The 56,382-nt window shown below is 70.5% G+C and carries 52 protein-coding genes (1 of these 52 cut by a window edge); 32 read left to right on the top strand and 20 right to left on the bottom strand.

Annotation, left to right across the window (positions count from 1 at the left end):
• A protein-coding gene (locus Ate02nite_RS14875; RefSeq protein WP_203805693.1) for a hypothetical protein crosses the window boundary here: on the top strand, positions 1-350 show its final stretch. Its footprint begins 1,051 nt before the window's first position; 350 of the gene's 1,401 nt are visible here — the last part of the coding sequence; its start codon lies off the left edge, out of view; the stop codon is at positions 348-350.
• Here the strand turns inward: Ate02nite_RS14875 and Ate02nite_RS14870 are convergent.
• Positions 308-1,087: a hypothetical protein gene (locus tag Ate02nite_RS14870; protein WP_203805691.1), complete on the bottom strand. Its 780-nt coding sequence runs from the start codon at positions 1,085-1,087 to the stop codon at positions 308-310. The two genes, Ate02nite_RS14875 and Ate02nite_RS14870, sit on opposite strands and share 43 nt — an antisense overlap.
• On the bottom strand, positions 1,084-2,031 hold the full coding sequence (locus Ate02nite_RS14865) for an NAD-dependent epimerase/dehydratase family protein (RefSeq protein WP_203805689.1): 948 nt from the start codon (positions 2,029-2,031) through the stop codon (positions 1,084-1,086). Before Ate02nite_RS14865 ends, Ate02nite_RS14870 begins: the two co-directional genes overlap by 4 nt.
• Before the next feature lie 101 nt (positions 2,032-2,132).
• On the opposite strand from Ate02nite_RS14865, the gene Ate02nite_RS14860 reads away from it, so the two are divergent.
• Positions 2,133-2,909 carry a TIR domain-containing protein gene (locus tag Ate02nite_RS14860; protein ID WP_203805687.1) on the top strand — a complete coding sequence of 259 codons (777 nt, stop codon included), beginning with the start codon at positions 2,133-2,135 and terminating at the stop codon, positions 2,907-2,909.
• Between the two features lie 7 nt (positions 2,910-2,916).
• Here Ate02nite_RS14860 and Ate02nite_RS14855 read toward each other — a convergent pair whose 3' ends face one another.
• Positions 2,917-3,816 (bottom strand): LysR family transcriptional regulator, encoded by a 900-nt coding sequence (locus tag Ate02nite_RS14855; protein WP_203805685.1) that lies wholly within the window; start codon positions 3,814-3,816, stop codon positions 2,917-2,919.
• A gap of 97 nt (positions 3,817-3,913) precedes the next feature.
• On the opposite strand from Ate02nite_RS14855, the gene Ate02nite_RS14850 reads away from it, so the two are divergent.
• From Ate02nite_RS14850 to Ate02nite_RS14840, 3 genes are read left to right on the top strand one after another with little or no spacing between them, the layout of a single operon-like run.
• A complete protein-coding gene (locus Ate02nite_RS14850; protein ID WP_203805684.1) occupies positions 3,914-7,303 on the top strand; it encodes a proline dehydrogenase family protein in 3,390 nt (1,129 codons plus the stop codon).
• Between the two features lie 46 nt (positions 7,304-7,349).
• On the top strand, positions 7,350-9,299 hold the full coding sequence (locus Ate02nite_RS14845) for a P-loop NTPase family protein (protein ID WP_203805682.1): 1,950 nt from the start codon (positions 7,350-7,352) through the stop codon (positions 9,297-9,299).
• 42 nt (positions 9,300-9,341) lie between these two features.
• Entirely contained in the window at positions 9,342-10,640 is a 1,299-nt protein-coding gene (locus Ate02nite_RS14840) for an FAD-dependent oxidoreductase (RefSeq protein WP_203805680.1), read from the top strand.
• 703 nt (positions 10,641-11,343) lie between these two features.
• Here Ate02nite_RS14840 and Ate02nite_RS14835 read toward each other — a convergent pair.
• Together Ate02nite_RS14835 and Ate02nite_RS14830 are read right to left on the bottom strand one after the other, a co-directional pair.
• Positions 11,344-12,279 (bottom strand): phosphoglycerate dehydrogenase, encoded by a 936-nt coding sequence (locus tag Ate02nite_RS14835; protein ID WP_203805678.1) that lies wholly within the window; start codon positions 12,277-12,279, stop codon positions 11,344-11,346.
• A gap of 6 nt (positions 12,280-12,285) precedes the next feature.
• A complete protein-coding gene (locus tag Ate02nite_RS14830; protein WP_203805676.1) occupies positions 12,286-12,876 on the bottom strand; it encodes a TetR/AcrR family transcriptional regulator in 591 nt (196 codons plus the stop codon).
• Between the two features lie 160 nt (positions 12,877-13,036).
• Between Ate02nite_RS14830 and Ate02nite_RS14825 the strand changes: the two genes are divergently transcribed.
• Positions 13,037-13,795 carry a hypothetical protein gene (locus tag Ate02nite_RS14825; RefSeq protein ID WP_203805674.1) on the top strand — a complete coding sequence of 253 codons (759 nt, stop codon included), beginning with the start codon at positions 13,037-13,039 and terminating at the stop codon, positions 13,793-13,795.
• On the opposite strand, the gene Ate02nite_RS14820 is transcribed toward Ate02nite_RS14825, so the two are convergent.
• Both Ate02nite_RS14820 and Ate02nite_RS14815 read right to left on the bottom strand, forming a co-directional pair.
• Complete coding sequence (locus Ate02nite_RS14820) at positions 13,731-14,225, bottom strand: LURP-one-related/scramblase family protein (RefSeq protein ID WP_203805672.1); 495 nt, start codon at positions 14,223-14,225, stop codon at positions 13,731-13,733. The two genes, Ate02nite_RS14825 and Ate02nite_RS14820, sit on opposite strands and share 65 nt — an antisense overlap.
• Before the next feature lie 5 nt (positions 14,226-14,230).
• The gene (locus Ate02nite_RS14815; RefSeq protein ID WP_203805670.1) at positions 14,231-14,821 is read right to left on the bottom strand and encodes an RraA family protein; all 591 of its coding nucleotides are present in this window, start codon (positions 14,819-14,821) and stop codon (positions 14,231-14,233) included.
• A gap of 27 nt (positions 14,822-14,848) precedes the next feature.
• Here Ate02nite_RS14815 and Ate02nite_RS14810 point away from each other — a divergent pair, with 27 nt between their 5' ends.
• On the top strand, positions 14,849-15,952 hold the full coding sequence (locus Ate02nite_RS14810; protein WP_203805668.1) for an aminotransferase-like domain-containing protein: 1,104 nt from the start codon (positions 14,849-14,851) through the stop codon (positions 15,950-15,952).
• Here Ate02nite_RS14810 and Ate02nite_RS14805 read toward each other — a convergent pair.
• A complete protein-coding gene (locus tag Ate02nite_RS14805) occupies positions 15,949-16,719 on the bottom strand; it encodes an SAM-dependent methyltransferase (protein WP_203805666.1) in 771 nt (256 codons plus the stop codon). The genes Ate02nite_RS14810 and Ate02nite_RS14805 overlap by 4 nt on opposite strands.
• Positions 16,720-16,857: 138 nt before the next feature.
• On the opposite strand from Ate02nite_RS14805, the gene Ate02nite_RS14800 reads away from it, so the two are divergent.
• The 5 genes from Ate02nite_RS14800 to Ate02nite_RS14780 all read left to right on the top strand — a co-directional run bounded on the left by Ate02nite_RS14800 (position 16,858) and on the right by Ate02nite_RS14780 (position 20,886).
• Positions 16,858-17,697 carry a Sco1979 family transcriptional regulator gene (locus Ate02nite_RS14800; protein WP_498370486.1) on the top strand — a complete coding sequence of 280 codons (840 nt, stop codon included), beginning with the start codon at positions 16,858-16,860 and terminating at the stop codon, positions 17,695-17,697.
• A 53-nt stretch (positions 17,698-17,750) separates the two neighbouring features.
• Positions 17,751-18,977 carry a diacylglycerol/lipid kinase family protein gene (locus Ate02nite_RS14795; RefSeq protein ID WP_239147417.1) on the top strand — a complete coding sequence of 409 codons (1,227 nt, stop codon included), beginning with the start codon at positions 17,751-17,753 and terminating at the stop codon, positions 18,975-18,977.
• Positions 18,974-19,702, top strand: a complete 729-nt coding sequence (locus tag Ate02nite_RS14790; protein WP_203805664.1) for a metallophosphoesterase family protein — start codon at positions 18,974-18,976, stop codon at positions 19,700-19,702. The genes Ate02nite_RS14795 and Ate02nite_RS14790 overlap by 4 nt, the downstream gene beginning before the upstream one ends.
• 63 nt (positions 19,703-19,765) lie before the next feature.
• On the top strand, positions 19,766-20,209 hold the full coding sequence (locus Ate02nite_RS14785; RefSeq protein ID WP_203805662.1) for a nuclear transport factor 2 family protein: 444 nt from the start codon (positions 19,766-19,768) through the stop codon (positions 20,207-20,209).
• Between the two features lie 47 nt (positions 20,210-20,256).
• Entirely contained in the window at positions 20,257-20,886 is a 630-nt protein-coding gene (locus Ate02nite_RS14780) for a TetR/AcrR family transcriptional regulator (protein ID WP_203805660.1), read from the top strand.
• Here the strand turns inward: Ate02nite_RS14780 and Ate02nite_RS14775 are convergent.
• From Ate02nite_RS14775 to Ate02nite_RS14760, 4 genes are all read right to left on the bottom strand, one after another.
• Entirely contained in the window at positions 20,839-21,966 is a 1,128-nt protein-coding gene (locus Ate02nite_RS14775) for a 5-methyltetrahydropteroyltriglutamate--homocysteine S-methyltransferase (RefSeq protein WP_203805658.1), read from the bottom strand. The two genes, Ate02nite_RS14780 and Ate02nite_RS14775, sit on opposite strands and share 48 nt — an antisense overlap.
• 42 nt (positions 21,967-22,008) lie before the next feature.
• Positions 22,009-22,956, bottom strand: a complete 948-nt coding sequence (locus tag Ate02nite_RS14770; protein ID WP_203805655.1) for a hypothetical protein — start codon at positions 22,954-22,956, stop codon at positions 22,009-22,011.
• Position 22,957: 1 nt separating this feature from the next.
• The gene (locus Ate02nite_RS14765; protein WP_203805653.1) at positions 22,958-23,371 is read right to left on the bottom strand and encodes a hypothetical protein; all 414 of its coding nucleotides are present in this window, start codon (positions 23,369-23,371) and stop codon (positions 22,958-22,960) included.
• A gap of 248 nt (positions 23,372-23,619) precedes the next feature.
• Complete coding sequence (locus Ate02nite_RS14760) at positions 23,620-24,231, bottom strand: GNAT family N-acetyltransferase (RefSeq protein ID WP_203805651.1); 612 nt, start codon at positions 24,229-24,231, stop codon at positions 23,620-23,622.
• Between the two features lie 118 nt (positions 24,232-24,349).
• Between Ate02nite_RS14760 and Ate02nite_RS14755 the strand changes: the two genes are divergently transcribed.
• Genes Ate02nite_RS14755 through Ate02nite_RS14730 form a run of 6 tightly spaced genes read left to right on the top strand, consistent with a single transcriptional unit; the run spans position 24,350 to position 27,575 of the window.
• The gene (locus Ate02nite_RS14755) at positions 24,350-24,718 is read left to right on the top strand and encodes a DUF2089 domain-containing protein (RefSeq protein WP_203805649.1); all 369 of its coding nucleotides are present in this window, start codon (positions 24,350-24,352) and stop codon (positions 24,716-24,718) included.
• Positions 24,715-24,960, top strand: a complete 246-nt coding sequence (locus Ate02nite_RS14750; RefSeq protein WP_203805647.1) for a hypothetical protein — start codon at positions 24,715-24,717, stop codon at positions 24,958-24,960. Before Ate02nite_RS14755 ends, Ate02nite_RS14750 begins: the two co-directional genes overlap by 4 nt.
• A 13-nt stretch (positions 24,961-24,973) precedes the next feature.
• Positions 24,974-25,381 carry an SHOCT-like domain-containing protein gene (locus Ate02nite_RS14745; protein ID WP_203805645.1) on the top strand — a complete coding sequence of 136 codons (408 nt, stop codon included), beginning with the start codon at positions 24,974-24,976 and terminating at the stop codon, positions 25,379-25,381.
• On the top strand, positions 25,378-26,142 hold the full coding sequence (locus tag Ate02nite_RS14740) for an ABC transporter ATP-binding protein (RefSeq protein WP_203805643.1): 765 nt from the start codon (positions 25,378-25,380) through the stop codon (positions 26,140-26,142). The genes Ate02nite_RS14745 and Ate02nite_RS14740 overlap by 4 nt, the downstream gene beginning before the upstream one ends.
• Positions 26,139-26,900: an ABC transporter permease gene (locus Ate02nite_RS14735; RefSeq protein ID WP_203805641.1), complete on the top strand. Its 762-nt coding sequence runs from the start codon at positions 26,139-26,141 to the stop codon at positions 26,898-26,900. The genes Ate02nite_RS14740 and Ate02nite_RS14735 overlap by 4 nt, the downstream gene beginning before the upstream one ends.
• Positions 26,901-26,954: 54 nt before the next feature.
• The gene (locus tag Ate02nite_RS14730; RefSeq protein WP_203805639.1) at positions 26,955-27,575 is read left to right on the top strand and encodes an MBL fold metallo-hydrolase; all 621 of its coding nucleotides are present in this window, start codon (positions 26,955-26,957) and stop codon (positions 27,573-27,575) included.
• 533 nt (positions 27,576-28,108) lie between these two features.
• Here Ate02nite_RS14730 and Ate02nite_RS14725 read toward each other — a convergent pair.
• Positions 28,109-29,062, bottom strand: coding sequence for a LacI family DNA-binding transcriptional regulator (locus tag Ate02nite_RS14725; RefSeq protein ID WP_203805636.1), 954 nt, complete (start codon positions 29,060-29,062; stop codon positions 28,109-28,111).
• A 197-nt stretch (positions 29,063-29,259) separates the two neighbouring features.
• Between Ate02nite_RS14725 and Ate02nite_RS14720 the strand changes: the two genes are divergently transcribed.
• The 3 genes from Ate02nite_RS14720 to Ate02nite_RS14710 all read left to right on the top strand — a co-directional run bounded on the left by Ate02nite_RS14720 (position 29,260) and on the right by Ate02nite_RS14710 (position 32,414).
• Positions 29,260-31,131 (top strand): pectate lyase-like domain-containing protein, encoded by a 1,872-nt coding sequence (locus Ate02nite_RS14720; protein ID WP_203805634.1) that lies wholly within the window; start codon positions 29,260-29,262, stop codon positions 31,129-31,131.
• Positions 31,132-31,198: 67 nt separating this feature from the next.
• Complete coding sequence (locus Ate02nite_RS14715; RefSeq protein ID WP_239147416.1) at positions 31,199-31,693, top strand: MarR family winged helix-turn-helix transcriptional regulator; 495 nt, start codon at positions 31,199-31,201, stop codon at positions 31,691-31,693.
• Between the two features lie 91 nt (positions 31,694-31,784).
• Complete coding sequence (locus tag Ate02nite_RS14710) at positions 31,785-32,414, top strand: putative glycolipid-binding domain-containing protein (RefSeq protein ID WP_203805633.1); 630 nt, start codon at positions 31,785-31,787, stop codon at positions 32,412-32,414.
• A gap of 4 nt (positions 32,415-32,418) precedes the next feature.
• On the opposite strand, the gene rho is transcribed toward Ate02nite_RS14710, so the two are convergent.
• Positions 32,419-33,576, bottom strand: coding sequence for a transcription termination factor Rho (gene rho, locus Ate02nite_RS14705; RefSeq protein ID WP_203805631.1), 1,158 nt, complete (start codon positions 33,574-33,576; stop codon positions 32,419-32,421).
• A gap of 281 nt (positions 33,577-33,857) precedes the next feature.
• Between rho and Ate02nite_RS14700 the strand changes: the two genes are divergently transcribed.
• Together Ate02nite_RS14700 and Ate02nite_RS14695 are read left to right on the top strand one after the other, a co-directional pair.
• Positions 33,858-34,718: a hypothetical protein gene (locus Ate02nite_RS14700; RefSeq protein WP_203805629.1), complete on the top strand. Its 861-nt coding sequence runs from the start codon at positions 33,858-33,860 to the stop codon at positions 34,716-34,718.
• On the top strand, positions 34,715-36,397 hold the full coding sequence (locus Ate02nite_RS14695; RefSeq protein ID WP_203805627.1) for a hypothetical protein: 1,683 nt from the start codon (positions 34,715-34,717) through the stop codon (positions 36,395-36,397). The genes Ate02nite_RS14700 and Ate02nite_RS14695 overlap by 4 nt, the downstream gene beginning before the upstream one ends.
• A 51-nt stretch (positions 36,398-36,448) precedes the next feature.
• On the opposite strand, the gene surE is transcribed toward Ate02nite_RS14695, so the two are convergent.
• From surE to Ate02nite_RS14665, 6 genes are read right to left on the bottom strand one after another with little or no spacing between them, the layout of a single operon-like run.
• Positions 36,449-37,234 (bottom strand): 5'/3'-nucleotidase SurE, encoded by a 786-nt coding sequence (gene surE / locus Ate02nite_RS14690; RefSeq protein ID WP_203805625.1) that lies wholly within the window; start codon positions 37,232-37,234, stop codon positions 36,449-36,451.
• Positions 37,231-38,112 carry a pyridoxal-phosphate dependent enzyme gene (locus Ate02nite_RS14685; protein ID WP_203805623.1) on the bottom strand — a complete coding sequence of 294 codons (882 nt, stop codon included), beginning with the start codon at positions 38,110-38,112 and terminating at the stop codon, positions 37,231-37,233. Before Ate02nite_RS14685 ends, surE begins: the two co-directional genes overlap by 4 nt.
• A 23-nt stretch (positions 38,113-38,135) precedes the next feature.
• Positions 38,136-40,541, bottom strand: coding sequence for an FxSxx-COOH system tetratricopeptide repeat protein (gene fxsT, locus Ate02nite_RS14680; RefSeq protein WP_203805621.1), 2,406 nt, complete (start codon positions 40,539-40,541; stop codon positions 38,136-38,138).
• Between the two features lie 36 nt (positions 40,542-40,577).
• The gene (locus tag Ate02nite_RS14675) at positions 40,578-41,750 is read right to left on the bottom strand and encodes a glycoside hydrolase family 27 protein (protein WP_239147415.1); all 1,173 of its coding nucleotides are present in this window, start codon (positions 41,748-41,750) and stop codon (positions 40,578-40,580) included.
• 11 nt (positions 41,751-41,761) lie between these two features.
• Positions 41,762-42,877, bottom strand: a complete 1,116-nt coding sequence (locus tag Ate02nite_RS14670) for a glycosyltransferase (RefSeq protein ID WP_203805619.1) — start codon at positions 42,875-42,877, stop codon at positions 41,762-41,764.
• Positions 42,867-43,817, bottom strand: coding sequence for a glycosyltransferase family 2 protein (locus Ate02nite_RS14665; RefSeq protein ID WP_203805617.1), 951 nt, complete (start codon positions 43,815-43,817; stop codon positions 42,867-42,869). Before Ate02nite_RS14665 ends, Ate02nite_RS14670 begins: the two co-directional genes overlap by 11 nt.
• 204 nt (positions 43,818-44,021) lie before the next feature.
• Between Ate02nite_RS14665 and Ate02nite_RS14660 the strand changes: the two genes are divergently transcribed.
• From Ate02nite_RS14660 to Ate02nite_RS14620, 9 genes are all read left to right on the top strand, one after another.
• A complete protein-coding gene (locus tag Ate02nite_RS14660) occupies positions 44,022-45,185 on the top strand; it encodes an LCP family protein (protein ID WP_203805615.1) in 1,164 nt (387 codons plus the stop codon).
• 87 nt (positions 45,186-45,272) lie between these two features.
• Positions 45,273-46,127: an MEDS domain-containing protein gene (locus tag Ate02nite_RS14655; protein ID WP_203805613.1), complete on the top strand. Its 855-nt coding sequence runs from the start codon at positions 45,273-45,275 to the stop codon at positions 46,125-46,127.
• Entirely contained in the window at positions 46,127-47,035 is a 909-nt protein-coding gene (locus tag Ate02nite_RS14650; RefSeq protein ID WP_203805829.1) for an anti-sigma factor RsbA family regulatory protein, read from the top strand. The genes Ate02nite_RS14655 and Ate02nite_RS14650 overlap by 1 nt, the downstream gene beginning before the upstream one ends.
• 47 nt (positions 47,036-47,082) lie before the next feature.
• Entirely contained in the window at positions 47,083-48,645 is a 1,563-nt protein-coding gene (locus Ate02nite_RS14645) for a GGDEF domain-containing protein (protein WP_239147413.1), read from the top strand.
• Positions 48,646-48,758: 113 nt separating this feature from the next.
• Positions 48,759-49,778, top strand: coding sequence for a transcriptional regulator TrmB (locus Ate02nite_RS14640; RefSeq protein WP_203805611.1), 1,020 nt, complete (start codon positions 48,759-48,761; stop codon positions 49,776-49,778).
• A gap of 168 nt (positions 49,779-49,946) precedes the next feature.
• The gene (chvE, locus tag Ate02nite_RS14635) at positions 49,947-51,077 is read left to right on the top strand and encodes a multiple monosaccharide ABC transporter substrate-binding protein (RefSeq protein WP_203805609.1); all 1,131 of its coding nucleotides are present in this window, start codon (positions 49,947-49,949) and stop codon (positions 51,075-51,077) included.
• A gap of 4 nt (positions 51,078-51,081) precedes the next feature.
• Positions 51,082-52,614: a multiple monosaccharide ABC transporter ATP-binding protein gene (gene mmsA, locus Ate02nite_RS14630; protein WP_203805607.1), complete on the top strand. Its 1,533-nt coding sequence runs from the start codon at positions 51,082-51,084 to the stop codon at positions 52,612-52,614.
• Positions 52,611-53,864, top strand: a complete 1,254-nt coding sequence (gene mmsB, locus Ate02nite_RS14625; RefSeq protein ID WP_203805605.1) for a multiple monosaccharide ABC transporter permease — start codon at positions 52,611-52,613, stop codon at positions 53,862-53,864. Before mmsA ends, mmsB begins: the two co-directional genes overlap by 4 nt.
• Positions 53,865-54,245: 381 nt before the next feature.
• A complete protein-coding gene (locus tag Ate02nite_RS14620) occupies positions 54,246-56,303 on the top strand; it encodes a PAS domain-containing sensor histidine kinase (protein WP_203805603.1) in 2,058 nt (685 codons plus the stop codon).
• Positions 56,304-56,382: the final 79 nt, after the last annotated feature.

Raw genomic sequence — 56,382 nt, 5'->3', positions numbered from 1 at the left:
AGAGGGCCACGCGGGACGCGATCCGCAACGACCTCACCGCGCAGCGTATGGCGCAGTACCTCGGCGCCGGCCGGGTGGATCTGGGCGTGTCGACGAGCGGCTCGGTCGAACTGCACGTGAAAGGCTGGATCGGCGACCGCGAGGTCGATCTCATTGCGGCGGCTACCAACCCGTGCACCGAGCGGGGCTTACGCACTGTCCTTTTCGATCTGAATTTGCTGCACCACATCCTCGGTCCAGAGGGAGTCGCTCTGCTGAACCTCGATACCGACGACGACCAGTTCGAATGGGAGATGAAGCGGCCGGACTATCGCCTGCTCGAGTCGCTCGCATCCCCCTCGATCGGCTGAGGGCCGGTAGGGGGCGGCTCCACCGCGTCGCGGACATCCTCAAAGGTGAGCGAGGTGAACTGGCCGTTCACGAAGAGCTGCTGCAGATGTGGGAGGTCGGCGGCGACGACCCGGCTCACCTCGATCACCATTGCCTGGTTCACGGCGTAGTGTGCGGCCTCGGCATGCGTCGACAACGAGCGTTCGGCAAGGCTCAGCAGATTGAGGTTGCGCTCGGCCATGGCGGCATCGAGCTCTCGCCGTCCGGCCTCCCGGTCGAGGTCCGCCTGGTCCGCCCGGCGGTTGTATTCCAGCTCCCGCTCGGCGACATCGACGGCCTCCCGTCGCAGCGCCAGCTTCTCCCGGGCGAGTTGAATGCGATCCCGCTCGGCCGCCGTCTGCAGTTCCTGCCTCCGGTGCCGGAATTCGAGCGCCCGATCAGCCACGTCGCCGACCAGCCCAACGAGGCCGCGAAGTGCGGCCGGCCCGTTGGTCCGGGTCGACGCGTTCCGCTCCCTGGACCCGGTGACCTGCGCGATGCCGGTCGCCAGCTCGGCAATCAGGCTGCCTTCCCGAATGGACCGGAGTCGGAGGCGAGCGGTCTCCCGGTGTTCCAGTTCGGGGACGAAGCCGTAGAGGAATGTGTCGTAGAGGCGGTCCAGCAGGGTGAAGAGTTCACCCACGTCGCGCAGGTTGACGTAGCTGTCGAACTCCAGATGCATGCGGACGGCGGCGCGGGGAGCCCGGGGCAGGGTCACGCGGGCTCTTCCTGAGCGAGGGTGGCGTCGGCGAGAATCTCGGCGATGCCGCGCGCCGGGCGCCAGCCGAGCAGTTTCGTCGCGGTGGAGATCTCCGCGACGAACCCGCTGCTGTCCTGGTCCGCGTCGTCGGGTCGGATTACCGGGATGTCCCGGCCGAGCGCCTTGCCGAGGCCACCGACCACGTCGGCGATCGGCGTACCCACGCCCGATCCGATGTTGATCGAATGATGCTTGCCGGGCTGCGGCTCGGACTCGAGCGCCAGCCGGAACGCGTCGGCCACGTCGGCCACGTGGGAGAAGTCGATGGCGTAGTTCGGTGCCAGGATCGGCGGTGGGGGCATCTCGCCCCGGGCAGCGGCGAGGAGCCGGGGGATCAACCGGCTGGTGTCGGGGTCGACGATGCCGGGGAGCCCGCCCGAGATGTTGAAGCACCGCAGGGACCACGCGGACAGACCCGACGCCGCGCAGTGCAGCGAAAGGGCGCGCTCGGCGAGCAGTTTGGAAAGGCCGTACGGGTTGGACCGGGTGGTCGCCGCGTCCTCCCGCACCGGTGAGTCGGGCAGGTCAGCGTCGTACACCGCGCGGGTCGAGGCAAGCACGACAGTCGCCGGTCGCTGCTCCGCGGGGAGCCGCTGGATCGCGGTGAGCAGGCTGATGGTGCCGCCCAGGTTCACGTCGAAATAGCCGGCCGCCTGGTTTTCCGAATCCCGCACGCCGGTTAGCGCGGCCAGGTGACAGACGGCGTCGTGCCTCTCGGTGGCCAGAACATCGGCGAGGAGATCGGCGTCCTGGATGTCCCCGCGGAAGGCGTCGTGTGTGGAGAACGACGGCGGCATGGCGCGCTGATGTGTCGCCAGGGTCAGAACGTGGCCGGCCTCGCCGAGCTGCCGTGCCACCGCACGGCCCAGAAACCCGGCCGCCCCCGTGATGAGGATGCGCAATTGACCCCTTTTCACGTGCCGATGAAGCTTGCGAATTATCGCAGACCACCCCGGCCGCGACCAGCGCCCGCCGGGGGCGGGCTCCACTATCGTCGGTCGCTATGAAACTCGATCGGGCCGTACAGGAGTTGAAGTCTCTGAAGGATGCGGCGGCCGGCCCGGAGGTGCAGCGCGACGGTGCGGTGCACGACGCCTGGAAGGCCAAGGCGGCCGCGGTCATGCGGCAGGCGCTCGGTGACGAGTCACCGACACTGCAACAATTCAACAAGATCGGCTACCACATCGGTATCTACAGCGGCGCGCTCGGCGAGGCCGAGCGCGACCGGCAGTACTTCGCCCAGCAGGTGCAGCGGGCGGCGGCGCTGATCGAGGCGGCGATCTTCGAGGCGGAGCTGGCCTCGGACGACGGCCCGCCGACACCGGAGGCGGAACGGCCCAAGACTATCTTCCTCGTCCACGGTCACGACGCCGCGCGGTACGACGTGGCGCGGTTCGTGGAACGGATCACCGGCATGTCGCCGGTCATCCTGGCCGAGCAGGCGAGCCGGGGAAAGACTCTGGTCGAAAAGTTCGAGGAGCACGCGGCCGACGCCACCTACGCCATCGTGCTGCTGACGCCGGACGACGTCGGTCGGGTGAAGGGTGCCGGCTCGGCCGCCGACCAGCCTCGCGCCCGCCAGAACGTGGTCTTCGAGCTCGGCTTCTTTTTCGGGAAACTGGGCCGCGACCGGGTCGCGGTGATCAACAGCGGCGTCGAGAAGCCATCGGACGTGCATGGCCTCAACTACATCGACTACCCCGGCGGCAAATGGCAGTTGGAACTGGCTAAGGAACTGCACGCGGCCGGTATCTCGGTGGACATGGCCCGCCTGTTCTGAGCTCGTCTTACTGCCGGTCGGCGGCGGCCGCCTCCAGGGTCTCCCGGAAAGCTCGGGCGGCGGGCGAGGCCGCCCCGGCCAGGCGCTGGGCGGTGAAGATGGTGCGGCGGGGGAGGTCGGGCAGGTCGAGCAGGCGGCAGGAGGTCTCGCGGCCGGCCCAGACCAGGTCGGGGATCAGCGCCACCGCGTTGCCCGACTCGACCAGGCGGATGTGGGCCTGTAGGTCGGCGGTCTCGTAGCGGACGTCCGGCTCGAAGCCGGTGCTTCGGCACAGCTGTTCGGCGAAGTGCCGGGACGCGGCCCCGCGCGGTTCCATCACCCACGGCATCGCCCGGGAATCGGCCAGCGAGTCGACGGGATGTAGCGAGGCGGAGGAAGACGGCAGGGCCAGCCGGATGGCGTCGGTGGTCAGCGGGCGACGGTCGAGGCCGGGGTGGTGCGGGGCGGCGTGTGCCGGGTACTGCTCGGCGATCACCATGTCGAAGTCTCGGGCCCAGGTCTCGCGGAGCGCCTCCTCCGGCTCCCGTTGCACCATCTCTACCCGTACATCCGGATATTGCGCAGCCAGCGAGCGCAGCGTGGCCGGCATCAGCGCCAAGGCCGCCGACTGGAAGACGGCGACTCGCACCCGGCCGCTGACCCGGGTCAGGGACGCCTGCAGGGCGGCCTCGGCGCGTTCCAGGGTGTCGAGCACGGCTCCGGCCGACTGCACCAGGACCTCGGCCTGCGGGGTCAGCTGCACCCGGCGGCCGGCCTTGCGCAGCAGCGGCATGCCGGTTTCCTTCTCCAGCAGGCTGAGCTGCTGCGACACTGCGGAAGGGGAGAAGTTGAGCGCCTCGGCCACGGCCGCGAGGGTGCCGCGGATGGCCAACTCGCGCAGCAGCACCAGGCGCCGGATCTCGAGCATGTTTTCCCATCCAGTGGGTAATAGGTAAGAGCAGCTGAAGAGTATCCGTCAAGAACCGTCGCTTTTCCTGAACTGAGGGTCGGAAGACACTGGCGCTATGACTGACCTTGCGATGCCCGCCGACACCGATCTCGCCCACGAGGCGGTCGATCTCGTACGCCGGTGGTTGCGCGAAGCCTCCGCCGTGAAGGTGAGCGGGTCGGCCGCGCAGCTCGCCGGGCTGCTGCGGGACCCCAAGGGGCTCGGGTTCGCGGTCGGGTTCGTCGACGGCGTGGTGCGCCCGGAGGATCTGCGGGTCAGCGCCCGCGCCCTGGCCACCCTCGCGCCGGACGTGCCGAAGTTCCTGCCGGTGCCGCTGCGCGCGGCCGTTCGTCTCGGCGGGCACCTCGCCCCGGTCATGCCCGGGGTGGTCGTGCCGATCGCCCGGCGGGTGCTCCGGCGGATGGTCGGCCACCTGGTGGTGGACGCCACCGACGCCAAGCTCGACCGGGCCATCGCCCGGATCCGCCGCCGGGACGTGCGGCTCAACGTCAACCTGCTCGGTGAGGCCGTGCTCGGCCGCGGTGAGGCCGCGCGCCGACTGCGCGAGACCGAGCGGCTGCTCTCCCGGCCGGACGTCGACTATGTGTCGATCAAGGTGTCGGCCGCGGTCGAGCCGCACAACCCGTGGGCGTTCGACGAGGCCGTCGACGACATCGTGGAGCGGCTGCGGCCGCTGTTCCGGCTGGCCGCGTCATTTGAAACCAAGAAGTTCGTCAACCTCGACATGGAGGAATACAAGGACCTCGACCTCACCATCGCGGTCTTCACCCGGATCCTCGACGAGATCGACGACCTCGAAGCGGGAATCGTGCTCCAGGCGTACCTTCCGGATGCCCTCGCCGCGACGATCCGGCTGCAGGAGTGGGCCGCCGCGCGCCGCGCCCGCGGCGGTGCCGGCATCAAGGTTCGCCTGGTCAAGGGGGCCAACCTGCCGATGGAGAAGGTCGAGGCGGCGGTGCACGGCTGGCCGTTGGCCACCTGGGAGTCCAAGCAGGCCACCGACGCCAACTACAAGCGGGTGCTCGACTACGCGCTGCACCCTTCACACGTCCGGAACGTCCGGCTCGGCGTTGCCGGCCACAATCTCTTCGACATCGCGTACGCCTGGCTGCTGGCCGGCCGCCGCGAGGTGCGCGCCGGCATCGAGTTCGAAATGCTGCTCGGCATGGCCGAAGGCCAAGCCGAGGTGGTCCGGCGCGAGGTGGGCGGTTTGTTGCTCTACACGCCGGTGGTACGCCCGGAGCAGTTCGACGTCGCCATCGCGTACCTGATCCGCCGTCTCGAGGAGGGCGCGAGCCAGGACAACTTCATGTCGGCGGTGTTCGAGCTCTCCGAAGATGCAGAACTGTTCGGCCGGGAACGCGACCGCTTCCTGGCCTCACTTGCAGAACTCTCCGAGTCGGAGGACGTGCCGGCCGCCCGACGAGTTGCAGAACGCTTCGCCGGGACTTCTAGACCGCGGCCGGGACAGTTCGAGAACACTCCGGACACCGATCCCTCCGTCGAGGCCAACCGGGCCTGGGTGCGCGACGTGCTGGCCCGGGTGCCGCGCTCGGCGGCCGGCACCGCGACCATCGACGCGGCCCGGGTAACCGAGGCGAAGAAGCTCGACGACGTGCTCGGCCGGGCCACCGCGGCCGCCGACGCCTGGCACGCCCGCAGCGGCGCCGAGCGGGGCGCGATCCTGCACCGGATCGGCGACGCCATCGAGGCCCGCCGGGCCGAACTGATCGAAGTGATGGCGGCCGAGACCGGCAAGACCGCCGACCAGGCCGACCCGGAGGTGTCCGAGGCCGCCGACTTCGCCCACTTCTACGGCGAACTCGCCGCCGACCTGGACCGGGTCGACGGCGCCCGCCCGGTCCCGGTGCGGCTCACCCTGGTCACCCCGCCGTGGAACTTCCCGGTCGCCATCCCGGCCGGCTCCCTGCTGGCCGCGCTGGCCGCCGGTTCCGCTGTCGCGATCAAGCCGGCCGGCCAGGCCGAGCGGTGCGGCGCGGTACTGGCCGACATCGTCCGGTCGGTGCTGCCCGACCCCGACCTGCTGACCCTGGTGCAGGTCGAGGAGCAGGCACTGGGCCGGGAGTTGATCGCCCACCCGCTTGTCGACCGGGTCGTGCTGACCGGCGCCTACGAGACCGCCCTGCTGTTCCGCGACTTCCGGCCCGACCTGCCGCTGCTCGCCGAGACCAGCGGCAAGAACGCCATCATCGTCACCCCGTCAGCCGATCTCGACCTCGCCGTCAAGGACGTGGTGGCGTCGGCCTTCGGGCACGCCGGCCAGAAGTGCTCGGCCGCGTCGCTGGTCGTGCTGGTCGGCTCGGTGGCCCGCTCGCAGCGGTTCCGCGCCCAGCTGCTGGACGCCGCCTCGTCGCTGACCGTCGGCTACCCGGCCGACCCCCGCACCCAGGTCGGCCCGGTCATCGAGCCGGCCCAGGGCAAGCTCCTGGCCGGACTCACCCAGCTCGGCGCGGGGGAGAAGTGGCTGCTCGAACCGAAGAAGCTGGACGACACCGGCCGGCTCTGGTCGCCGGGCATCCGGGACGGCGTGCGCCGCGGCTCCGACTTCCACCGCACCGAGTACTTCGGCCCGATCCTCGGCGTCATGACCGCGGCCACCCTGGACGAGGCGATCGACCTGGTCAACGAGGTCGACTACGGCCTGACCTCGGGCATCCACTCGCTCGATGCGGCCGAGGTGCGGACCTGGCTGGACCGGATCGAGGCCGGCAACCTGTACGTCAACCGCGGTATCACCGGCGCGATCGTTCGCCGCCAGCCGTTCGGCGGCTGGAAGCGCTCGGCGGTCGGCCCCGGCACCAAGGCGGGCGGCCCCAACTACCTGGCCGGGCTGACCGGCTGGGAACCCACTCCGGCCGGTGCCGGCGCGAAGGTCACCGACGTCGCGGTACGGGCCCTGCTCGCCGCTGCCCAGCCGGTGCTGGCCGGCGCCGAGCTCGCCTCGGTGGAGCGGGCCGCCGCCAGCGACGCGGCCGCCTGGGCCGGGCACTTCGGCCAGTCCGACGTCTCCGGCCTGTGGGCCGAGCGCAACGTGCTGCGCTACCGGCCGACCCCGGTCGAGGTGCGGCTCGCGGCCGGCGAACCGGTCGCCGCGCTGGTCCGGATCGTCGCCGCCGGCCTGCTGGCCGGGGCACCCCTGCGGATCTCGGTGGCCGGCCCGCTGCCGGAGTCCCTCACGGCGGCCATCCCGGCCGACGTCCGGGTCGAGGACGACGCGACCTGGGTGGCCGGGCTAAACGAGGGGCGGGTACGCCTGATCGGCTCGACCAGGACGGTGCCGTCCACTCCGGACCTGGCCGTCTGGTCCGGCCCGGTCACCGAGGCCGGCCGGGTCGAGCTGCTGCCGTTCCTGCACGAGCAGGCGATCAGCATCACCGCCCACCGCTTCGGCAACCCCGACCGGCTCGCAACGGAAGTTCTCTGACAGTTTTCCGCGCCCCCGCCCGCTACGCTCCGGGCGGGGGTAGTCCATGCCGACTCGAGTCGCTGACCTGCTGGATCATGCCCGCGCGGAATCCTTCGCCGGGCGTGATGCCGAGCTGCGCGCCTTCGGCGACGCGCTGAGCGGCCGGTCCGGGCGGCGGGTCCTTTTTCTGTACGGGCCGGGCGGCATCGGAAAATCCAGCACCCTCCAGCAGTTCCGGCTGAGGGCGAGCGCTTGTGGCCGTACGGTCAAATCCATCGACGGCGGTGAGATAGACGCCGCGCCGGAGGCTTTCCTGGCCGCCCTTGGTCCGGCAGCGGCCGGCCTGGTCCTTCTCATCGACGGCTATGAACATCTCGGCTCACTGGACGGCTGGCTGCGGCGCACCTTCCTGCCCGGGCTCGGCGACACCGACCTGGTCGTGCTGGCCGGGCGGGAACCGCCGGCCCCGGCCTGGCGCAGCGACCCCGGCTGGCGGCGGCTCGCCGGGATTCTGCACCTCGAGGCGCTGGAACCGGACGACAGCGCCGACCTGCTCGCCCGGGCCGGGGTGCCGGCCGGCCTGCGCGACGGCCTGGTCGAGCTGGGCCGCGGCCATCCGCTGGCGATGGCGCTGCTCGCCGACGCGGCCATCACCGGCACCGTGCCGCGCACCCTCGCCGACATGCCCGACCTGATCACCGCGCTGCTTGAATGCCTGGTCCGCGAGCCGCCCACCGAGGCGCACGCGCTCGGCCTGGCCACCTGCGCGAAAGCCTGGCTGACCACCGAGGACCTGCTGCGCGACACGGTCGGCGCGGCCGCGCCCGAGGTGTGGACGTGGCTGTGCCGGCGGCCGTTCGTGGTGGCCGGCGACCGCGGGCTGCGCCCGCACGAACTGGCCCGCGACGTCCTCGACGCGTCCTTCGAACGCCGCACCCCGGACCGCTACCGCGACCTGCACCGCGTCGTGCACGACCACGTGGTGGCCGGCATCCGGGCGGCGGCCGGCCCGGACCGGCCGATGCACGCGCAACACCTGCTCTACCTGCACCGGCGCAGCCCGCTGTCGGCGATGTTCTTCACCCTGCGCTCGCGCGGCCCGGTCGCGCTGGTGCCCGGCACGCCGGCCGACCACCCGGTGGTGCTGGCCGCCGTCGAACGGGTGCAGGGCCCGGCCCAGGCCGGGCTGGCCCGCGACTGGCTGGCCGAACGGCCGGGCGGCCTCAGCGTGATCCGCGGCGACGACGGGCTGCGGGCCTTCGTGCACTACCTGCAGCTGCCCGGCGGCACCGCCCTGGAGGAACGCGACCCGATCACCCGGGCCGCCCTGCGGCACGTCGAGCGGGCCGGGCCGCTGCGGCCGGGGGAGACCATCGACCTGGCCCGGTTCCTGTCCGGGGTGGAAGATGAGGAGAGCGGACCGTACGCGGTTCTGGCCGGCGCCACCTCGTCCATCCTGGAGTGGATCGGCCGGCAGTCGGCCTGGTCGTTCGTGGTGACCACCGAGCCGGCGTTCTGGGCGCCGATGTTCGACTACCTGGCGTTCGAGACCTGCTTCGAGATCGACGTGGACGGCGTGCGGCACGTCGGCTTCGGGATGGACTGGCGGCGGCTGCCGGTCGACACGTGGCTCGACCTGATGAACGAGCGGGAACACTCGGGCGGTCACGGCCCGCCCCCGGCCGCCCTGCTCCGGCCGCCGGCGCCGAGTCGCGCCGAGTTCGAGCGGACCGTCCGGCAGGGGCTGCGGGACCTGCGCCGGCCCGGCCGCACGGCCGGGCTGAGCATCGACGCGGTCGAGGAGGCCCTCGCCGCGATCGCCGAGGAACCCAAGGGCGCGGCCCTGTGTGCCGTGCTCAACCGCACCTACCTGCGGCCGGCGGCCAGCCAGGAAGCGGCCGCCGAGCTGCTCGGGCTGCCGTTCAGCACCTACCGGCGGCACCTGGCCAAGGCGGTCGACCGGCTCGTCGCACTGCTGTGGGCCGCCGAAACCGGACAGCCGACTGAGCAGTGAACGACCTGGAAAGTGAGCAGTTTCCGGGCCTTTGCTGAGGGCATGACTGACGTACTCGTTCTCGGGGCCGGCCTGACCGGTCTCTCCTGCGCCATGCTGCTCGCCCGCGACGGACACCAGGTCACGGTGCTGGACCGCGACCTAGCCTGTCCCACGCCCGGAAAGGAGTGGGAAGAATGGGATCGGCCCGGTGTCACCCAGTTCCGGCTCGCCCACATCATGCTGCCACGGTGGCACGCCGTCATGTCCCTCGAACTACCCTCGGTGCTGGACCGGGTCGCCGCGGCCGGCGGGCAGCCGTTCAACTTCGCCGGTTCGCTCCCACCCGTACCCTCCGACGACCGTTTCCAGACGATCACCGCGCGCCGGCCGATCCTGGAGGCGGCGCTGGCCGCCGAGGCGGCCGAGACGCCCGGGGTCACTCTCCGGCGCGGGGTCGCGGTCACCGGTTTGGTCACTCAGGGCGACCGAGTTGCGGGCGTACGGCTGGGCGACGGCGACAAGATTCTCGCCGAGCTGGTCGTCGACTGCGGTGGCCGGCGTTCCGCGTTGTCGTCGTGGCTGTTCGAGGCCGGTCTGCCGGCACCGGCCGAGGAGCGGGCCGACGCGGGTTTCGTCTACTACATGCGGCACTACCGCGGCGACCGCCCGGAGCCGAGAGGCCCGCTGCTGCAGCACCATGACTCGCTGTCGATCCTCACCCTGCCCGGCGACACCGACACCTGGTCGGTCGGCTTCGTGACCAGCGTCCGCGACAAGCCGCTGCGCGCCCTGCGGAACCCGGCGGCGTGGGAGGCCGCGCTGGCCCGCTACCCGCTGGCCGCGCACTGGGCCGAGGGCACCCCGCTGACCGGCGTGGAGGCGATGGGCGGCCTGGTCGACCAGTGGCGCACGGTGACGACGCCCGGGGTGGTTGCGGTGGGTGACGCCGCCTGCTGCACCAACCCGTCACTGGGCCGCGGCGCCACGATGGGCCTGCTGCACGCCCGCCTGCTGCGCGACGTACTCCGGGCCGGCCTGCCCACGTCGTTCGCCGACCACACCGCAACGGAGATCGGCCCCTGGTACGAGGCCACGGTCTGGTTCGACCGCCACCGGATAGCCGAGATCGACGCCGACGCGACCGGCACGCCCTACGAGCCGAACGACCCGCAGTGGACCGGCGCCCGAGCGATGTACGCCGCCGCCTGCACCGGAAACGCGGAAGCCCTGCGCGCCCAACTGGCCATAGCGTGCATGCTCCCCGACGCGCCAGACCTGCAGGTGCCAGACACCGGCATCCGTTACCCGCTGCCCGGCGCAACCCGGACCGAGCTGCTGTCCACGCTGGCCGCCGCCTAGCGCGTCGCCCCCGGTGACCGGCGACGCTCGCGCCGTCCCAGATAGCGGCCGCGGGTCTCGGACCGGCGTCCCGCATAGCGGAGTACGGTCCGGCCCGCCGGACGGTGCTCCCACATCCCGAGCCGCGCCCAGCCCGAGAAAGCGACATGCCGCATATGTCTGGCGGCAGGGGTGCGGCGCAGCGCGATCTTGTGGATTCGCCGTCAGAAGCGTGCGGCAAGTCCGCAAGGTCTGCGGTGGGGCGCGGCGCAGCGCGATCCTGTGGATTCCCCGTCAGGAGCGCGCGGCAGGTCCGCAAGGTCCGGAGGGGGTGGCGCGGCGCGGCGCGATCTTGTGGCTTTGCCGTTGGGGCGTGCGGCAAGTCCGCAAGGTCTGGCGCGGGGGGCGCGGCGCGGCCCGATCTTGCGGATCTGCTGTCAGGAGCGCGCGGTAAGTCCGCAAGATCTGGAGCGGGCGCGGGGGTGGGGTGCCCGTGGACGTGACCCCGGCGCGGTATCGACCCGCGTTTGGAAGAGTGAAACTGCGTGAAGCGCTCTCCTCGGCCAAGCGCCGTCCGGAGCAGGCTGGTGTTGCCACGCGCCGGGCGGCCGCTTCGCCCAACCTGCGGCGGTGGCTGCCCGGCGCGGGGCTGGCCTGCGGCGGGGGCTGGCCTTGCGGCGGGGGCTGGCCTGCGGCGATCGTCGGCCGTGTGAGGAATTGTGGGTTAGTCGCGGGCCACCAGGTTGCGTAGGGGGCGGTTGGCCTCGAAGGCCGCCAGGTTTTCCTGGATCAGGGCCTCGGCTCCCAGGGGGCGGCCGCCGGCTGCGTGGGGGGAGATGATCACGTTGGGCTCGTCCCACAGGGCTGAGGTGGTGGGCAAGGGCTCCGTCTCGAAGACGTCCAGGGCTGCGCCGCCCAGGCGGCCGGCCCGGATCGCTGCCAGCAGGGCGGACTCGTCGACCGTGCTGCCTCGGCCTACGTCGACCAGCCAGGCGTGTGCTGGGAGCAGGGCCAGCACGGAGGCGTTCAGGGCGTGCTTCGTCTGCGGGGTGTCCGGCAGGATCATGATCAGGACGTCGGCGGTGGGTAGCAGCTGGGGGAAGTCGTCGGCGGTGACGATCGGGAAGCCGTGTCGTTCGCCGGGGGTGCGGGCCACCCCGGTGATGCGGGCGCCTAGGGCGGTCAGGTGCGGGGCGAGGGTTGCGGCGATGCCGCCGAAGCCCCAGATGACCACGTGGGCTTCGCGGAGCGTACGGAAATTGGCCGTTTCTCTTCTTGGTTGGTTGCCGCCCAGCTCGCCCGCCCAGCGGTGGCCGATCTGGGCTCGGACCAGCAGGTTTACCCGCCGGGCGGCGGCCAGCAGCAGGGCCAGGGTGTGTTCGGCGACGGTGTCGTCGTGCAGGCCGGCGCCGTTGGTGATCAGCACCTCGGGGGCGAACCCGGCGTTCAGCACCGCGTCGGGGCCGGCGGCCAGGGTCTGCACCCAGCGCAACCGGTGCAGGCGGCGGGCGGCGTCGGCCAGGTGGCGGCCGGGGTTGTTCCAGACGACCAGCACGTCGGCGTCGGTGTGCTCCTCCGGGATGGGCTCGGCGACCGCGTAGGTGACCGCCCCTTCCACCCAGAGGTCAAGGTCGACGCTGTCCGGCAGCAGAATCTTCATGACCGCTCAGGTTAGTGGGTCGCGCAGGTGGAACTCGGTCAGCGCCATCTGTTCCAGCAGCCGGAGCACCTCCTCGGCCGGGTAATCATCGCCGGCCAGCGCCCGGCGCAGCTCGATCCCGTCGACCGCGGCGACCAGCAGTTCGGCCAGGGCGGCCGAGTCGGTGCCGAGCACCTCGCCGAACATCCGCGCGGCCGCCTTGTTGAGCCGGCCGAGGCGGGCGCTGAGCGCCGGGTCGCGCAGGGCCAGCGCGGCGAGGTCGAAGTACGCGTCGGTGGCCTCCCGGTCGGCGTGGTTGCGCCGCACCTGCTGCAGGTAGGCGCGCCAGCGGTCGTCGAGCGCCGGAAGCGACGCGGTGGCCTCGGCGAAACCGGCGGCCGGGTCGGCGTAGAGCCGGTCCAGCAGCGCTTCGATCAGACCTTTCCGGGTGCCGAACCGGGCGGTGACCGCGCTGACGTCGGTGCGCGCCTCCCGGGCCACCGAGGTGAGGGTGAGTCCCTTGGTGCCGGCCCGGAGCAGCACCCGGTGGGCCGCGTCCAGGATCGCGGATCCGTCCGCAGCCCGAGGTGGGGATAGGCGGTGGTGTGTCGGCTCCATGGTCGATTCTCTTCCCGGCGAGGCCCCTCGGCGAACCCACCAAATGCCGGAACGGTGATAGTTCTTCCGACCGACCGCTGCGGATCAATGGAGAGCGAAATCGAGTCGTGATCCGGACGGACGGTGCTGACCAGGGCGTTACCGCACTACCATCCCGGGTGTGTTGATCTTGGCGTATGCGGCGATTGCCCGCCGTCCGTGGTGGTTCATGGTGGGCAGCGTCGCCGTCGGGGTGCTCCTCGGCCTCGCCGTGTCTCCGCGCGCGGTGTCCGCCCCGGTGGCGGTCGGCCTGACGGCCGCCATCGTGATCGCGCTTGCGGTATTGATCCAGCCGGAGGCGATGGCCGGGAAACGGCCGTCGTTCCTGGTCGTGCGGAAAGGCGCGTTCGTCGCCCCGGCCGACCTCGGCGAGCTACTGGCCGTTGCCGCCTTCACGATCAGCGCCGGCGCCTACTACGGCTACACCATCGGCCACGACATGTGGCATGGCCAGGAAATCGTAGCCTTCTTCATCCTGACCTCGGCCGCCGCGCTGACGCCGCACTGGTGGCAGGCGGCGCGTAGCGGCCTGTTGTTCGTCCGGCCCGACGGCGTGCTGATCCGGCGTCGACAGGAGGGCTCGCTGTTCGTGCCCTGGGAGGCCGGGCCCAGCGGTGTCTCGGCGTCGAAGCGCAACGACGAGATCGCGCTGCTGTGTCGCCGGCCCGACCTCGCTCACCTGGTCGGAAAGTGGGCGGACGGCCCGGTCATCCTCGCGACCGCCGACGTCCGCTTCCTGGCCCGGGTCATCGACGAGTACGCCGCACACCCCGAGCATCGTGCCGCGATCGGCACTCCGGCCGAGCTCGACCGGCTCACTCGTCGGACGAACGCTCGGAACGCTCCAGGGCCAGATCGAGGGCCAGCACGCTCCCGATGATCAGGAGCGGGTTGATGCCGGCGGCGACCTGCACCGCGTACGTGTCGCGGATGGTCAGCCAGCGCTTGGAGACCGCGGCCACCTCGTCGCCGCCCAGCTCGATCACGTACTCGTGGTCGAGCAGATCGCCCTTCATGGTCAGGTCGTCGGGGCCGGGCACATCGATGGTGAACTTGTCGCGGAACGGGGTGAACAGCTTCTTGCGCACCTCGGCGGCCTTCTCACCACCGATCTGGATCTCGTAGGTGGCCCGCAGCGCAATGATCTGCCGGTGCACCGACGCGACCTCGTCGCCGTTGACGTCCTCGATCACCACCTTGTTGCGGACGCTCAACACCTTGCCGTCGACCCGGTAGACCTTGTTGCCGTGCTCGTCGAGCACGTCGAAGTCGTCGCCGATCGCGAAGAACCGCTCCCTGATCACAAACATGATCCCTATCCTTCCAGCAGTGCGGTGATACGTGCCCGGTGTGCCTGTTCCCACTCATCGAGGGTTTGCGACTCCTCCTTGGCCTGCTTGGCCGCCCCGAGCGTCAGCACCTCGTCCCGCTGCGCCGCCGGCACCACCACGATCCCTTCCTCGTCGGCCACCACCAGGTCGCCGGCCTGCACCGGCACACCCCCGCAGCGGATGTTGACGTTCAGCGGCAGGGCGGCGGCCTTGCCGGCCGGCACCGGGATCACCCCGCGCCCGAACACCGGGAACCCCATGGAGCGGACCTCGGCGATGTCCCGGATGACCCCGTCCAGCACGAAGCCGGCGATGCCGTTGCGCTGGGCCACCGCGCACACGTTGCCGCCGGCCAGGGCGTGCGCGAGGTCGCCGGATTCGACGACCACAATCGAGCCGGGCGGCGCCTGATAGATGGCGGCGTGCAGCATGAGGTGGTCACTGGGCGGGCAGCGCACGGTGAACGCCGGGCCGGCGATCCGCGGGATCGGCGTCCAGAGCGGCCGGATGCCGATGTCCATGACCTGCTGCGCGCCGACGATCTCGGCCAGGGTGGTGGGGGAGAGGTCAGCCATCGGCCCAACCTACGGAAGGACACGGCATTGATCCAGTTCGAGGCCCGCCCCGGAATCCTCGACCTGAGCTGGGGCCACCCGAGACCCGAACTGCTGCCCACGGCCGAGTGGGGGGTCGCGCAGGCCGGGGCGCTGCGGGCTTCCGGTTGGCGTGCGCTCACTTATGGGTACGCGGCGGGGCCGCACCCGCTCACCGACTGGCTCGCGGCCCGCCTCGCGCGGATCGAGGGCGGCACCCCGCAGCCGGAGTCGTTGTTCGTGACGGCCGGAGCGTCGCACGCGCTGGCCCTGCTGGCGTCGCTGCTGGTCGAGCCGGGTGACGTGGTGCTTGTCGACGAACCCACCTACCACCTGGCGTTCCAGATCATCGCCGACGCCCGGGCCGAGCTGCGGTCGGTGCCGGCCGGCGATCCGGCGGCGGTGGCCGCGAAGGTCCGGGCGATCCGCGCGGAGGGGCGGCGGGTCGCGTTCCTCTACCTGGTGCCGACGTTCGCCAACCCGACCGGCCGCAGCCTGGAGCCGGCCGCCCGCCGGGCGCTGGTGGAGATCGAGGGTCTGACGGTGGTCGAGGACGACACCTACCGGGAACTGGTCTACGAGGGCAGCGCGCCGCCGTCGCTCTGGCACCTGGCGGGTGGCCGGAACGTCATCCGGATCGGCTCCTTCGCCAAGACGGTCGCGCCGGGCCTGCGGCTGGGCTGGATCAGCGGCACGCCGGGGCTGGTGAATCGACTGGCGAGCCTCGGTTACGTGCACAGTGGTGGCGGCGTCAACCACACCACCGCGGTGACGATGGCGGAGTTCGGCACCAGCGGCGCCTACGACACACACCTGGCGCGGCTGCGGGACGCCTATCGGGCGCAACGCGATGCGTTGGTCGGTGCGCTCAGCCCGTACACCTCAATAATGCGACCGGCCGGCGGCTGGTTTCTGTGGGTGACCATGCCGCCGGGCCGCAGTGCGGTTGATCTGTTGCCCGTCGCGGAGCGGCAGGGCGTGTCGTTCGTGCCCGGACCGAGCTTTCACCTGCGCGGCGACGGTGGGCACGACCGCCTTCGCCTGAGTTTCTCGCTGCTGCCGCCGGACGACCTGGCCGAGGCGGCCGCGCGCCTGATCGTCGCGCTGGGTTAGGGCTTGCGGGCGACCGCGCCGAACTCGTCGACCTCGCGGAGTTCCTCGGCGGTGGCGTCCGGCGCCGGGCGCCACCGCGAGCACGGCACCAGGCCGGGCTCGACGACCTCGAGGCCGTCCAGGAAGCGGGCCAGCTCCTCGGGGCGGCGCAGGTGGTAGGAGAGCGGCGCGTTCGCGTTCCACACCCCGATCGCCTCCTCGAAGGCCGGCCCGTCAAGGATGTTGGTGCCGTCGGCGGTGACCAGATAGCTGCCGGAGGGCAGCCCGTCCAGCAGCCGGCGGACGATCGAGACGGCCTCATCCAGGTTGGGCACGTGGCCGAGGATGTTCGTCAGGATCAGCGCGGTCGGCTTCGACGGATCAAGGGTGGCCGCTTCCAGGATCCCGGCCGGGTCGTGCAGATCGGCATCCAGATATTCGATGGCACCCTCGAGCAGGGTGCGGGCGTGCGCCAGGACGAGCGGGTCGTTGTCGACGTAGACGACCCGGGCGTCCGGCGCCACGGCCTGGGCCACCTGGTGGGTGTGCTCGGCGGACGGAATGCCGGTGCCGACGTCGAGGAACTGCCGGATGCCCGCCTCCTGGGCCAGGAACGTGATGGACCGTTTCAGGAACGCCCGGGACGACTGCGCCACCACCGTGATGTCCGGATAGAACTCTGAGAACTGGTCGCCGACCTGGCGGTCTATCGGGAAGTTGTCTTTACCGCCCAGCCAGTAGTTCCATACTCGGGCGGAATGCGGAATGCTGGCGTTGTCGTCGCTCATGATCGGCTCCCCGAGTGGCGAAATCCTTGGCGAAAACGCGTTCGCCGGTATGCTATCGGCCAAAGATCACGAAGTTCCAATGTGGATCACCGTTCGGGGCGAGGCGATGTGAGCCAGGGGCAGGGCGGCGGTTCAACCGTGCGCCGGATGCAGCTCGGCGCCCGTCTGCGTGCCCTGCGACACGCCGCCGGACTGAGCCGCGAGGAAGCCGGGCATCCGATCCGGGCCTCCGAGTCGAAGATCAGTCGGATGGAGCTGGGCCGGGTCGGTTTCAAGGAACGCGACATCACCGACCTGCTCACGCTGTACGGCGTGACCGATCCGCAGGAGCACCAGCGGGTGCTGCAGTTCGCCCGGGAGGCGAGCGCGCCGAGCTGGTGGCACTCCTACGGCGACGTGCTCGACCCGTGGTTCCAGACCTACCTCGACTTCGAGCAGGCCGCGACCCTGATCCGGACGTACGAGGTGCAGTTCATCCCGGGCCTGCTGCAGACCGAGGCGTACGCGCGGGCCGTGATCAGTCTCGGCTACGACAAGAACGTCCCCGACGAGATCGACCGGCGCCTCCGGCTGCGGATGGAACGCCAGCAGCTGCTCCGGCGCTCCGACGCGCCGAAGATGTGGGTGGTGCTCGACGAGGCGGTGCTGCACCGGCCGATCGGCGGCACCGCGGTGCTCCGCGAGCAGGTCGAATCCCTTCTCGACCTGGCCGAGTCGCCCGGCGTGCAGATCCAGGTGATGCCGTTCGCGTCCGGCGGCCACGCGGCGTCCGGCGGTGCGTTCAGCGTGCTCCGGTTCCCATACCAGGAGCTGGCCGACGTCGTCTACATCGAGTACCTCACCGGCAGCCTCTACCTCGACAAACCCGATGAGGTCGACCGGTACGCGGCGGCGCTGAGCCGGCTGTTCATCGAGGCCGCGCCGCTGAGCGAAACCTCCGCGATCCTCAACCGGGTCCGCAAGGAACTCGGCAGCTAGCGCTATCCGCGGCGGATGATGTCGGTATGCCGCACCCCCGCCACGCTGCTGGCATGGCCGACCTCCGCACCCGCTGGATGGCCCGGCTGGCGTTCCTCGCGGCCGCCGCCCCGATCGTTCTGCTGCTGACCGTCGCGGGCCTCCGGGACAGCCTCACCCTGCTGCTGACCGCGGCCGCCGGGATGGCGGCCATGCTGGCCGGCGCGTACTGGTTCCTCAGCCATCGAGGCTTCGCCCGATGGCTCGGCGCGGTGGTCGTCCTGGCCGCCCCGGTCACGGTTGCTTGGCTGTACGCGCGACAGAACCTGATCTGGGTGGTGGTGGCCCTGGCCGCGCTGTGGGCGGCGATGGTGGCCTGCGGCCGTAACGCCCTGGCCCGGGTCAAGCATCAGCCGGTGCGCGAGGTCCCGCCGCCGCACCGGCCGTTCCTGATCATGAATCCGCGCTCCGGCGGCGGCAAGGTGGTCCGGTTCGAGCTGGAGAAGCGCGCTCGTGAGCTGGGCGCCGACGTCGCCCTGCTGACCGACACCCCGGTCGCCGACCTCGCCCGGCAGGCGCTGCGGGACGGCGCCGACCTGCTCGGGGTGGCCGGCGGCGACGGCACCCAGGCCCTGGTCGCCGCGATCGCGGCCGAGGCGGGGGTGCCGTTCCTGGTGCTCTCGGCCGGCACCCGCAATCACTTCGCGCTCGACCTCGGCCTGGACCGCACCGACCCGGCGACCGGGCTGGCCGCGCTCACCGACGGCGTCGAGCTGCGCGTCGACCTGGGCCGGGCCGGCGACCGGGTGTTCGTCAACAACGTCTCGTTCGGCGCGTACGCCGAGGTGGTGCGCCGCCCGGAGTACCGCGACGACAAGGCCCGCACCACCCTCGACGTGCTGCCCGACCTGATCAGCGGCCACCGTGGCCCGCACCTGCGGCTGCGGATCGGCGACCGGGTGGTGGACGGGCCGCAGGCGGTCCTGGTGAGCAACAACCCGTACGGCACCGACGACGTGGCCGGTCTCGGTCGCCGGCACGGCCTGGACGGGGGAGTGCTGGGGGTGCTGGCGGTTCGCGGGCTTCAGCTGGTCCGCAGCACGGTGACCGAGGTGACCGTGGAGGCCGACCAGCCGGAGATCCCGGTCGGCATCGACGGCGAGTCGGTGCTGCTGCCCACCCCGGTGCGCTGCACGATCAGCGCCGGCGCGCTGCGGGTCCGGGTGCCCCGGCACCGCCCGGTGCCGCCGCCGGAGCTGGACTGGGTGCGCTTGCGCCACCTGGCCCTGGGGCGCGCATGATTGTCGTGGCCCACCTTTCCGACCTGCACCTGGGCGCGCACGTGGACAAGGCGGTGGCCGGGATCGTGGCCGAGGTGGCGTCCTTCAACCCCGACCTGACCGTGGTGTCGGGGGACCACACCATGCGGGCCCGGCCGCGCGAGTTCGACCAGGCCGCCGCCCTGATCGGCGATCTGCCGGGGCCGCTGCTGGTGGTGGCCGGCAACCACGACCTGCCGCTGGTCAGCCCACAGCGCCTGCTGAATCCCTACGGCCGGTACCGGTCCTGGCTCGGCCGGCACGACCGGGTGGTCCGGCTGCCCGGCCTCACCGCGCTGGGCCTGCACTCGATGCCGCGGTGGCGGTGGAAGGCGGGCCGGGTCGGTGCCGCCCAGACCGACGAGATCCGCCGGGTGTTCGGTGGTGCGCCGGCTGACGACGTACGCCTGCTGGCCCTGCACCACCCACCGGAAGCGCGAAGCTTCGCCGGAAGCCGGCGGCTTCTGGCCGCCCTGACCGCGACCGGCACCGACCTGGTGCTGGCCGGGCACACGCACGTGCCCGAGGTGCACCGCTGGGCCGGCGGGCCGCTGGTGGTCACGGCCGGCACCGCCACCAGCCATCGGGTGCGCCGGGTCCCGCGGTCGTGGAGCCTGCTGCGGATCAGCGCGGAGGCGGTCGAGGTGCACGAGCGCTTCGAGGACCCGGACGGGAGCTGGTTCACGGGTCGCGTCGTCCGGTTTTGATTTCACGACAGTCCGTCGTAATCTTTGCGACAGGTTGTCGTATCGACTGGACGGAGTCCTCCCATGACCACGCTCGCGGACCGCGCCGATCTCATCGAACTGTTCGGCCGCTACGCCGACATAGCCGACCAGAAGGAGTTCACCCGGCTGCCCGGCCTGGTCTTCACCGACCCGGTGACGCTCGACTTCTCGTCGGTCGCCGACATCCCGCCGATGACCACCCCGCTCGGCGATTACGTCGAGATCCTCCGCACCTCCTTCGCCCCCTTCGCGGCCACCCACCACGTCATCACCGGCCACGTCATCGACCTCGACGGCGACCGCGCCACGATCCACGCCCACGTCCGCGCCGAGCACTGGGTGGCCGGCGAGGCGGACCGCTGGCTGGTGGTCGGCTTCTACGACAACGAGGCGGTCCGCACCGCCGGCGGCTGGCGCCTGACCCGAGTGAAGCTGACCGCGACCCACCAGGAGAACCCGCACCTGTCCGGCGTCACCGCGCGCTGAGCGGGGTTGGCACGCACCCCGCGCTGGTCAGGGAGGATGATGATCGGATGCCGCGGATCAGGGGAGCCAGCATCGAGCAGCACCACGAGATGGTGTGGGCCGACCTCGCCGAGGCGCTGCGCCAGCTGCTTCTCGAACGCGACTACGACTCGATCAACATGGGCCACATCGCGGGCCGGGCCGGCCTGGCCCGCAACACCCTCTACAACTACGCCCGGGACAAGAGCGCCCTGGTGCTGGCGCTGACCGAGCGGGCAAGCCGCCCCGCGGCCGAGCGGGTCACCGCGATCGCCGCCCGCTCCCAGGATCCGGCCGCGACCCGGATGCGGGGGATCGTCGAAGCGTTCCTGACGGCGTCCCCCGACATGCAGCTGATGTTCCGTCCGGGCTCCGGTCCGATGGTCGACGAGGTGCCGAAGGGGCCGGACAGCCCGTTCCACGCGATCGTGGTCGAGGTGGAGAACGTCGTCCGGGACGGCATCACCCGCGGCGAGTTCCGCGACGTCGGCGACGTGCCCCTGGCGGTGGAGCTGCTCTCCGGCGCCATGCGCGCCGGCGCCGAACGCATCGCCCGCGACCCGGCCGGCGCCGCGGCCACGGTGCGCGCGGCGCAGGAGATCATCCTGGCGTCACTGGCCGCCCCAGACCTCGTCGGCGACCTCGGCGATCAGCCGTAGCTTGGCGACTTCCTGCTCGTAGGTCAGCACGTTGCCCTCGACCGTCGAGGAGAACCCGCACTGCGGCGACAGGCACAGCTGCTCGAGCGGCACGTAGCGGGCGGCCTCGTCGATCCGGCGCTTCAGGGTGTCCTTCGACTCGAGCACCCCACGCTTGGTGGTGACCAGGCCGAGGACGACCATCTTGCCGGGCGGCACGAACCGCAGCGGCGCGAACCCGCCGGAGCGGTCATCGTCGTACTCCAGGAAGAAGCCGTCCACCGCGAGCTCGCTGAACAGCGCCTCGGCCACGAAGTCATAACCACCCTCGGCCGCCCACGACGACCGGAAGTTGCCCCGGCACATGTGCGTGGTGACCGCGAGCCCGGCGGGCCGGTCGGCGATGGCCGCGTTGATCTGCCGGATGTAGCGCAGGTGCTGGTGCTCGGCGTCATCCCCGCGCTCGGTGAGCAGCTGCCGCTGGGCCGGGTCGTTGAGATAGGCCAGGCTGGTGTCGTCGAGCTGCAGGTAGCGGCAGCCCAGCGCGGCCACCTGCGCCACCTGCTGCGCGTAGGCGGCGCTGAGGTCGACCCAGAACTGCTCCTCGTCGGGGTAGACCGATTTGTCGAGCGCGGCCCGCCCGCCGCGATAGTGCACCATGCTGGGCGACGGGATGGTCAGCTTCGCGGTGACGCCGGGCTCGACGGTCGCCGCGAGGAAGCGGAAATCTTCCCCGAAGATCGTCTCGACGAGGTGCACCGGTTCGTCCACCACCAGCGCGGCCGACTCGAAGTCGAGCTCCCCGTCGGCGTTGCGGAAATGCACCTGGATCTTGTCGTCGGTGCGGTGCACCCCACCGAGCCGATAGATGAAGTCCATGTGCCACGACGTACGCCGGAACTCGCCGTCGGTGGCCGACCGCAGGCCGACGCCGCGCTGCATGCGCACCACGTCGCGGATCGCGTCGTCCTCGATCGTCCGCAATTCGTCGGCGCCGATCTCGCCGGTGGCGCGTTTCTCCCGTGCCTCCAGGAGATGGGGTGGCCGCAGCAGGCTGCCGACATGATCGGCCCGGAACGGAGGCGTATCGCGCAGGGTCATCGGAGCTTCCTCCTTCGCGTCGTCGCGGGAAGAACGTTACCCCTACCGAGCCTCGCGCACGGCGTGGCGAATCGCGGCCAGACCGGTCTTGTGCGGCGTGCGGACCGCCCCGAGCACCCCGGCCGACCAGGCCGCGAGGGCGTCCGCCGACCGCCGCCCGAGGCCGGCGTCCGGCAGCCCGAGCAGGGCAACAAGGGAGGTCATGGCCTGGGTAGGGGCCAGGTCGCGGCGCCGCAGCAGGGCGGTCAGGCTGAGCGCCTGATCCGGCACGCCGAAGTCGGCGGCGAGGACCCGGCCGGCCTCGGCGGTGCTCTCCGGCGTGATCGGCGCCCAGTCCCCCCACTGATGCCCGGCCACCAGCTTGCTGCCGTGCACCACCAGCAGCCCCGCTTCCCGCGCCGACCACCACAGCGCCACCGCCGGGTTCCGCCCGGCGAGCACATAGGCCGCGGTCGTGTAAGGGGTGGGCCGCCCGGCCCCGTCCCACAGATGCAGGCTCCACTTCGGAGTGAACGGCACGGTCCACGACGACTGCCCGGTCAGCACGGCGTCGGCCGCCGCCGCGGCCGGATCAAGACCGACCAGAACCAGCCCGCTGCGTGGCACGGGCAGGGGAGCATGTCGCGGCGGCCGATCCAACAGCAGTTCCGGCGGTACGCCGAGAGCACGGCACGCATCGGTCAGCCGAGCGGCCGCCGTGTACCGAGGCTCATCGTGCACGAGCGCCTGCCGCAACAGCGCACCCCCACCCGGCAGGGCCGCCTCACCGCCGTGCGCGACCTCCCCGTCCGGCCGGTACCCGGTGACGGTCAGTTCCGGCTCGTCGTGCAGGGCGAAAGCGGCCGCCCGGGTAGCGGCACCCACCGCCTGCGGGTCGGTCCGCAGCCGGCACCACCCGTCGTGCTCGGCCAGCACGGCAACGGCGGCTTCCCGCCCGGCGAGCGCGGCGATCCGGTGCGCGGTAGCCCGCACCGCGAACAATTCGGTCACGTCAGGCCCGCTGAAACAGTCGCTGCCACCGCCCGGCCGGTGGCTCGGCGTCGACCCGGCGAGCGTCGTACAGCCCCGGATCCTCCCCATCGAGCAAAGACCGCCCCACCGCGTTGTCCGGCAGGTCGAGGATCGCGCAGACCCGCCGCAGCAGATCCGACAGGGCCGGCCGCTCCTCACCCGGCACCGGGTCGTTGCGCACCATGGCCAGCGCGGCGCCACGCTCGGGCCGCTCGTACAGCGCGGCCACCTCACCGCAGTAGGCGTCCCACTCCTGCCGATCGGCGAGGTAGCGGGCCGGGTCAGCGGCGGGTTCCCACCCGGCCGACCACTGCAGCGACAGCTCCCCGCCCGGGCTGAGCACCAGCGCCTCAGCCACGAACTCATCGCAGAGCAGCAACACCGCGGTGCTCATGGTGCGAGCCACCACGGCCCGAGCCGGCCGGGCAAGCCGATCGGTGGACGAGTAGGCCCGCCCAGGAGCGTCAAACAACACAATCGTGCCAAGCGGATCCGCCACGACAAACCCGCCGAGCTTCCCCACCCGCACAGCCTCCGCGACCACCGCAGCCGAAGCCCGCGTGACCAGCGCGTACGTAGACAATGCCTCGTCACCCCCCAGCGATTCTGGCGGGCGCGAGTCTAGTCAGTCATTCATGATCTTCAGCGCGCCGGTCCGGGGTTGATGCGCAAGCCCAGGTAGGTGAGCACGCCCGGGTCGGGGACTGGCAGGACCTCGAAGCCCAGGCGGTCGTAGAAGGCTCGGGCACGGACGTTTGCGGTCAGCATCGCTACGTGTACGCCGGGGGCCGGCACCGCCTCGGTGAACCGGTTGATCAGGCGGCGTCCGAGGCCCTGGCCCTGGTAGGGCGGCAGCAGGTCGATGTGCAGGTGGGCCGGGAAACCGTCCAGGCCGGGCACGAGCATCCGCTCCGGCCAGTAGTGCAACGACACCATGTCCTGTTCGGCGGTGCGCGGTGGTGGCGGGGGCTCCGGGTAGCGGTCGGTGATCAGCGGGACCCACTCGGCCGGGTACCGCTTGACGAACGTCGCCGTGTCGGCCGTGCCGACCACGTAGCCGACCGCTTCGCCGCCGTCCTCGACCACGAACGCGAGGTCCGGTTCGAGGTGCGTGTAGGGGCCGGCGAACAGGTCGCCCCACAGGTCGTCGTCGGAGAACTTGCCGCGTGCGTCGTCGCCGGCGTCGGCGGTGCGCACGCAGATGTCGTAGACGGCCGCGCGGTCGGCGGCCCGGTAGGGACGAATCTCAGGCACCCGCTGAGGCTAGGCGGTGGAAGCGCTTCCACCGCAAGCATCAATCCAAGAATCAGAAAAATAAAGATCTAGGACCTAAGACCTTAAGAAATTCAAACCGCAGCGGTACGTTGGCCGCATGGACTGGCAGGAGTTGACGGATCTGACCCGCGGGCAGCCGTTCGTGGTCGAGCGGGTGCGCCTGGCCGGCAGCGGCATCGCGATCGAGGGGCAGTTCGAGCCGCCGCAGCTGGCCGAGCTCGGCGTCGACGACCAGGTGTTCGTGGCCGCGTTCGTGCGCTCGCACGGGTCGATCAAGGAGATGGAGCGGATCTTCGGGGTGAGCTACCCGACGATCAAGGCGCGGCTCAACCGGATCGCCGAGCAGCTCGACTTCGTCGACACCGACCCGGAACCGCCGACCGCGGCCGCCGACGTCGTCGACCGGCTGCAGCGCGGCGAGCTCAGCGTCCAGGAGGCGCTGTCCGAGCTGGACCGGCCCCGATGATCCCGCAGCTGGTGACGGTCCGGGCCGGGCGGCACCGGTTCTTCGTACCGGTCGTACCCGTCGCCCTTCTTCTTTCTCCTTTGCTTTTGCTCGCCGTCCTCGGCGGGCTGATCGCCTGCCGCGTCTACCGGATCAGCGCGCTGGGTGCGCTGCTCGGCGTCGGGCGGCTGCTGTGGGCGCTGCCGGGCGCCCGGTTCGAAATCGATGACGGCCACACGGCCGTGCGGGTGAGCGTCCGATGAGGCAGGAGCACCGATGAACGAGCAACGCCGCCAGATCCTGCAGATGCTGGCCGACGGCAAGATCACCGCGGACGAGGCCGAGAAGCTTCTCGACGCCCTGGCCCGGGAGCGGCCCGAGCCGGCCGCCGTGACCATGCCGAAGTACCTGCGGGTGCTGGTCACCTGGGAGGACCCCACCGACGGGGCGGGCCAGATCAACGTCCGGGTCCCGCTCAAGCTGCTGCGCGCCGGGGTCCGGCTGACCAGCCTCCTCCCACCGCAGGCGCTGGCCCGGGCCAACGCCGAGCTGGACAAGGCCGGCGTGCCGATCGACCTCACCCAGCTCAAGCCGCAGCAACTGGAAGAACTCATCGAGCATCTCGACGACGTCAGCATCGACGTCGACTCGACCGACAGCAAGGTGAAGGTGTTCTGCGAATGACGACCGCGATCGCCGTCCACGGCCTGCACAAGTCCTACGACAAACTGCACGTACTGAAGGGTGTCGACTTCGAGGTGGCCGGCGGCAGCATCTTCGCGCTGCTCGGCTCCAACGGCGCCGGCAAGACCACCATCGTGCGCATCCTCGCCACCCTGCTCAAGCCGGACGCGGGTGCGGCCACCGTGAACGACTTCGACGTGGTCGACCAGGCCGCTCAGGTGCGCGAGTCGATCAGCCTGACCGGCCAGTTCGCCGCGGTCGACGAGATCCTCACCGGCCGGGAGAACCTCATCCTGATCGGCCGGCTGCGCCGGGTCGGCGACCCCCGCGGGATCGCCGACGACCTGCTCGAACGCTTCGGTCTGGCCGACGCGGCCGGGCGCCGGGTGGCGACGTACTCGGGTGGCATGCGCCGCCGCCTCGACATCGCGATGAGCCTGATCGGCGCCCCGCCGGTGATCTTCCTAGACGAGCCGACCACCGGGCTCGACCCGGAGGGCCGCATCGAGGTGTGGCAGGTGATCCAGCAGTTGGCCGACAGCGGCACGACCGTCTTCCTCACCACTCAGCACCTGGAGGAGGCCGAGAAGCTCGCCGACCGGATCGCCATCCTGCACCAGGGCACGATCATCGTTTCCGGCACGCTGGCCCAGCTGCGCGAACTGCTCCCACCGGCCCAGGTCGAGTACGTGGAGCGGCAACCCACCCTCGAGGAGATCTTCCTGGCCATCGTCGGCCGCGACCGGAAGGAGCAGCGATGACCACGCACGCCCTGAGCGACACCTCGGTGATGCTCGGCCGCTCGGTGCGGCACGTGACCCGCAGCCTGGACACCATCATCACGGTCACCATCATGCCGATCGCGTTCCTGCTGCTGTTCCGGTACGTGTTCGGCGGCGCCATCGAGACCGGCACCGACAACTACGTCAACTACCTGATGCCCGGCATCCTGCTCATCGCGATCGCGAGCGGCATCTCGTACACCGCCTATCGCCTGTTCGCGGATCTGCAGCGGGGCATCTTCGAGCGCTTCCACTCGATGCCGATCGCCCGCTCGTCGGTGCTGTGGGGGCACGTGCTGACGTCGCTGGTCGCCAACGGCATCTCGGTCGTGGTCATCCTGTTGACCGGGCTGATCATCGGGTTCCGCTCGTCGGCCGGCATCCTGGCCTGGCTCGCCGTCGGCGGCATCCTCGGTCTGTTCACCCTCGCCCTGACCTGGGTGGCGGTGATCCCCGGCCTGACCGCGACCACCGTCGACGGCGCCTCCGCCTTTTCCTACCCGCTCGTCTTCCTGCCGTTCGTGAGCTCGGCGTTCGTCCCGACCGAGACGATGCCCGGCCCGGTGCGCGCGTTCGCCGAGAACCAGCCGGTCACCTCGATCGTCGACTCGGTCCGCGCCCTGCTGGAGCAGCAACCGGTCGGCAGCGAGATCTGGACCGCGCTAGCGTGGTGCGCCGCCATCCTGGTGGTCGCCTACGCCCTCGCCATGCGGGCCTACCGGCGGAAGATCGGTTGAGGGTAGTCTCGGCCAGCGAACGTCGTGTTCCTTGAGTGAGAGTCGGTGAGGGCCGTGCAGTTGACCCATCTCGGGCACGCGTGCCTGCTGGTCGAAACCGATGTCCGGCTGCTGATCGACCCGGGCACGATGTCGGACTTCGCCGCGCTCACCGAACTCGACGCGGTGCTGGTCACCCACCAGCACCGCGACCACGTGGACGCCGCCCGGGTCGCCGCCCTGCTGACCGCCAACCCCGGCGCCCGCCTGATCGTCGATCCCGACTCGGCGGGCTCACTCGACGGCCTGCCCACGGCCGAGGTGGCCCGGCCGGGGGAGCGGCTGACCTTCGGCCGCACCACGGTCGACGTGCACGGCGGCCTGCACGCGGCCGTCTACGGCCCGATCCCCGGCTGCACCAACAACGCCTATCTCGTCGACGACGGCGCCTTCTTCCACCCGGGCGACTCGTTCGCGCTGCCGCCCGGCGAGGTGGACGTGCTCGCGGTCGCCATCGACGGCCCATGGCTCAAGATCGCCGAGGCGGTCGACTACGTCCGGGCGGCCCGCCCCCGGGTCGCGGTGCCGATGCACGAGGGCGAAACCGCCGACCCGGCGAAGTACGCAGGCATGCTCGGCGCGTTCAGCGAAATCCCGACCCATCGCCTGACGGCGGGGGAGCCGACCGCCCTATAGACATCTTTCGCGCTCGAGGTCCGGCGTTCCACACCCGCCATACCGATCGGCGCGCCGATCCCCAAAGAAACCTCTCCGCGACGGGCCGGCTTCCGGAACGCTGGCCGCTTTCGCCGGAAAGAGCAGACCTTTCGGTACGGGCCGGTCCGCTCCCGTGGCACTCGGTCCCGGTGGGTGCAGCTCGCCCTCCGCGCGCCCGCCACGGGCGGTCCCGACCCAAGACCCGCAGACCTTGAAGACCTACTGCTCGCAGCGAACAGGAACTCCGCAAGATCGCGCCGGAATGGCGCGCTTACCGGAGGTGAGCAGAGCAGGGCGTATTGGTGCGCAAAGCAAAGCTCCTGGGGGTGGGTGTTCGTTGCGCGAGCGTCGCGGCACGTGCCGGTGTTGCACGCCGGTCGCGCGGTGGCGGCGGCCGGGGGTAATTGCGGTTGTCTACGGCGTCGTCCGTACCGGACAAGGGTTTCGTTTCTTGGGACCTTGATTCTGAAAGGGTGTCCAGGCCGCGCGGCGGTCACGGTCTGCACGGTGACTCAGGTGGTTTGACGCAGGACCGGGTGGCTCGGGAACAACCGGGTCTCCCGCACCCCGGTCAGGGCCGCGGTGGCGGCCGCGGTGGCGATCCGCTCGACCGGATGGGTGGCCGTGGTCAGCGCCGGGCCGGCCACCGGGGCATCGTCGAAACCGGTCACCGCCACGTCGTCCGGGACCCGTCGGCCCAGCTCGTGCAGGGCGTCCAGCACGCCCAGGGCGACGGCGTCGCTGACCGCGACGATCGCGTCGGTGTCCGGCCAGCGGGACAGGATGCGGTAGGTGGCGGCCCGGCCGCGTTCCACGGTGACCGCCCCGGTCACGCTGCGCGGGGGCACGCCGATGGCGAGTGCGAAATCGGCGTACGCCGCAAGTGGGGCTCTCGCCGCGCCCAGCCATCGCGGACCGCCCACCAGGACCACCCGCCGGCGGCCCTGTTCGTGCAGGTGGCGAAGCAGTGCGCCGAATCCGGCCCGGCTGTCGACGTCGGCGTTCGGGACGCCGGGAGCGCCGACCCCGATCGCCGCCGTGCGACCGGACAACCGGCGCGGCAGCGCGCCCAGCGTCGCGGTGTCGTGGCCGGTCAGCACGAGCGCCGCCACCGACCGGTCGGCCGCGATGGTCTCGAGGCCGGCGGCGCAGTCGAGCGGGAGCTGCCGCAGTGCCACGCCCAGCCCGGCCGCGTCGGCGACCTCGGCCACCGCGGCCGTGGCCCGGCTGACGAACGGATCACGCAGCGCGTCGGCCCGGTCGTCACGCACCGCGAGCACGATCCGGGTGCCGTCACCCTTAGCCAGCATGCGCGCGACCGGATGGGCCGCGTAACCGAGTTCGCCCGCGGCGGCCAGAACACGTTCCCGGCTGGCGGCCGAGGCCGGCCCGGCGCCGGACAGCACCCGGGACGCGGTGGCCGGCGAAACACCCGCCCGGCGGGCGACATCCACGAGTCCGGTCATCGGTTCAGTAGACACCGCAGGCCGGGGGCGCCGGTACCGGTACCGGCGCCCGTTCGGGCAGTTCCTGTTGCGGAACCGGGCCGAGATGTCCGGAGCCGCCGCCTATGCGCCTCTCGGTGAGGTTGACATCAACGAGCATCTGTTGCCAGCTGAGATCAAGTCTGTTGCAAACCCTTTACGGGAAGGACCCCTCCAGCATGACGACTCGCGCCGGGCGAGCGGTTCGCCGGCAGTTCGGGCGGATCTTCGCCATCGGGCTCGCGGTGGTGACCGTCGGCTCGCTGACCGGCACCGCCGCGCACGCCAACCCCACCACCAAGGCGGTTCCGACGCCGGCTTTCGGTAGCAACGTGACCATCTTCGACCCGAGCCAGCCGGTGGAGCAGATCCAGGCGGTGCTCGACGCGACCTACGCCAAGCAGGTCAACAACGAGATGGGCACTGATCGATACGCGTTCTACTTCAAACCCGGCACATATGGTACGGACACCAAGCCGCTCAAATTCAAGGTCGGCTATTACACCGAGGTCGCCGGTCTCGGTGCGTCCCCGAACGACGTCGTGATCAACGGCAAGATCGAGGTCTTCAACCGCTGTACGGCCGACGGCGGCACCAGCAACTGCCTGGCGCTTGTCAACTTCTGGCGGACGCTGTCCAACCTGTCGCTGAAGGTCAACGGCTACGGGGAGACCGACGGCTGCCGGGGCGCCACCAACTTCTGGGCGGTGTCGCAGGCGGTCTCGCTGCGCCGGGTCAACGTGTCCGGCGCGTTCTCGCTGATGGACTACTGCGGGGCCGGCCCCTACTACGCCAGCGGCGGCTTCATCGCCGACTCGCAGTTCGGGTCGGTGGTCAACGGGTCGCAGCAGCAGTGGCTGACCCGCAACAGCAAGCTGGACAGCTGGAGCAACGCGGTCTGGAACCAGGTGTTCTCCGGGGTGGAGGGCGCGCCGAGCGAGGACCTGTTCCCGTCGACGCCGTACACCACCCTCGCCAAGACCCCGGTCAGCCGGGAGAAGCCGTACCTGTTCATCGACGCGGCCGGCAAGTGGAACGTGCGCGTGCCGTCGGCGCAGAAGAACAGCAGTGGCATCACCTGGGGGAGCGGCCTCACTCCCGGCCGCACCATCCCGCTGAGCAACTTCTTCATCGCGAAGCCGTCCGACCCGGAGTGGCTGATCCAGGCCAACCTGCTGCTGGGCAAGAACCTGTTGTTCAGCCCCGGTGTCTACCACATCGACCAGAGCCTGACCGTGCTCTGGCCGAACCAGGTCGTGCTCGGTCAGGGCCACGCGACGCTGACCGCCGTGAACGGCGCCACCCCGCTGCGGGTGCTCGACGTGCCCGGCGCCATCGTGGCCGGCCTGACCATCGACGCCGGCACCAAGGAGTCGAAGACGCTGCTGCAGGTCGGCACCAAGCTGGGCCTCGGTGCCAGCTCGGCGAACAACCCGACCACGCTGTCCGACGTGTACTTCCGGGTCGGCGGCCCGCACATCGGCAAGACCGACACCGCGCTCGAGGTCAACAGCGACAACGTGCTCATCGACCACACCTGGGTGTGGCGGGCCGACCACGGCGTCGAGGGCTTCAGCGGTGACACCGAACGGTGGAAGACCAACACCGGCCGCTACGGCGCCGTGATCAACGGCGACAACGTGACCGCGACCGGCCTGTTCGTCGAGCACTTCCAGAAGTACAACACCGTCTGGAACGGCAACGGCGGCACCACCGTGCTCTACCAGAACGAACTGCCCTACGACCCGCCCACCCAGGCCGACTGGATGAACGGCAGCGTCGAGGGCTACGCCGGTTACAAGGTGGGGGACAAGGTCAAGACCCACAACCTCTACGGCGCCGGCGTGTACGTGTTCAACCAGAACAACCCGTCCATCCACACCGAGAACGGCTTCGAGGTTCCGAACCGTCCCGGCGTGAAACTGCACCACATCATGACCGTCAACCTGGCGGCCGGAACCATCGACCACGTCGTCAACGGCGTGGGCGGCCCGGCCGACACCACTGGTATCGGTGTCCCGGTGTTCGTCACCGACTACCCGGCACCGTAATAGAACCGGCACCGTGATCGAAGCAGGGCCGGGGTGGCGTACACCCCGGCCCTGCAATGATGTTGTAGTGCAACCATCGTCCGATCACGAGCCGGCCGTACTGGCGCTGATGCGTGCCAGCCGAGCCCTCGTCGGGCTGACCGTCCGGGCCCTCGCCGACGTCGAGGCGGACGTGACGATCCCGCAGTTCCGAGCCCTGGTCGTGCTGGCCACCCGGGGCTCGATGCGCGGCGCTGACATCGCCGAGGAATTGAACGTCAACCCGTCCACCGGCACCCGGATGACCGACCGCCTGGTCGGCAAGGGCCTGGTCCGGCGGGTGCGTTCCACCGACGATCGCCGGGTGGTGCAGCTGCGGCTGAGCGCGGCCGGCCGCGACATCGTCGAGAAGGTGATGGCCCGCCGTCGCACTGAGCTGGAACGGATCGTCGCCGAGACCGCCCCGGTCTGGCAGCCGGCGGTGACCGACGCGCTCACCGCCTTCGCCGTCGCCGCGGGGGAGATGCCCGAGCAGGAGTGGTGGATGGGCTGGACCCGGCAGGCCGCCGAACTCCAGGATTAGACATCACGTCAGCCGCTGGATGGGTGGCGGTAATCCTTGCATGGTGCAATGGTGTGGGAATTCCCCATCACCGAGAGGCGGCCGAGCAGAGATGACCCTGGGAGCAGCGTCCACCCAGCGCCGGGTGGCGTCCGCCCGCGCGCACGGACCTCTGGTCTGGCAGCGCACCGGCACGATCGGCACCGAGCTGGTGCTGCGCGACGACGCCGCGCCCGGCGTCGTGACCGGTTCGGCCGTGGTGGGCGGCCGCGATCCGTACACCACCCGCTGGCACGCCGATCTCGACGGCTCGTGGCGGGTAAGGGCACTGACCATGACCTGCGAGGGCAGTGGCTGGCGGCGTAATCTCGCGTTGGCCCGCACTCCGGACGGCCCGTGGACGTGCGGCGGCGAACAGTCCGGCAAGCCCGAGGCACCGCCGGCCGGCATCGACGACCCGGCCCGCATCGACGACGCCGGGCTGCTGCTGGTCACCGACTCGCCGATCTTCCTGACCTGGGCGATGCGCTCGCTGAAGCTCACCCCGGGGGCGGCCGCGACGACCACGCCGGTGGTCCGGATCCGGATGCCGTGGCTGACCGTGGTGCCCGGACGGGCGACGTTCCAGCAGGTCAGCGACAACCGGCTGCGAGTGACCGGGGAGGGTCCGGCCTGCACGTACGACCTGGACGCCGAGGGAATCGTCACCTACCAGGCGGGCCGGCTGCGCATCACGCCGTAGTAGGTCAGTTCGTCAGGGACGTGGCCACCCGGCGGAGGAACTCGTTGTTCGAGTTGGTCGTGCGCAGCTGGTCGAGCAGCTGATTCAAGGCGTTGCGGGGGTCCTGGCCGGTCAGCGCGCGGCGCAGTTGGGCGAGCACGGCCAGCTCGGCCTTGCCGACCACGGTCTCGTCGTGCCGGGTACCGCTGGCGGCCACGTCGATCGCCGGGAAGGTGCGCGACTCGGCCAGCGAGCGGTCCAGCTTCAGCTCGGCGTTGCCGGTGCTCTTGAACTCCTCGAAGATCACCGTGTCCATCGCCGAGCCGTTCTCGACCAGGGCGGTGGCGATGATGGTGAGCGAGCCGCCACCCTCGATGTTGCGGGCGGCGCCGAGGAACCGCTTGGGCGGGTAGAGCGCCGTCGAGTCGAGACCGCCGGAAAGCGTACGGCCGCCGCCCCGCGCGGTCAGGTTGTAGGCCCGGCCCAGCCGGGTGATCGAGTCGAGCAGCACCACGACGTCCTCGCCGTACTCGACGAGGCGCTTGGCCCGCTCGATGGCGAGCTCGGCGACGGCGGTGTGCTCCTGCGGCGGCCGGTCGAACGTCGCGGCGATGACCTCACCGCGGACCGTGCGCTGCATGTCGGTCACCTCTTCCGGTCGCTCGTCGACCAGGACGACCATCAGGTGGCACTCGGGGTTGTTGACCGTGATCGCGTTGGCGATCTGCTGCATGATGATGGTCTTGCCGGCCTTGGGCGGCGCCACGATGAGCGCGCGCTGGCCCTTGCCGATCGGCATGACCAGGTCGATGACCCGGGTGGTCAGGATCTTCGGGTCGGTCTCCAGCCGCAGCCGCTCCTGTGGGTACAGCGCGGTCAGCTCGTAGAAGTCGGGCCGGCGGCCAGGCTTGCGGCCGTTGACCGCCTCGACCGACAGCGTGGCCGGCCGGCGGGCGCCGCTGACCTTGGCGAAGCCGGTGATCCGGTCGCCGCGGCGCAGGCCGAGCTGACGCACCTGCTGCATGGTGACCTGGATGTCGTTCGCGCCGGGCAGATAGCCCTCGGCGCGTAACCAGGCGCGGTCGTCGACGATGTCGAGGAGCGCGTCAACCGCGACATCGGCGGTGGTTTCGGTGGGTTTGGGCGTGCGGGATCGTGGTGTACGGGTAGCAAGATCTGTCATTGAGGTAACTCCTCGGAAGGCCGGGTTTCCGGCTCGGGAAAGCCGCCCGGGTACGCGTCATCGACGCGTCTAGCGGCTTTGGTGTCAAGCTCGGCCGGGTCTTCAACTCTCGGCCGGGAGAGGGAGGATCTCGTGGGCTGACCGCCTGCATCCGGGATCCTTCTGCGCCAAAGGTAGCACCTCCGGCTCTCGGCGCAACACCGGCATGCCGCCGCTTGTTCCTTGACGCCCCGGACACGATCCGTTTCCCGGCCGTTCGCCTGGACGGTGTGGGATGAAGCGTGCATCACGCGAACCACTACTACGGGCACTCGCACGTCCTGGCCCGGTACTGCGGTCTGGACGACACCGACCCGCCGCGGCTGCACGGTTACCTCCAGCACGGCTGGAACATCGGCGACGGCCTGGCCCCCGACCATGAGTACACGCCCGGCGTGCCCAGCTTCCTGTGGTCCGAACGCACCCGCCGGCGCGCCTGGTCGCTCGGCCGCCGTCAGGGCTACGTGGTCGGCTCACCGTTCGCCTACCTGCTGGCCATGAACCCGCTGACCGATAACGACCAGCGCGAGGGCACCATCTGGTACCCCTTCCACGGCTGGGAGGGTCAGCACGTGGTCGGCGACCACGACGGCCTGATGGCCGAGATCCGGCGCACCGAGGACGGCCCGGTCACGGTCTGCCTGTACTGGCAGGAGTACCGCTCGGCCAAGCTGCGGCAGCGCTACGAGAGCGCCGGCTTCCGGGTGATCTGCCACGGCTACCGCGGCGGCTGGTGGAAGGATCTCGACCCCGGCTTCCTGCACCGCCAGCTGGCCGAACTTCGCCGGCACAAGCGAGTCGCCTCCAACCGGCTGTGCAGCGCGGTCTTCTACGGCGCCCTGGCCGGCTGCGAACCGGCCGTCTACGGCGACCCGATGCACCTGGAGAACGAGAAGAACGCGTTCGGCGGCCAGCCCCGCATCCTGCGCGAGTGGGCCGCCCTGCACGGCCCGCGGGTGGACCCGGCGACCGCCCACCGCCTGGCCGTCGACGAGCTGGGCGCCGACCGCCTGCTTTCCCCCGCCGAGCTGCGCCGCCTGCTCGGCTGGCCGATGCCCGCCAGCGTCCCCGACGCCGAGCTGACCGGAGTGCTGACCCGATGACGGAGTTGATCGGCGGCGAGATGATCGCCTGGTCCGACCTGGACGGCACGCACGGCCCCGCTCCCGCCGCCGGCCCGGAGTTCGGCCCGCTGCTGGCCACCGCCACCGGCCACACCCTGGTGGCCGGCCCGCACGCCGCCGACCTGATCGACGCCCTCCGCACCGAACAGATCACCCTGCTGGTCCGCGGCGTCCCCGACGCCGAACTGCTGACGGCCCGCTATGCGGCCCGCCCCGGCGTGACGGTCCGCTGCGGCAGCCTGGAAAAGCTCTCCGGCACGTACGACACGGTGGTAGCCCTGGACGGCCTGGACCGCCTGCTGACCACCGAGGCAGCCGACCTGACCTGGGACGAGACGCTGGCCCAGCTGCTGTCCGTCCTGCGCCCGCAGGGCAGGTTGCTCCTGCAGGTGGCGAACCTCTTCGGCCTGCACCGCCTGCTGGCGCTGCCGCCTACCCCGGCCGACACCGAGTGGGCCCCGCCCGACGACCCCACCCGCCCCACCGGTCCCGACGCCATCCGGGCCCGCCTGTCCGCCGCCGACGTACCCGTGCTCCGCGACTACGCGGCCTACCCGGGCGCCCTCCTGGGCGGCGAGGTCCTGGCCGACCCGGCCCTGCGCGGCTTCCTGGAAGCCACCCTGACCGCCGCCCCGGCCCCCGCCCAGCTGGCCGACCCGGCCCGCCTGATCAGGGGCGCCCTGCGCCACAACCTGGCCGACGCCTTGGCCCCCGCCTGGCTCTTCGTCGCAGGCCCCGGCCCAGCCGCCCCGGTGGCCCTGATCGCCGCCAATGCTTCGCCGGCCACAGCTGCACCAAGCGGCGGCTCCACCAGCGCAACCGTTGCCGCGGTTCCGCCTGCGGCCGACCGCCCTGCTTCCGCCGGCTCTGCCGGCGTGGGCCTCGTGGCCGGTCCGGTGGTAGCTGCCGAGCCCGCTTCTGCGAGCTCCACCAGGACGGGTGTCGCCGCCGGTCTGCTTGCGGCGGCCGACCGCGCTTCCGCCGGCTCTGCCGGCGTGGGCATCGCGGGCGCGCGAGCCGAGGAGGTGCGCCGCGAAGCCGGCGGGCGGTGGGTGCGCGGCGGGGGAGTGCCGGTCCCGCTTGGGCACACCCTTGAAGACCTGCTGGTCGGTGCTGCTCAGCGGCGGGCCGTGCCGGTGGTGCGGGAGCTGTTGAGGGCCTGGCAGCGGAGTTCGGCCGCCGGGGTTCCGGCCGGGCAGGTCGTGGTTGGCGCGGACGGCGTTCCGCATGCGCTCAGGGCGGGCGGGAAACCGGTCGAGGCGCTGCGCCGGCTCGCGGCGACGCTGATCGCCGGCGGCGACACCCACCTGTGGCCTTCGCCGGCCGACGAGGCCGAACTGACCGCTTTGCTGGCCGGCATGACCGGTCGCGAGTTGGATCCGCGCGACGTCCCGGCGGCCGCGCGCGCCGAGCCGGCCTCGATCCGCGAACTCACCATCGCGCGCGACCGGCTGGAGCGCGAACTGGCCGACGCCCGCGCCAAGCACGAGTTCTACGAACGCCAGATCGCCAACCGCGACCACGACCTGAAGCGGCTGCGCCAGCTCAACGCGGTGCTCTCCGCGACGGTCCCCGGCAAGGCCGCGAACACCCTGGTCGGCGGCCTGAAGGCGGGCCGCCGCGCGGTCCGCGAGGTGGTCCGCCGCAGCCGCGGCTGATCAGCGCGGCGTGCGCCGGGCCGGAAGGTGGTCCGGCTTGGTTCTGGGTGATCAGCGGGGCGTGCGCTGGGTGGGGATGGGGATGGTGGTGGCCTCGGAGATCGGGCTCAGCGCGGTCAGGGTGGCGTAGCCCTGGGTCAGCAGCGCCACGTCGCTGCCCTCCTCGGGTGGGGCGCCTCGCTCCAGGGTCAGGCGGGCGAAGTCGTCGCCTCGCTCCGCCACCGCCATGTTCACCTGACCGAAAGTGGCCAGGGTGGCCGGGCGTAGGCCGGCCAGTGCGGAGGCCGGGCGGTCGGGGACGTTGAGGTTGGCGACCGTGGCCGGGGGTGACTCCGTCAGCCAGTCCAGCAGGTCGGCGGCCTGCTCCGCGGCGGTTGTCCAGTGCAGACTCTCGTCGGCGGTGATGCTGAACGCGGCGCCGCCGCTGTGGACGTCGGCGGGGGCGATGATGTCCAGGGACACCGCCAAGGCCCGGGCGCCGTGGTTGGCGGCGGTCAGGGCGGCGCCGACCGTGCCCGAATGCAGCACGCCGCGGCCGGTGTTCGCGCCCCGGTTGATGCCGGACAGCACGATGTCCGGGGGCGGACCGAAAACCCCGAGAAAGGCCAGCACCACGATGTACGCGGGGGTGGCGGTCACGCCGTACCCGTGCGGTCTGGTCTTGAGCGTGACGCGACCGCCCTCGGTGACCGCCGTCAGGGCGGCGCTCATGCCGCTCTGCTCCTCGGCGGGGGCGGCGACCACCGGGTCGAAGCCGCGGGCGCGCACCGCCTCGGCCAGGGCGCGGATGCCGGGCGCGTCCACCCCGTCGTCGTTGGTGATCAGGATCCGGGTCATGCGCTGAGTACCGGCTGGTCGACGCCGAACAGGCCGGGCAGGCCGCCGCTGTGCAGGAAGACCACGCGGCTGCCGGGGGTGGCGGTGGCCGCTAGGGCGGCCATCGCACGGCCGGTGTAGATCGGGTCGAGGAAGAGGCCCTCGGTGCGGGCGGCCAGGCTCAGCGCGGCCCGGACCGGATCGGTCACCGTGGCGTAGCCGGGGCCGACCTGATCCTGGTCGATGAGCAGTTTGCCCGGGTCGCTCGGCAGCAGGGCGCGGACGGTCGCGTCCGGGTCGGGTACGGCTCCCGTATCGACGCCCAGCACCCTTTCCGCTCCCAGCCCGGCGACCAGGCCGGCCATGGTGGCGCCGGAGCCGAGCGCGACGACCACCCGGTCGAACTCGGCCTGCTGGGTCAGCTCGGCGGCGCATTCGGCGTAGGCGCGCACGCCGGTGGGGGAGGAGCCGCCGAGCGGGATCAAGAAGGAGTTGCGGCGGATGGCCGCTTCCTCGGCGGCTACGTCGGCGGCCGGGCGGTCGCCGGACCAGATGATCTCGGCTCCGGCCAGGGTGTCCAGCAGCAGGTTGCCGGTGGGCCGCGTCCGGGCATGGCCGGACAGCACCAGCACGCAGGCCAGGCCGAGGCGGGCGGCTGCGGCGGCGGTGGCCCGGGCGTGATTGGACTGTGGCGCGCCGACGGTGATCAGGGTGGTGGCGCCGGCCGCCAGTGCTTCGGCGCCGATGAAGCGCAGCTTGCGGGCCTTGTTGCCACCACCGCCGAGCCCGATGAGGTCGTCCCGCTTGATCCACAGCTGATCGAGGCCGAGCGCCGCGGCCAGGCGTGGCGCACTCTCCAATGGGGTGGGAAAGGTGCCGAGGTCGAGGGGGGTAGTCATGCGCCCGCCAATCCAGGGAGCCGTCACTCGGGTGGTTGCCTGACGGCTGCCGCTTCCTCCAGCCGGCCCGCCGCCTGGTAAGCGTAAATGAGGCCGTTCCGTGAGTTCTGCGTGTGCGGGTGGTCTTCTCCTAGTACCCGCATTCGGTCGGCGAGGTTGGCAGCGTACAGAGTGATGGCCTCATCCAGCCGACCCACTGCGCGATAGGCGAAAGCGAGATTGTTCCGGGAGACCAGGGTGTCCGGGTGGTCGTGTCCCAATATCCGTTTCTGGTCGGCGAGGGTGGCGGTGAGCAGGGTCATGGCCTCATCCAGCCGGCCCGCCGCCCGGTAATCGTAGGCGAGGCAGCTCCTTGATATCAGGGTGTCCGGGTGGTCCGTTCCCAGCACTCTTTCCCGGTCGGCAAGGGTGGCGGTGTGCATGCTGATGGCCTCGTCCAGCCGGCCCGCCGACGCATATGCGTTGGCGAGGTTGTTCCGCAGTTTCAGGGTGTCCGGGTGGTCGTGTCCCGCTATCCGCTCCTGGTCGGCGAGAATAGCGGTGAAAAGTGCGATGGCCTCCTCCAGTTGGCCTGCCGATTGATAGGCGGCGGCGAGGCCATGCCGGGAGACCAGGGTGTCCGGGTGGTTAGGTTCCTGCACTCGTTTCCGGTCGGCAAGGACTGCGGTGTGCAACATGATGGCCTCATCGAACCGACCCGCCAGCCAGTAGGCGAAAGCGACGTTGCTGCGGGAGTTCAACGTGTCCGGGTGGTCCGCTCCCAGCGCCCGCTCACGGGCACTGATCAAGGTAGTTCCGTGAGCGATGCTCGTGCTGTGGCTGTGAGCCTCGTTGGTGTAGTAGATAAGCCGATGGAGCACGCTGGCGACGGCCTCGGTGGCCGCGGCGGTGGTGGCGTGGCCGAGCAGAGATTCGGCGTGCTCGGCGTACTCGGCGAGTAGAGTCCGCTGCTGCCAGTCCCCGCCGATCTGGTCAGCGCTGGCACGAAGGGCGGCTGCGGTCGCCGTGACGACGGTGCCGAGTGTGCCGTTGGTCTGGCAGTGTTCCCGCACGACCTGCTGGACCAGCCGGTGGATCACCACCCGGTCGGCATCGGCGCCGACGGTCAACGATCGGCCGGTCAACAGCGCAGCGAGCATTTCCGCATCTTCCCGGTCGCTTTCGACGAGGCAGGCGAGCAGCAGCGGATCGGCTCCGATCGGGGCGAGCACGGCCAGCCGGTCCAGCAACTGTCGGGCACGCACACCCTCCTCGTCCCGGCCTAGGTCTTCCAAGGAGAGCAGGACCGCCTCGGCCAGCCCGTAGGGATACGGATTTCCCGCCGGGCGAGGCAACAACTCCGCGATCGAACGGCTGGCCATCGCCTGTAGATACCGGTCGTAGCCGGGATAGCGCCGGCTCGGCCCGATGAGCGCGCCGGCCTGGGCCAGCGCCAGCGGCAACCACCCCAAGCGCTCGGACACCTCCAGCGCGCCGTCCGAGTCGGCCAGGTGGGTCCGGCGCCGCAGATAGTCGACCGCCTCGTCCTGGGTGAACAGCGAGACGTCGATCAGTTCGCCGAGTTCGTCCAGTGCCCGCAGCGTGCTGGTCACCACGGTGTGCACCGACCCGATGGCCGGTGTCCATTCCCGGATCAGGTCGGCGTCCAGCGCGTTGTCGAACACCAGCAGGCACGGGCCGGGCTGGGCGCGCAGCCACCGCAGCGCCGTCCGGGCCGCGTCCCGCGGATCCTCGCCCGGCTTTCGCAGGCCGGCCAGCGTGGCCAGTTCGTCCAAGGCGGTCACGATGCCCGGCTCGCTCTCGGCGTTGGCCCAGACCACGACCGGCCAGCCGTGCTGGACTCGCAGCCGGGCGTACGCCGCCGCCAGCTGGGTCTTTCCCACCCCGCGCTGCCCGGCCAGCGCCGCCACCACCGCGGTGCCGCCGTCGGCGGCGGATTGCACAACCGCGTCGAGCAACCCGGGCCGGTCCTGCCACGCCACCGCCCGCCCGGGCAGATCCCCGGCCACCAGCGAGCGCGCGGCGGAACCACCGCTGTCCTCACCGGAACCGGAGATAAGCCGGCGCAGCCGGTCGAGGAACCGTTGATCGGGCAGCTGAGAAGGCCTGGCGTCGAAGTAGTTGACCCGGCCGAGCTCGAACCAGTTCTCCCCGGACAGCAGGATCGGCAGCACCGGTTTGCCCCGGTCGCGGGCGCGCTGCAACTCGTTGCCCACGTGCGGCGACGCCTCGGCGGCCGGGGACATCACCACGATCAGCACCGCGCAGTCGTCGACCCGGTCGCGGATCTGTCGTTCCCACTGGTCGCCGGCCTCGAGCCGCTGCCGGTCGAGCCACAGCGGGATGCCGTCACGTTCCAGCCGCTCGGCGAGTTGGTCCACATAGCCGGTGTCCCGTCGGCTGTAGCTGATGAACACATGCCCCGCCACGTTCGCCACTGCATCACACGGCGGCAAGCGCAGTCATCATCCGACCCGGTAGAGCACCGACCCGTGGGCCGGCACGGTCGCCTGGATCGCGCCGGTGGTGGTCGTGGTGGTTCCGGTCCACAGGTCGGTCAGGGTGCCGGCGGCGACGGTGGTGCTGATCGTCGCGGCCTGGTCGGTCGAGTTGAACAGGGCCACCGCCAGGTCGCCGTTCGCGAGCGGCCGGGTCAGCACGTCGAGGCCACCGGTGGACGAGACGAGGGTGGCGGCCCGGCCGAGCGGGTCCTGGTCGACCGCGATGACCGCGCGGTTGGTGAGCAGCGCGATGGTCGCCGGCGTGGCGTCGACCAAGTTGGTGCCGATGATCAGCGGCGCGGCCAGCATCGTCCACAAGGTCAGCTCGGTGCGGTCCTCGGTGGCGGTCATGCCGTTGCCGATCTGGAGCATGTCGGGGTCGTTCCAGCCGTACGGTCCGGTGTATTCGGCCAGCCCTACGGTCTGCCGGTAGATGGACAGCATGCTGGCGAAGGTGGCCTGGATGTCGCCGGTGGTGCGCCAGAGGTTGCCGTAACCGGCCGCCCAGCGGGACACGTCCTCGGTGCCCCAACTGGACATGCTGAAGACGATCGGGCGGCCGGTGGCCAGCAGCGCGTCGCGCATCCGGGCGTAGCGGTCCTGGGCCGGCGCGGCCGTGCCGTCGGGGCAGCTGATCTGATCGCACCCGGGGCCGGCATAGCAGTTGTCGTACTTGACGTAGTCGATGCCCCAGGCCGCGAACAGTGCGGCGTCGGCGGTCTCGTGGCCGAGGCTGCCGGGCAGGCCGCCGCAGGTCTTCAGGCCGGCGTCGGAGTAGATGCCCAGCTTCAGGCCGCGGGCGTGCACGTATTCGGCGACCGTGGCGATCCCCGCCGGGAACCGGGTGGAATCAGCCCGCAGGCTGCCGTCGCTGTCCCGGGTGGTGGCCTGCCAGCCGTCGTCGATGTTCACGTAGACGTAGCCGGCGTCGCGCAGCCCGGAGGCGACCATCGCGTCGGCGGTCTCGCGGATCAGGGTGTCGGTCACGTCCAGGCCGTACGCGTTGTAGTCGTTCCAGCCCATCGGCGGCGTGGCCGCCAGGCCGTTGTAACCGCGGGCCAGCGAGCCGGAAGCCACCTGCGAACCAGGAAGAACAAAGGTCAGCAGGAGTACGAGGAGGGCTCCGACGAAACGCACGAGTCCCAGTGTTACCGCCGACCCTGTGCCGGGCCTGTCACCTCGTCGTATATGTCCTCCAGCCGCCCGGTCTGGCGGACCAGGTCGAACTTCGCCGCCATCGACGCGCGGGCCTGCCGGCCGAGCCACTCGCACAGCGGCTCGTCGGCCAGCAGCCGGGCCAGGTTGGCGGCCAGCGCCGGGCGGTCACCCTCGGCGCTGAGCAGGCCGGTCTCGCCGTCGGTGACCGCCTCGGGGATGCCGCTGTGCCGGGTGGCGACCACCGGCAGGCCGAGCGCGGCCGCTTCCATGATCGTGGTGGGCAGGCCCTCGGTGTCGCCGTCGGCGGCGGTGCGGGACGGCGCGGCCAGCATGCGGGACTGCAACAGCACCTGATTGACCTCCGACGGCGGCCGGGAACCGAGGAAGTCGGCGTTGACGTGCAGCTTTTCGGCGTACGCGCGAATTGCTGGAAGCAGTGGGCCGTCGCCGACAAAGACCGCCCGGGGTTTGTCGGAGCCGAGCGAAGCGAGGGCGGCGACCAGGTCGTCGGTCCCTTTCTTCTCCACGAAGCGGCCGACGAAGGCCACGTCCCAGCGTTTCGGAAGGGCGGAGAGCGGCGGGATGGGCACGCCGGTGTAGTGCACGCGGACCTTGGCCGGGTCGGCGCCCCAGCCGATCGCCTTGCTCTTGATGACGTCCGAGACCGCGATGATCGCGGCCGCCCGGGCGAAGACGGTGTGCAGGTTGCGGCGGTAGCGCAGGCCGTGCGCGCCGCCGCTGGCCGGCTGCCGGGTCACGTCGTGGCCGTGCACGGTCACGATCAGCGGAATCCCCAGCCCGGCCGCCTCTCCGCTGATCAGCCAGCCGTCCCCGCCGAAGTGGGCATGGATCAGATCAAGACCGGCGATCATTCGCCGCAGCCGCGGCGACCGCCCGGTCAGGCGCAGGCGGAGGAAGGCGTTGCGATCAGCCCGCGAGGGGTACGCGATGAGATCGGTATCCCGGGCGACGGCCGACTCGACCTTGGTGGCACCGAGATAGACCGGTTTCCACCGGGTGAGGGCGTCGCCCTGGTTGCGCACGAACGTCTCGGAGCCACCGAGCATCGCGCTGCGCCAGATGCCGACCCGTCGATCAGCGGACATCGGCAGCCGACCGGCGGCCCACCACCGCGTCGCGCAGGCGGTGCCGGACGTTCGGCGGCAGGGTCCAGATCTGCAGGAACGTCACGTAGTCGATGGCGCCGGGCCGGCCGTGGGTGCGGGCCTCGGACAGCAACTCCCGGAAGACGCGGCCGCTGCGGGTCGGTGCGGCCATCGAGCTGAGCACGCTCATGGTGAACGCAGCGTACGCCCGCGGGGTGAACAGCGACCGGTTGGCGCGCAGCCATTCGAGCTGTTCCTGCCACGGGTTCTCCAGGCTGATCCGGTCGCGGTCCTCGTCCTGGTGCCAGAGCACGAGCGCGTCATCGGCGTAGAGCAGCTCGACGTCGGGCTCCTGGACGGCCCGCAACGCCCAGTCGAGTTCCTGCTGGCGGCGCAGGCCGACGGTGAACGGCACCCGGCGCAGCAGCTCGGTCGGCGCCATGATCGTCGAGGTCTGGATGAAGCCGTCGCCGTAGAACAGGCCGCGGCGGACGGTGAAGTACTCACTCAGCGGCTCGCCGGGGGCGGGCAGCCGGCGCGGCATGATCGTGTCGGCCCGCGGGGTGCGGCTGATCATGCGGGTGGCGACCACCGGGGATTCCCGGGTGGCGGTGGCCGCGAGCTTCAGCTGGGCCTCGAGCTTGCCGGGCAGCCATTCGTCGTCGTCGTCGAGCAGCGCGGTCCAGTGGCCGCGGGCGGCGAGCGCGCCCTGGTTGCGGGCGTTCGGCGCCTTGCCCCGCTCGGGCAGCTCGATCACCCGGACCCGCTCGTCGCCGATCGCCTCCAGGGTCTGGCGGGTAATCGGATCGGGGCCGTCGGCGACCACCACGACCTCCAGGTTCGCATGCGTCTGGGCGAGCACGCTGCGGACCGCTCGGGCGGCCAGTTCCGGCCGGTTGAGCGTCGGGATGACGACGCTGACATCCGGGTCAGTAGACATGGGCGACCTGCCTGGCGAGAGGGGAGGAGCTGGCGGGTCGGAGGCTATGGGCGCCGGGAAGCCGTCCGGTTAATGGAAGGAGGCATCGAAGGGAAGGGCGGGAATCACAGGTCCCTGCCAGAAACTTCTCACCGAATTCTCACCGGCCAAGAGCAATCTTTATGACCGCGGCATCCGTCTTATAGGGGGAGTCGCCACAAGGAGATGATCTTGAGAAGGAAACCCCGTCGCCAGCGCAGTCCGCGCTGGGCGCGCCTGTGTCTCACTTTCGGTGCCCTGCTGACCGTGGTCGGCGGAGGGTCGGTGGTGGCGATCCAGGCGACTGTCGCGGCCACCACCCGCTCGGTCAGTCAGCAGAGCCTGATCGGTGCGGCCGCCAACAGCGACGCGGTGAAGCACGCGTCGGTCACCGGGGCCAAGAACATCCTCCTGGTCGGCATCGACGCCCGTAAGGACGCGTTGCCCACCGCCGGCACCCGGTCCGACTCGATCATTCTGCTGCACATTCCGGCCGATCACGACTCCGGCTACATGATCTCGTTGCCCCGGGACAGCTATGTGCCGATCCCGGCCTACGACAACGGCAAGCAGTCGTTCGCCGGCGGCAAGAACAAGATCAACGCGGCCTTCTTCTTCGGCAGCCGCGGCCTGACCGGGCCGGACGCGCTGTCGCACGGTTTCGAGCTGCTCTCGCTGACGATCAAGGAGCTCACCGGGATCACCCCGGACGCCGGCGCGATCATCGACTTCGAGGGCTTCAAGAATGTCGTCAACGTGCTCGGCAAGGTGTGTATGTACGTCGACGAGGACACCACCTCGATCCACGTCGGCACCAACGACAAGACCGGCAAGGCCGCCGCGCCGTACGTGATCAACAAGGACGGCACCCTGAAGTCGAAGATCAAGGGGGTGACGCCGAAGTTCTACGCCAAGGGCGACCACTGCTTCACCCCGGGCGAGGCCCTCGACTTCGTGCGCCAGCGCGACCTGCTCGCCAACAACGACTTCGACTACGGCCGCCAGCGCCACCAGCAGCAGTTCTTCAAGGCGATCGTCAACCAGGCGGTGAAGGACGGCCTCTCCTCGCCGACCAAGCTGCCCAGCCTGATCAAGGCGATCGGCTCCACCATGACGGTCGACACCGGCGGCATCTCGCTCGAGGACTGGGTCTTCGCGATGAAGGGCATCAACCCGAACGACCTCATCACGATCAAGACCAACGAGGGCAAGTTCAACCCCAAGTCGATCGCCGGTGTCGGCGAGGTGGAGCTGCTCAACGACGACAGCCTCGACCTGCTCAAGGCGGCCAAGAACGACACCGTGGCCGAGTTCGCCGCCACTCACCCGACCTGGGTGTCGAGCACGTAAAACTGTCACTCTCGCGGGGTAGCGCGGTTGCGCAGGGTGGCGGGTACGTTGTACCCACACCCCCGCCACCTGCGAGAGGACGACATCGTGAGCGGGTTACCGCTCCTCGACCGGGTCACGCTCGGTGATCATGTCTGCTGGACCGTCGACGACGACGCGATCCGGATGCAGGCGATCGCCCGCTTCGTGCGCGCAGGTCTGCGCGACCGGCACCGTGTGCTCTACTGCGGCGACGACCCGGAAACCGTTCTCGAGGGTCTCCGACGGCACGGCGTCGACACCCGCTCGGCGCTCGGCGCCGGCGACCTCGACGCGCTCACCGCCGAGGACAGCTATCTCGCCGGGGGTTCCTTCGACCCGGCCGCGACCGTCGAGATCTGGCACACCGCGGTCACCGCCGCCCGGGCGGCCGGCTACCGGGGCATCCGGGTGGTCGGCGACATGACCTGGGCCAGCCGCCGCGTTCCCGGCGCCGAGCACCTGTCGTCCTACGAGGCGAACATCAACCATCTGGTCTTCGCCGACGGTTTCGTGGCCGGCGTGTGCGCGTACGACCGGCGCCGCTTCGACCCGCTCTACCTGCGCCGGCTGCTCTGGGCGCACCCGGGTGCGGCCGGTTCCGAAATGCCGTTCGACCCCGATTCGTCGCTGCGGATGCGGCGGGTCCGGCAGCCGTGGGGGCTGCGCATCTCCGGCGAGGCCGACCTGTCGAACCGGGACGCCCTGTGTGCCGTGGTCAAGCACCTCTTCGATGAGCACCCCGACGTAACCGTCGACGTCTCCGGCCTGCGGTTCGCCGACATCGCCGCCGCCCGGGTCCTGGTCGACGTGGCCGCGAGCGGAGCCGGCCGGCTCCGGCTCACCGGCTGCGCACCCAACCTGCTCCGGCTCCTCGACTTTCACGGCGCGAGTGCCGTGGAGGCTCTCACCGTGGAAGCGTGATGACCCATCGGGGCCTTCTCTACCATGACGTTGCCGGCTTTCTGTCGGCCACCGTGCCGTTCGTCCGGTCCGCGGTCGAGAACGGCGACCCGGTCCTGGTCGCCCTGCCCGGCCACAACCTCGACCTGCTGCGCGACGCGCTGGCCGGCGACCGCGGGCGGGTCGACTTCGCCGACATGACGGTGACCGGCCGCAACCCCGGCCGGATCATCCCCGGCCTGCTCCTGCGGTACGCGGCGGAGCACCCCGGCAAACGGGTGTGGTTCGTCGGTGAGCCGGTCTGGCCCGGCCGCAGCTCGGTCGAATACCCGGCCTGCGCCGCCCACGAAGCCCTGGTGAACACGGTGTTCGAGGGCCGGGACGCGACGTTCCTCTGCCCGTACGACGCGTCCCTGCTCACCTCGTCCGCGATCGCCGACGCGTGGCGCACCCATCCCGTCATGATCGACCACGGAGTCCGCGTGCCCAGTCCCTCGTTCGGCGACCCGGTCACCACCGCCGGCGACTTCAACATTCCACTGCCGCCACCACCGGCGTCCGCCACCGTCCTGGACTACCGCCGGGTGCCCGACCTGGTCCGGGTGCGCGACCTGGTCCGCCGGCAGGCCGGCCTGGTGCTTACCGGGGACCGCCTGGAGGAGATGATCCTCGCCGCCCACGAACTGGCCGCCAACACCATCAAGCACACCACTGGACCCGGCCGGATCGCGGTGTGGACCGAGCCCGGCCTGTTCGCCTGCCAGGTCGACGACACCGGCCACATCACCGACCCGCTGGCCGGGCGGGTCCCACCCCACCCCATGCTGCCCAGTGGCCGCGGGCTACTGCTGGTCAACCAGATCTGCGACCTGGTCCGCATTCACACCGGCCCGTCCGGCACCAGCATCCGCACCCATCTGCTGACCTGACCGGCCCGAATCCTCAGGGTGCACCCCCGCCGGTCGAAACCGACCTTGTGATCCCGGCCCGCTCGACCGCCTCGCGCATCCGGCGTGCGCTCTCGCTGTCGTTGCGCCGCGACCCGGTGATGATCGCCGCGGTGCTGTGGACCGTGGCCGGTATCGGCCTGCTGTTCGGTCTCGGCGGTCACTCCAACGGCCAGGTCCGGGTGTTCTGGCTCTTCCAGGTGCCGCTCGACGCCCTGCTCGCGTACTCGTCCTGGCGGGTCTTCCGGATGGCGACCGGCGCCCTGCGCCGGTTCTGGCGGATCCTTGCCATCGCCGGCGCGATGTTCACCGTCGGCGACAGCAGCCAGGCGATCCTCGCCTTCGGTCAGCACGGCCAGTGGTCGACGGCCGGTGGCATGGTGCAGGGCGGCTGCTTCGCGGTCGGCATGGGTGCGGTCATCGTGGCCATGCTGATGCACCCGATGCCCGGCCAGTCCGGCCGGGAGAAGATGGCGTTCTGGCTGGACTCGACCACGGTCCTGGTCGGCGGGGCGGTGGTGGCCTGGTGTTTCGCCGTCGGCAACGCCGGCACCGAGGACCTGGTCACCATCCTGGCCACCGGGGCGATCATCCTCACCTCCGGCTTCGCCGCGGTGAAACTCGTGCTCAGCGGTAACGCGCCGATGCACCGGGCGGCGGCCATCCCGATGGTCGTCTCGGCCGGCGTGAACATCCTCGGCTTCTTCCTGGCCCCGGGGGCCGACGGCGGCATGCCGGCCTACGTCTACGTGGTCCGCTTCGCCCCGTCGCTGCTTATCGCGCTGGGCCCGCGGATCCAGGAGATCGTGGTCCGGTTCGACGCGGCGATCGGGTTCGGCACGCGCCGGCGGCGGCGTTACAGCCTTCTTCCGTACGGGTCGATCGCGGTCGCCTTCACCGCGGTGCTCGCCGTCCTCCCGTCCGACACGACCGCCAAGGTGCTGGGCGCGGTGGCCGGCCTCGGCCTGATCTTCGGTCTGGTGGTGCTGCGCCAGCTGGCCGCGTTCCACGACAACAGCCAGCTGATCGACCGGCTCGACGCCACCCTGGCCGAGCTGCGCGAGCACGAGGCCCGGCTGCGCCACCAGGCCCTGTTCGACGGCCTGACCGGGCTGGCCAACCGCACCCACTTCCACGAGGAGGTCACCGAGGCGCTGGACACCTGCGCGCCCGGTACCACCTCGCTGCTGCTGATCGACCTGGACGGGTTCAAGGCGGTCAACGACACGCTCGGCCACGCCGCCGGCGACGCGCTGCTGGCCGGGGTGGCCGACAAGCTGCGCGCGTCGGTGCGGGACAACGACCTGGTCGCCCGGCTCGGCGGAGACGAGTTCGCCATCCTGTTGCGCGACTGCGGCGACGAGGACGCGGTGCTGACCTCGAAGCGGATTCTGGAGTCGCTCGCCGAGCCGATCCGCTACGGCGACACCGCGGTGCGGGCGAACGCCAGCATCGGTTTCGCCTGCGGCGGGCCCGGCGACGAGGTCGGCGGCCTGCTGCGTGCGGCCGACCTAGCCATGTACGCCGCGAAGCACGACGGCAAGGGCACCTGGATGCGTTACCACGAGGACATGCAGCCGACCGGCCACTGAGCGGATGTTCCAGATCGGGGTGCCGCCGCCTGGGTCGTCGGCGAGAAATCGCGTCATCGGAATTCCTCTGGGCGTGGTGAGAGATACGCGTGGGGAGATAGACGTTCGTGCAAGTGCAGGTGCTCGTGCAACGGATCGGCCACGGCGGCTTCCGTTCATGGCGTAAATACGCCAAACTGCGCGGCGTGCAGCCTGACGTGCTGGGCCTCGGGGCCGACGAATCCGCGGCCTACCGTGCCCTCATCACGGTTCCGTCGGCCGGGCCGGCCGAGTTCGCGTCGCTGATGCGGGTCCCCGCCGACCGGGCCAAGATGTTGCTGTCCGGTCTCGAGGCGGCCGGGCTGGCCGTGCGCGGCCTGGGCGACCCGGAGCGGTTCGTGGCCGCCCCGCCCGCCACCACGTTGCGCGACGGGCTGCGCCGGCGCCGCGAGGAGCTGCAACGGGCCGAGGCCGAGCTGGGCGTGCTCGACGAGGTCTACCGGGCCGGGACGATGGGCCGCGGGGCACCCGGTGTGGTCGACGTGATCCGGGGTGCCGACGAGGTGCGCGAGGCGTTCGGCCGGCTGCAGCTCGGTGCCCGCGACGAGGTGCTGTCGCTGGTGAAGGCGCCGATCGCGGTGATCCGCGCGGCCGAGAACGTCGAGGAGGACAGCGCCGTCGCCCGGGGCGTGCGTTATCGGGTGGTGTTCGAGCGGGCGATGCTCGACGAGGAGCCGGATGCGTACGCCCGGATCGTCGCGGCCCGGCGGGCGGGGGAGGAGATCCGGATCGCGGACGCCGTACCCCTCAAGTTGTTGATCGTGGACCGTGAGCATGCCTTCATGCCGCTGCAAGCGGCGGGCCCGCCCGGCGCCCTGCTGGTTTATGAGAGCGGGTTGCTGCAGGCGCTGCTCGCCCTCTTCGAGTCGGAGTGGCGCCGGGCCACTCCGGACGGTGCCCGATCGCTCGACGACCTGGACTCCCGGATCGTCGGTCTGCTGATGACCGGCCTGACCGACGAGGCGGTCGCGGCGCATTTGAGTACGTCGTTACGCACGGTCCAGCGCCGGGTCCGGCACCTGATGGAACTGACCGGTGGCCGGACCCGTATGCAGCTCGGTTTCCACGTCGCCCGTCTCGGCTGGTTGGACTGACGAACACCGTCTGTTATCGATAACAATTTGGCCTCTGACCCGGCCGGACACGTTTGGGATACAAGTTTCTTCAACATGTCGCGGACGTTGCCGGAACGGTTGACACCCCCGTTGTTAGCGTTCACACTCGACGCCACGCCGCCGCCCCCGATGAAGGAGTAACGCGCAATGAAACTTTCCCGGATGGGGGCCATCGCCTCCGCCGTTGTCCTTTCGGCCGCTCTTACCGCCTGTGGTTCGAGCGAGAAGACCGCCGACAAGGCGCCCGCCGCCGGCGACGCCAAGGGTGGCCTGATCGGTGTCACCATGCCGACGCGGTCCTCGGAGCGCTGGATCTCCGACGGTGACAACCTGAAGAAGCAGCTCGAGGCCCTGGGCTACCAGGTCGACCTGCAGTACGCCGAGGACAAGATCCCGACGCAGACCCAGCAGCTGGACAACCAGATCACCAAGGGCGCCAAGCTGCTGATCATCGCCTCGATCGACGGCACCGCGATCACCACCCAGCTGGAGAACGCGAAGGCCGCCAACATCCCGGTCATCGCCTACGACCGGCTGATCCGCAACAGCCCGAACGTGGACTACTACGCCACCTTCGACAACAACAAGGTCGGCGTGCAGCAGGCCACCTCGCTGCTGACCGGCCTGAAGGTGCTCAACGCCGACGGCTCGAAGGGCACCGCGAAGGGCCCGTTCAACATCGAGCTGTTCGCCGGCTCGCCGGACGACAACAACGCGACGTTCTTCTTCAACGGTGCGATGAGCGTGCTCAAGCCGTTCATCGAGGACGGCACGATCGTCGTCAAGAGCAAGCAGACCGACTTCAAGACGGTCGCGATCCTGCGCTGGCAGCCGAAGGTCGCCCAGGACCGGATGGAGAACATCCTGACCTCGACCTACCGCTCGGGCGCCAAGGTTGACGGCGTGCTCTCGCCCTACGACGGTCTGTCGATCGGCATCCTGTCCGCGCTCAAGAGCAACGGTTACGGCACCGCCGCGCAGCCCTACCCGATCGTGACCGGCCAGGACGCCGAGCTCGCCTCGGTCAAGTCGATCATCGCGGGTGAGCAGTACTCGACGATCTACAAGGACACCCGGGAGCTCGCCAAGACCACGGTGGCCATGGCCGACGCGGTCCTCAAGGGACAGAAGCCGGAGACCAACAACACGACCGACTACGACAACGGCGTGAAGGTCGTCCCGTCGATGCTGCTGCAGTCGGTGATCGTCGACAAGTCGAACTACCAGAAGGTCCTGGTCGACGGCGGTTACTACACCCAGGCTCAGCTGGGTTCCTGAGCGAATGAGTGACACCATCCTGCGGATGCGGGGCATCACCAAGACGTTCCCGGGCGTGAAAGCGCTCGCGGACGTCAACCTGGAGGTGTCCCGCGGCGAGATTCACGCGATCTGCGGGGAGAACGGCGCCGGAAAGTCCACCCTGATGAAGGTGCTTTCCGGCGTCTACCCCCACGGTGACTACGAGGGTGACATCGAGTTCGACGGCCAGGAATGCCGGTTCGCCGGCATCCGGGACAGCGAGCACCGTGGCATCGTGATCATTCACCAGGAGCTGGCGCTCGCGTCCAACCTGTCCATCGCCGAGAACATCTTCCTCGGCAACGAGCAGTCCAAGCGCGGGCTGATCGACTGGAACCGGACGAACGCCGCCGCCGCCGAGCTGATGAAGCGGGTCGGCCTCAACGAGAACCCGGTCACCCAGGTGCTCGACCTCGGCGTCGGCAAGCAGCAGCTGGTCGAGATCGCCAAGGCGCTGTCCAAGCGAGTGCAGCTGCTCATCCTGGACGAGCCCACCGCGGCACTCAACGACGACGACTCGGAACACCTGCTCGGGCTGCTGCGCGGCCTGCGCGACCAGGGCATCACCTGTGTGATCATCTCGCACAAGCTCAACGAGGTGCTGGCCATCGCCGATCGGGTGACGATCCTGCGGGACGGAAAGACGATCACCACCCTGCCGGCCGAGGGCCTGACCGAAGACAAGATCATTTCGGGCATGGTCGGCCGGGACCTGGACCACCGCTTCCCGCCGCACGAGCCGACCATCGGCGACGAGGTGCTGCGGATCGAGAACTGGTCCGTGCACAGCCCCACCCAGCACGGCCGGTTGCTCGTCGACAACGCCAGCCTGAACCTGCGCCGCGGCGAGATCGTCGGGTTGGCCGGCCTGATGGGCGCCGGCCGCACCGAGCTGGCGATGAGCGTCTTCGGCCGGTCCTACGGGACCGGCATCTCCGGGCGAATCATCAAGGACGGCCAGGAGATCCGGTTGCGGTCCGTCCGCGAGGCCATCAAACACGGCATCGCGTACGCGACAGAAGACCGCAAGAGGTACGGGCTGAACCTGATCGAGGACATCAAGCGGAACGTCTCCGCCGCGGCCCTCGGCAAGCTCGCCCGGGGTGGCTGGGTCGACGACAACGAGGAATTCAAGGTCGCCGAGGAATACCGGCGCAGCCTCAACATCAAGGCCCCGAGCGTCTCCAGCATCACCGGCAAGCTCTCCGGCGGAAATCAGCAAAAAGTCGTCCTGTCCAAGTGGATTTTCACCGACCCGGACGTGCTGATCCTCGACGAGCCCACCCGTGGCATCGACGTCGGCGCCAAGTACGAGATTTACACGATCATCAACCGGCTCGCCGACGAGGGGAAAGCCGTGCTGCTGATCTCCTCCGAGCTGCCCGAACTGCTCGGGCTCTGCGACCGGATCTACACCCTCTCGGCCGGCCGGATCACCGGTGAGGTGCCCCGGGCCGAGGCCACCCAGGAAGGTCTGATGACCCTCATGACCGCCGGACAGGAGGCACCACGGTGAGTGTCGCCCCGACCAACGCCGACCTCGCCGTGGGCGGCGGCCCGTCGCTGCCCGAGACGTCCGGGACCGGCCGCAAGTTCTCGATCAACTTGCGGCAGAGCGGCATCTACATCGCCTTCGCCGCGATCGTGCTGCTGTTCACGATCCTCACCGACGGCGACATGCTCGCGCCGCAGAACATCAGCAACATCATCGTCCAGAACTCCTACATCCTGATCCTCGCGATCGGGATGATCCTGGTGATCATCTCTGGCCACATCGACCTGTCGGTCGGCTCGGTCGTCGCGGCGACCGGCGCCATCGCGGCCGTCCTGATGGTCAACCACCACGTGCCGTGGCCGCTCGCTCTGCTGATCACCATCGTGGTCGGTGCCGCGATCGGCGCGTGGCAGGGCTACTGGGTGGCGTACTTCGGCATTCCCGCCTTCATCGTCACCCTGGCCGGCATGCTGCTGTTCCGGGCGATCACCTACATGATCCTCGGCAACCGCGGCATCGGCCCGTTCCCCGAATCGGTGCGGACCCTGGCCAACGGCTTCACCGACGGCTACCTCGGCAACATCGGCCTGGGTGACTACCTGGGCGGCGCCGACCTGCTGAGTTTGCTGATCGGCGTGTTCGCGGTGGCCGGCATCGTGGTCAGCCAGTGGCGTTCGCGGGCCGGGCGGGTGCGCTACGGCCAGGCCGTCGAGGCGCTCCCGCTGTTCATCGCGAAGATCGCGGTGGCCGCCGTGGTGGTCATGTTCGTGGTGGTCCAGCTGGCCCGCTTCCGCAACCTGCCGTGGGTGCTGGTGCTGCTGGCGGTCCTGGTGCTCGGCTACACGCTGCTCACCAACCGCGCGGTGTTCGGCCGCCAGATCTACGCGGTCGGCGGCAACCTGCAGGCCGCGACGCTCTCCGGCGTCAAGGTCAAATCCGTCGTGTTCTGGATCTTCGTGAACATGGGCGTGCTGTCCGCCATCGCCGGGATCATCTTTGCGGGGCGGCTCAACCAGGCCAACCCGACCGGCGGCGACCAGTTCGAACTGGACGCCATCGCGGCCGCCTTCATCGGCGGTGCGGCGGTGCAGGGCGGCGTCGGCAAGGTGGTCGGCGCGATCACCGGTGGTCTGATCATGGGCGTGATCAACAACGGCATGAGTCTGATCGGCGCTCCGTCCGAGCAGGTCATGCTGGTCAAGGGCGCGGTGCTTCTCGCCGCGGTCGCCTTCGACGTCTGGACCAAGCGGCGGGCTGGGGCCTCCCGCTGATTTCTTGCGCGGGGACGGTTGGGGGCCGTGGGTGAGCACGCTGGGCGGTAAAGCATCTATGCCCTGCGTACTCACCCACGGCCCCCAACCTTGCCTGGTCGCCTGTGGCGGGCAGGACTTTGGTTGCTCGCCGCTTCGTGCATGGCTGGGCTTGCGGTCCCCTTTTGCTCGGTGGTCTGGCTTCCGCGCTGTGGTTACTGGAGGCGGGCCGGTCGGGCCGGCCGGGCTTTGGAGTGGGTCCTGGGAACATTCCGCGCCGGGTGCGGTTGGGGCGGGGTGCGGTCTAAAGCGGCTTGCGAGTTACGTGGGTTGTCGGGTTCGCCGGTGGGTCTAGGCAGTCGTTCTTCCTGGTAAACGGTGTTATTTGCGTAGAATGGTGGTATGTCGGGGTCTGGGGATGGCTCGTCGCAGGATCGGGTTAGCGGTATTGACTACCGGTTGCTGTTTGGCGCTCTGCCTACGCCCGTTCTGGTGCTTAGCCCGGACCTGGTGATCCTGGACGCTAACGAGGCTTACCTGGCGGCCACCAGGACTCGTCTTGCGGAGATGGTGGGGCGGCCTCTGTTCGAGGTGTTTCCCGATGATGGTGACCCGCTTCGGGAGCTGTTGCGGGAGTCGTTGCGGCGGGTTGTGCGGGACCTGGTGGTGGACACGGTGCCGATTCAGGAGTACGTCGTCGACCAGCGTGCCGAGGGTCCGCGAACGCTGTACTTTGCGCCGGTCAACGCGCCTGTGCTGGGGGCGGACGGTGAGCTGCTCTGGGTCGTCAACCGGGTGGAGGACGTCACCGACTACATCCAGGCCAGTCGGCAGGACTCGGACGAGCCGCACGAGCTGTGGGCCTCCGAGGTCTTCACCCGGCGCCAGTTGCAGGAGCAGAACCAAGCGATGCACGCCCTGCTCGACAGCCTGGAGACCGCGGTGGTCGGCTGTGACGCCGAGGGGCGGGCCGTGCTGCACAACGAGGCCGCGCGGCGGCTGTTCGGCGACCTGGCCGATGGCGTGCCCGTCCAACAGTGGGCGCAGCACCGGCACGCCTTCCACCCGGACGGGCGCAGCATGCGCGACGACGACGAGCCGCTGATGCGCGCCCTGCGTGGCGAACTGGTCCGCGACGCGGAGGTCATGTTCCGCCCGCCGGGTCAGCCGCGGCAGTTCTTCCGGGTAAACGGCCGATCGGTGGTTGGCCGGCCCGGGTTGGCCGCGGTGGTGGCTCTGCACGAGGTGACCATGCATCGCCGGGCCACCCGCTACAAGGAATGCGAGCTGGAGATCTCGCAGCTGACCTCGAAGCCTGACCCGCCCGATGAGGTGCTGGCCGGGATCGTGCAGGCGATCGGGCGGCTGCCGGAATGGTCGGCGGTGGAGTTCTGGACCGTTGACGAGGTCACCCAGTCGCTGCGCCGTAACACCTGCTGGACCGAACCTGGTCATGACCGGCTCTGCCGGTCGTCCGAGCTGTTGCACTACGGGCAGGGGCTGCCCGGACGGGCCTGGCAGACCGCGGACCCGGTCTGGGCGCAGAACCTGAGCACCGACCCGCACGCCGCTCAGCAGGCCGAGGACTGGGGGCCGTTGCGCGCCGCCCTGGCCATCCCGATCCCCAGCGGTTTGGCCATCCTCGGCGTACTGGCCTGCTACAGCGACACCGCCGAAGTCCCCGACGACACCCGCACCGCCATCATGACCGGCATCGGGGCGCACATCGGCGAGTTCCTCGCCCGGCGCCGCGCCGAAGGCCTCACCGCCGAGCTCGACCGGACCCGCGACGAATTCATCGCCCTGGTCGGCCATGAACTGCGCACCCCACTGACCAGCGTCCAGTCCTGCACCGACATGTTGCTCGAGGAAGCCGACCTGCCCGCCGAGCATCGCTCGATGCTGCAGGTCATGCAGCGCAACACCGCGGCCCTGAACGCCATTGTGGTGAAGCTGCTCGACGTCGCGGGGCTGCGGTCCGGGCACATCGATCTGAGCCCGCAAGCCATGTGCCTGACCGAGGTCGTGCGGGCGGCCGTCGACGGCGCCCGGGCGAGCGCCCCGGCCCAGGTGACGATCGAGGCGAACATCCCGCCGGCGGCACCGCTGCACGGCGATCCCGCACGGCTGCGCCAGGTGGTCGACGAACTGCTGTCCAACGCGCTGACCTGGGCCCGGCTGGGCAGCACGGTCGGGGTCAATCTGCACGTCGACCCGCTCGCGGCCACCCTGGCGGTGTCGAACACCGGCAACCGGATCCCGGCCGAGGAACGCGACCGGCTGTTCGACCTGTTCTTCCGCAGCGACAGCGCCCGGCACGGCGGCATTCCGGGCACCGGCCTGGGCCTGACCATCGCCCGCGCCATCGTCGAACAGCACGGCGGCACGGTGAACGTCAGCGAGACCGACGAGGCCGCCACCACCTTCACCGTACGGCTACCCACCCACCAGCCCGCCTGAGAGCCCACTCAACGCGACCGTCCGTCCGCGCAAGATTGTTGCTAAAGAACGGCAACCAATTGAAATCGGCCCGCAGTGG

It is taken from the genome of Paractinoplanes tereljensis (assembly GCF_016862435.1).
GTDB classification, from domain to species: domain Bacteria; phylum Actinomycetota; class Actinomycetes; order Mycobacteriales; family Micromonosporaceae; genus Actinoplanes; species Actinoplanes tereljensis.
The sequence above is the reverse complement of the archived record's forward strand: the minus strand, read 5'-3'. Positions and strand labels throughout refer to the sequence as shown.

Excerpts from the sequence above, each read along its gene's own strand:
- Ate02nite_RS14665 (WP_203805617.1), bottom strand. The coding sequence starts at position 43,817 with ATGTCTACTGACCCGGATGTCAGCGTCGTCATCCCGACGCTCAACCGG.
- Ate02nite_RS14725 (WP_203805636.1), bottom strand. The coding sequence starts at position 29,062 with ATGACCGGACTCGTGGATGTCGCCCGCCGGGCGGGTGTTTCGCCGGCC.
- Ate02nite_RS14845 (WP_203805682.1), top strand. The coding sequence starts at position 7,350 with ATGCCGACTCGAGTCGCTGACCTGCTGGATCATGCCCGCGCGGAATCC.
- Ate02nite_RS14835 (WP_203805678.1), bottom strand. The coding sequence starts at position 12,279 with ATGAAGATTCTGCTGCCGGACAGCGTCGACCTTGACCTCTGGGTGGAA.
- rho (WP_203805631.1), bottom strand. The coding sequence starts at position 33,576 with ATGACAGATCTTGCTACCCGTACACCACGATCCCGCACGCCCAAACCC.
- Ate02nite_RS14735 (WP_203805641.1), top strand. The coding sequence starts at position 26,139 with ATGACCACGCACGCCCTGAGCGACACCTCGGTGATGCTCGGCCGCTCG.
- Ate02nite_RS14775 (WP_203805658.1), bottom strand. The coding sequence starts at position 21,966 with ATGACCCTGCGCGATACGCCTCCGTTCCGGGCCGATCATGTCGGCAGC.
- Ate02nite_RS14805 (WP_203805666.1), bottom strand. The coding sequence starts at position 16,719 with ATGAGCGACGACAACGCCAGCATTCCGCATTCCGCCCGAGTATGGAAC.
- surE (WP_203805625.1), bottom strand. The coding sequence starts at position 37,234 with ATGACCCGGATCCTGATCACCAACGACGACGGGGTGGACGCGCCCGGC.
- Ate02nite_RS14660 (WP_203805615.1), top strand. The coding sequence starts at position 44,022 with ATGATCTTGAGAAGGAAACCCCGTCGCCAGCGCAGTCCGCGCTGGGCG.
- Ate02nite_RS14855 (WP_203805685.1), bottom strand. The coding sequence starts at position 3,816 with ATGCTCGAGATCCGGCGCCTGGTGCTGCTGCGCGAGTTGGCCATCCGC.
- mmsA (WP_203805607.1), top strand. The coding sequence starts at position 51,082 with ATGAGTGACACCATCCTGCGGATGCGGGGCATCACCAAGACGTTCCCG.
- Ate02nite_RS14740 (WP_203805643.1), top strand. The coding sequence starts at position 25,378 with ATGACGACCGCGATCGCCGTCCACGGCCTGCACAAGTCCTACGACAAA.
- Ate02nite_RS14830 (WP_203805676.1), bottom strand. The coding sequence starts at position 12,876 with ATGGAGCCGACACACCACCGCCTATCCCCACCTCGGGCTGCGGACGGA.
- Ate02nite_RS14795 (WP_239147417.1), top strand. The coding sequence starts at position 17,751 with ATGGCCGACCTCCGCACCCGCTGGATGGCCCGGCTGGCGTTCCTCGCG.
- Ate02nite_RS14685 (WP_203805623.1), bottom strand. The coding sequence starts at position 38,112 with ATGACTACCCCCCTCGACCTCGGCACCTTTCCCACCCCATTGGAGAGT.
- Ate02nite_RS14860 (WP_203805687.1), top strand. The coding sequence starts at position 2,133 with ATGAAACTCGATCGGGCCGTACAGGAGTTGAAGTCTCTGAAGGATGCG.
- Ate02nite_RS14765 (WP_203805653.1), bottom strand. The coding sequence starts at position 23,371 with ATGAGCACCGCGGTGTTGCTGCTCTGCGATGAGTTCGTGGCTGAGGCG.
- Ate02nite_RS14750 (WP_203805647.1), top strand. The coding sequence starts at position 24,715 with ATGATCCCGCAGCTGGTGACGGTCCGGGCCGGGCGGCACCGGTTCTTC.
- Ate02nite_RS14695 (WP_203805627.1), top strand. The coding sequence starts at position 34,715 with ATGACGGAGTTGATCGGCGGCGAGATGATCGCCTGGTCCGACCTGGAC.
- Ate02nite_RS14850 (WP_203805684.1), top strand. The coding sequence starts at position 3,914 with ATGACTGACCTTGCGATGCCCGCCGACACCGATCTCGCCCACGAGGCG.
- Ate02nite_RS14755 (WP_203805649.1), top strand. The coding sequence starts at position 24,350 with ATGGACTGGCAGGAGTTGACGGATCTGACCCGCGGGCAGCCGTTCGTG.
- Ate02nite_RS14745 (WP_203805645.1), top strand. The coding sequence starts at position 24,974 with ATGAACGAGCAACGCCGCCAGATCCTGCAGATGCTGGCCGACGGCAAG.
- Ate02nite_RS14620 (WP_203805603.1), top strand. The coding sequence starts at position 54,246 with ATGTCGGGGTCTGGGGATGGCTCGTCGCAGGATCGGGTTAGCGGTATT.
- Ate02nite_RS14815 (WP_203805670.1), bottom strand. The coding sequence starts at position 14,821 with ATGGCTGACCTCTCCCCCACCACCCTGGCCGAGATCGTCGGCGCGCAG.
- Ate02nite_RS14670 (WP_203805619.1), bottom strand. The coding sequence starts at position 42,877 with ATGTCCGCTGATCGACGGGTCGGCATCTGGCGCAGCGCGATGCTCGGT.
- Ate02nite_RS14650 (WP_203805829.1), top strand. The coding sequence starts at position 46,127 with ATGACCCATCGGGGCCTTCTCTACCATGACGTTGCCGGCTTTCTGTCG.
- Ate02nite_RS14710 (WP_203805633.1), top strand. The coding sequence starts at position 31,785 with ATGACCCTGGGAGCAGCGTCCACCCAGCGCCGGGTGGCGTCCGCCCGC.
- Ate02nite_RS14790 (WP_203805664.1), top strand. The coding sequence starts at position 18,974 with ATGATTGTCGTGGCCCACCTTTCCGACCTGCACCTGGGCGCGCACGTG.
- Ate02nite_RS14780 (WP_203805660.1), top strand. The coding sequence starts at position 20,257 with ATGCCGCGGATCAGGGGAGCCAGCATCGAGCAGCACCACGAGATGGTG.
- Ate02nite_RS14840 (WP_203805680.1), top strand. The coding sequence starts at position 9,342 with ATGACTGACGTACTCGTTCTCGGGGCCGGCCTGACCGGTCTCTCCTGC.
- chvE (WP_203805609.1), top strand. The coding sequence starts at position 49,947 with ATGAAACTTTCCCGGATGGGGGCCATCGCCTCCGCCGTTGTCCTTTCG.
- Ate02nite_RS14820 (WP_203805672.1), bottom strand. The coding sequence starts at position 14,225 with ATGTTTGTGATCAGGGAGCGGTTCTTCGCGATCGGCGACGACTTCGAC.
- Ate02nite_RS14720 (WP_203805634.1), top strand. The coding sequence starts at position 29,260 with ATGACGACTCGCGCCGGGCGAGCGGTTCGCCGGCAGTTCGGGCGGATC.
- Ate02nite_RS14785 (WP_203805662.1), top strand. The coding sequence starts at position 19,766 with ATGACCACGCTCGCGGACCGCGCCGATCTCATCGAACTGTTCGGCCGC.